Origin of the sequence: Primorskyibacter sp. S87 (assembly GCF_049801055.1) — a bacterium.
In the GTDB taxonomy this organism is placed as follows: domain Bacteria; phylum Pseudomonadota; class Alphaproteobacteria; order Rhodobacterales; family Rhodobacteraceae; genus JBNAGF01.
In genome coordinates, this window is the sequence record NZ_JBNAGF010000001.1 from 1 (window position 1) to 55,184 (window position 55,184).

Below are 55,184 nucleotides of genomic sequence, written 5' to 3' on the forward strand. Positions count from 1 at the left end.
GTGCAGCTCTGTTTATTCTGACACCTGCCTTGTTGTGACGACGCCAGCGAAGTCGCCGAGCCATTGTCTTGACTGGACGATCTGGCCTGAGGTGTTGCTGATCCAGTAGACATTGACGAAGTTCTGATCGGTGCTGTTGCAGGTCTCGCGCATCATCCGGGTGGAGGTTGGGGTTCCCCGGATCGTCACGATCTTGTCGCCGCGGTTTTCCACCACGCATTTGTAGCTGCGCATTTCGGTCCGGTCGTTGCCGGTCAGGAAGGAGTGGAAGCGCACGGTTTCGGCTCTGTACCCGCCCAGCACCGCATCCATCGACTGCGCGATGTCCGAGGCCATCAGCCCCGCGCCAAAGCCGCGCTCGCCCACGATCATGCCCTGCCGGGTCAAAAGCGTGGCGCCATCCACCGACAGCCAGGTCCGCACCCCGTCGCGGCTGTTCTCCAACAGCATCACGCCTGCCAGCCCGCTGTCCAGAAAGCCCACCTGCAGCCGCGGCGCATCCGCATCCAGCAGCGGCTGGATGCGCGGGTCGGGCTGGGCCTTGCCGGGCTGCAGCAATGCCTGAAGCTCGACGAAATCGTTGCTGTCATTGGCGCAGCCACTGGTCATCGCCAGCAGCGGCATCAGCAAGGCAAGGGCCAGCGTTCGTCTCATCTGTAGAACCGCCCCCATTGTCCAACCAGCCGCCCGGCGCGCTCGTCTCTGGTGTATTCATGCAGCCGGTTGTCGACGATCAGCCGCGCCCCGCCATCGCGCAGAACCGGCCGGATTGTCTGCTTGACCGTCGACCGCGTCGGCTTGCCGGTCAGCCACGACACCGGAACCTCGAACCGGATCCCCTTGTCGAACGATCCCTCACCGAACTCTTCGGCACTGACATTGGTGAAGGTGGCAAAGGCGCCGACCTTGAAGCCGTTGTTGAACTCCTTGTCGAGCGTGAAGGTCGCGCCCCAATCCCCGGCAAGGTAGCGGCCCGCATCGATCTGCAGGTTATACTCGTTGCCCAGATCGTAGTACATCGAGCCGTGACCGGTCACGACGTCATAGCTCTGGAAGCCGAACAGCATGTCATAGTCACGCTTTTTGGCATAGTTGATCTCGGCCCCCAGCGCGAGGCGGCTGTCATTGGGATACCACAGCATCTCGGCCGAAACCCCGCCGAACATCTCTTCGAGATACCCGCCCGAGACCCGCGCAAACAGATCCTCACCCGGACGCCAGAGATAGGCCGCGGTCAGGCGCTGGACATACACGCTGGACTGGTTGCGCGCGTATTCCGCCCAGTCTGATCGCACATGGGGCAGGACCGAGTCCGAGACCCGGGTGGTCTCGTCGAGATTACCGATGATCGGCACCCGCAGGGCACCGGTCAGGAACAGGCCCGGCTGCACGACATAGTCGCCCTTGAACTCGGCCCCCAACTCATAGCGCAGCGGGTTGTCCGGATCGAAGAACGACAGACGCAGGTAAGGGCCGAAGCGATACCCGGTATGTGGAAAGGCACCCGGCACCGTGCCCGGCGGCAACCCGTAAGGCTCATCCCGGATCACCGAGCGCGCCAGCGTGCGCCATGCGCCATCCACATCGTTTTCCAGCTCGTAGAGATCGCTGCGCTGGGTCTCGATGGTGTTGATCGGCACGCCGTTCTTCAGAAGCGTGATATCAAACACCTCGATCGACGGGTCCAGCGTGTTTGCCATCGTGCGCGCGGTGCGGCCCGCCGCCTGCGCCGAGGCGGAAAAGCGGTTGTTCTCGATCTCGACAATGGCGCGGTTGCCCTCGACCCCATAGCCGGTCATCCGCAGGCCCTGCTTGTCGAGCCGCGCCCGCAGCACATCGCGGGCCGTCATGTCGCTGTCCTGGTCGGGCAGGTTCCAGCTCTCGGCGGCGACCTGGTTCTGCGGCTTCAGCGCCGGGGCCGCGCGGTCCAGCCCGCCCGGCGCCAGCGGGTTGCGCGGATCGAAGGCATAGGAGAGCTGCAGGCCCAGCGTGTTGCCGTACATGTAAGAGGCGTTCATGTTGACGCCGTTGCGAAACTTGTAGTTGACCCCGAAGTTCAGGGGGAAATCGGCATCAAACCCGATCTTCTGCTTCTCTTCCTGATATTCGTCCGAAGAGTATTCGGCCAAAAGGGAAAGCCGGTCGTTCAGGCGATACTCCAATCCGCCAAACAAGGCGGCCGGACCGCGGAACCACTGATCATAGGCCAGTTTACCGCCTGTAGAGCCTGTTCCACGCGGCGGCCGCGTTTCGAACTTGTCATCAAACACCGCCAGCGGGTTCTTGAAACTGTTGCGTTGGCCTAGCCGGCCCCAACCCATGCCGCCGGTCACTTTCCAGCGCTCGGCAAAGGTCTTGGTCAGAACGACATATTCACTGCCATAGATCCCGGTGCCGCCGAAATCGCGAAAGCCAACGCCGATTGCCGGACCCCGGGCGGTTTCCTCGCGCAGGCGAAAGTGGATGTCGAAGCTCCGGTCATACCGGCTTTCGGCACCGCCTCGGTTGAAATCCTTGATGTAGGAATACCGAAACGAGCCATAGACCCAGGGCAGCATCTGGAACGTAATTGTCCCGCGCGCAGTGTCCTTGAAGGCGGCGCCCGTAAACGCAAGATTGGCCGTTGGCAGCACTTCTGCCGACGGCATGTCGATCAGGCCCGGCGTCCCATAGGTCGACAAATTCTGCGCGCGCACGGAATCCTCGGCCAGCAATACACAGCCGAATCCCAGTATCGCGCATGCGGCAATACGCATCTAAACCTGCTCACTCAACATTATCATTTTGTTTTTTAAGAGCTTTACCAAATTGGCCGGAAAGCTTCACAAATTGGCGCGGTGCGCGTATCACTTCCGGCGCAACTGCGCTAGATTTACCACAACCAGCCGTTGCCAAAACGGAGCTCGAGCATGCTGAAATCATGGATTGCCAAGGGAACCGGCAATTCTCCGATCTACCCGTCCATCGCACCTGACGTGCCGTTCTACCTGATCGGTGACGTGCATGGCCGATCCGACCTGCTTGGTCGGCTGCTCAGCAAGCTTGTGCCACAGCATCCGGTGGTGCTGGTGGGGGACTACGTGGACCGGGGCGAGGAAAGTGCCGGGGTGCTGCGCCAGCTCTTTGGACGCCCAAACACCTATTGCATCAAGGGCAACCACGAAGACATGCTGCTGTCCTTCCTCGAAAACCCGATCGAGCACGGCCCGCGCTGGCTGCGCTATGGTGGCCTACAGACGCTGGCCAGCTTTGGCATCGCCGGGCTGACCGAGACCAGCCGCGGCCCGGATCTCGAAGCGGCCCGGGACGCCCTGCGCGACGCCATGGGATCCGAGATGATCTTCTGGCTGCGCACCCTGCCGCTCACTTACGTGAACGGCAATGTCGGCGTTGTTCACGCTGCCGCAGATCCCAGGTTCGGTCTCGAAGACCAAAAACCCAAACACCTGCTCTGGGGACATCCCGAGTTCGGCAGAACCCCACGCCGCGACGGCATGTGGATCGCCCACGGCCACACCATCATCGATGAACCACAAGCCACACAAGGCATCATCGCCGTCGATACCGGCGCATACGCAACAGGCAAACTCACCGTCGCAGGTATCGGCAACGGAGCCGCAGAATTCCTGACGATGAAGTGAACAAGTCACAGGGGCCGCGGTTCGCTCTGATCTTGTAAACGGAAGTTGGGCAATCGAGGGGCCATTACGCCCAGACATTGTGCTCGGCCTTTTCAAGGTAGCGCGTGAGCACGTTGAGAGATTTCCAACCGCCTGCGCGCATGATGGCTGCAGTGTCGTAGCCTCTGACCAGGAGATCCTGGGCGGCCCCCACGCGCAGTGAATGGCCGCTGAACGCGTTCACGCCCGACGCATCTAGGCCCGAGCGTCTTGCGGCTGCCTTTATGATTTGCTTCACCGTTGTCGTGCTGAGGTCGCGGTCAATGGGCTTGCCTTGGTAAATTGGGCAGAACAGCCACTTGATGTTGTCTCCTCGCCAGTCAAGCCACTCCTCTACAAGAGCTGACGTGCGTTGAGAGGTGAAAGCGGTGCGACCGGCACCGAAGAGACCCCATTTGCCGCGACGGATCAACACGCGTAGAGTGCCCTCCTTCCGCGCGTCGATGTCCTCGGTTTGGAGTGCAACAAGCTCAGAGCGTCGGGTCAACAACTCGTATCCCAAAGACAGCATGGCGCGATTGCGCAGGCCCCATGGCGCCTCGGGTTCACTTTCAAGGAACTGGATCAAGCAGTCCCTGGTCAACCCCTTGGCCTGTTTGGGGCGGATCGGCTTGCTGCGCTTGAACCGTCTGAAGGCCAAGTTGATGTCTTCATCACAAGTAGGATCCGGTAGGTGCAAAAGCCGATGAACCTTGCGAATGGCGTGGAGCCGACGCCTGACCGTCGAGGGCGCCAAGTACGTACCTTGGTTTTCCAAAAACCGGCAGACGGTTTCTACACTGGCCGGGAAGGGCTCTGGTATTGATTTCTCAAGACACCAAAACACAAACGCCTCGACATCGGCGAAGTAAGCACGCATGGTCGATGGTGCGTAGGCACCTTCGAGACGACCGATTTCAGAGCGCCAGTCAAGAATTAGGTATGGCCCATTATGTATCACAAAAGGCACCGCTGGCACCATAAATGTTAACGTCAATATTAACGCCGCAACAAATCAGAATGACGCGTGCTGGGCTAAGGTGGACGATTGAGACACCGAGTAAGCCCAGTGGTGTGGGGTGGCGAACTATAAAACATATCGAAAAGAGCGACGAACACATGACTACGAATTTCAGCACTCTTTCCAAGCTGAAGGAGAGTTTGGAAAGCGCAGGTATTGATTTCATTGGAACTCCAGATGACGCTCCTGGAATACGCATCCACAACCCCAAACAAACCAAGTGACACAGAGCGGTTGGTGCAAGAGCCTGTATGTTTGTCCATATGAAAGTCCTAGCTGTCCCCGCTACGGCTATAGTCGCGATTGTCATAGGCGTGCTGGCTCTATCACAAATTTCCGCACCAGCGCCCATTCCGGGCTCCGACAAGACGCATCACGTAATCGCCTTTGCGACGCTGGTCTTTCCCATCGCTCTTCTGCGCCCGAAAAAGCTGCTTTGGGTTGTTTTGTTCGCTACCGTCTATGGTGGAGTAATCGAATTGATCCAGCCTCATGTTGGGCGGTTTAAGTCCTTTGGAGATTTTCAGGCTGACCTCGTTGGCATTGCCTTCGGTACGATCCTTGGCCTGAGTGCCAATTTTGCCCAAGCTGCGTTTTCGAGAAGAAGGTCGCCTCGCATATAGTGTTACAGGCAAGCAGTCATACCCTTGTCATTTTTTGCATGCCAATACTGGTCGGCGGAGTGGTCAAACAAAAACGCCTTTTTTTTGGTCCAATTTTGCCTTGTTCACGATCCAGACTGCTGGACATGCAACGAAGAAACCTCGCAGCTGATCCATCGCTCAGTGAGCGCTCCGTGGGCACAACGCTACCTGTTCTGCACAGGGCCGAGCAGTTTCAGGTTTCTTTGGAGGTCCCCAAGCGAAATCCACGCACCAAGAAGTTGACTGTTGGCTTGTTGCTTTCTGGCGTCGCAGCATTTGCGACCTACCTTGCGCTCTGAGAAGCGTTGGAAACTCCAGTGTTGATTTCATCAAAACTCAAATGGCATTCTTTCCCTAAATTGGGAGTGCACGTTCGTGTGGAGATTGCTTTCCGTCGTACATTTGGCCGTGCCTTTGCTGGCCACTTCAGCCATGTCGCACGAGACAACGGACCCATCGGCTTTTGAAAAACCTGAGATCCGCAATTTGAAGTCAACTGCGCTGGAAAGCGCAGAAGGCCTTGAGGTGATCGTAAGCCAAGTCGTCCTGCCGCCGAATGTGACCCTACCCTTGCACTGGCACCCCGGAGAAGAAATCGCATACATCCTGCAAGGGAGTGTAACACTGATCCTCCAGGGCGAGCCAGAGCAGGAGTACTCGGTGGGAGAAGTCGGAATCGTCCCATTGAAAAAGGAACACACGGCACGCTCGGGCAAGGACGGGGCAACGATATTGGTGTTTCGGGTCCATGAAGAGGGCGAACCGGGCCGCACTCTGGTCGATTAGTGATGCCAGGCCAAACTCCGCTTACAATATGATTGGTGAAGGCCTTTCGGCACGGCACGGAGATTGACCCTGCCGCACGCTCAAGTCAGCAGCCCGGCCTTAATCCAGCCTTGTCGCCAACGAGCTGCGCAAGACGGGAAAGAGAAAATTGGTAACCGACTGGTCTCGGCAATGGCCGCCTCTCCAGAAACATACTGCTTCAGGTTATCGACCGCCGCCTTAACTGCTTTGTCATCGCCAAGATGGGCAAGGGACGCAATTAATATCATATGGCTAATCAAGAAAACCGGCCGGACTGACAGGGCCTCACGGCAGGCTTCTACGGCTTCCTGATACTGCTGCATATGGAAGTACGCCATGCCCTGAGCCACGAAAGAAGCATGCCGTAGTGGATCCCGGGGGCTCAAGTCTACAGAGTGCGTTGCATGGCGGAGCGCCTCCTCTGGGCGATCCAAGAGGAACAGATTGATGGACGCCAGCATATGCACAGACGCGGCGTTTGGATTTTCCGACAAGGCCTCCTTGAATGCCGTGCGTGCCCGAGGCAAGTCCTTTGCCAGCATTGAGATGGAATGCGCCGCGTAGGCCTTCGCAATGCCGTCCGCGCGATCACTCATCAAAACCCGCTGTGCAGCGGCAACCGCCGATTTTGGTCCTTCGTCGACGGGTTCCAAGCTTTGCACCAGGCGCTGGATATGCAGCCAGGCCAGCAGCCCTGCAGCCGCCGCGTATTCCGGGTCCCGGTCCAGAGCCAGTTTCGCTAGTTTTATCGCTTCCTTGTTGTCTTCATCAGTCAGCAAATGAAAGTGCGACACTGCCCTGAGATAAAGCTCATATGCCTGTAAATCTTCGGTGGGCTTGGCGCGCGCACGTTTCGTTTCAGCATAACGCAATGAGGGCTCAATCGCGGTGACAACATCCTGTGTGACCCTGTCCTGAAGATCGAAAATGTCATCCAGGACACCGTCAATGCGGTCCGCCCAAAGATGGCTACCACTTTCGGCGTCAATTAGCTGACCAGTAATCCGGACGCGCTGCCCGGCGCGCCTGACAGAGCCCTCGAGGACGTAACGGACACCAAGGACCTTCCCCACCTCACGGATGTCCGTGGCTTGCCCCTTAAACGTGAAGGACGAATTTCGCGCGACAACCATGAGCCAGCGAAATCGTGAAAGTTCGGTAATAATGTCTTCCGTAATGCCGTCAGCAAAGAACTCCTGCTCTGGATCACCGGACATGTTGTCAAACGGCAGCACGGCAATACCTGGCTTGGTACTTGAATTGACTGCCAGATTGACCTTGATCCCCTTGGGCCAAGACCACACGGCTATGTGGCGTGAAATGTTCTTCAGTTCGGCTTGCTCGCCTCCGTCAAACACGGCTGCGTTACTGCGGTCCAGACTATTGTGGGACGTGTCTGAAATGAGAATTTGGTCTGGCTGAGCGAGAGCTTCAAGGCGGGCCGCAACGTTGATCGCATCGCCGAATATGTCATCGCCGTCTGTGACCACTTCGCCCGTGTGAATTCCGATGCGTAACTTGATACCTTTAGGTTTGTGAGATGATTGCAGCGCAATTGCGCAATCAGACGCCTCGGATGCCGACCGAAACTCGACAATCCAACCATCGCCCATGCTCTTGACCAAGTCTCCGTTGTGAGAAGAAATCAACGGTAGAAACACGTCCTCGCGGAAAGTTTGTAGTGCGGAAATCGTGCCCACTCTATCTTGGTCCATCAGGGCAGAGTAACCGACGATATCCGCCGCCAGTACGGTCGTGATCCGCCGCTCCATTCGCTTCTCCCTTGTTTGGCTAAAGTTAGCTTACAGCCGGAATGTTGTCAGCCCGCGCCGCTTCAGTATCCGAAACTGGAACCCACAGTCTAAATCTCAAGCACGCAATGAAAGGCAGGCACACAATCCGCGGCAGCGGCAAGCCGTACTGCCAAGGAAACAGTGGTTTTGCTGTATGGACGCAAACGCGGTAGACAGGCATTCAAGAGCGGAGAACGACCGGAAGAAGGGTCCCGCAACTCGAACCGTCTTCGCCCAAATCATGGCTGATCTGGCTGCCGAACATGGCGAATAGAAGACGGTCATGATCGACGCGACCCATCTCAAGACCCAGCGGACAGCGACCAGTTTGGGCGTGAAAACCCAGTCGGTGATGTCGCCGGCGTCGAGGTTAATGAGCAGCAAGCCGGGTATCAGATACGGCGTTTTTGGGATTTGTAGTGGCTTAGGTTTTTTTGGTGGTCTTGCGGAAGGGTCTGGCCTCTCCGCCCTTGCCGTGCACGCGTCGTGAAGGCTGCCCAACTTTGGATTTACTCTTTGACGAATGCCGGGCTTTCCCTGTGCGCAATGATTTAGACGTGTCCAGCACGTTTTTGTCTCGGTTTTGTTGCTTGCCCGGTTTTGCGCTCGATTTTGCTTTTGGCTCTATGCCGTCGGTCTGGCCTTTCGGCTTTGCGTCCAGTGGCCTTTTGTCTTTGCTCTTGAGTTTACGAGCGGTCTTTTCAGGCTGCTGGACCTTGGGCTTCGCCTGTTTGGGTGCGGGTTTGGCGATGTAATCAGCCTGATCTCGTTTGTGTGCAGGTTTTGATTGCTTGTCAGAGCGGCTTTTGCGCTGGTCCGCAGGCGCCTGGGCTGGCCGCGGTTCCGCGGGTGGCCCTTTGGGCGACGCGTCGAAGTCTGGAACGCCTTCCAATTCCGTAAGGGCCGCCCCTTGTTCGAGTGCCAGGCCTTTGCCCAACTCTTGTTTCATCGTCGGCACGGCCTCATCGGCGATCTCAACGAATGTTTCTTGATACTGGACGCGAATGGCGCCGATCGCGCTTTTGCTCAGGCCTGCGTTACGGCAGAGCATGGGCAGCAGCCAACGTGGCTCTGCGCGATGTTTGCGCCCAAGAGAAAGCGAAAACCACGTGCTCGGACCAAAGGCGGCATGATCTGTTTTTGGGCGCTTTCCGGGCTCGGGCACTGCGCCCAGTATCTCGGGGGCTGAGTTCTGCTCCCGGTAAAGGCGCAAATACGCAGCGACCACTTGTTCGGGCTTTCTTCCGGAGAGCAGTCGTTCAGCGAATGCGGCCTCCTCGGCGCTGAGCGGCTCATTCAGAGCGGGATCGGCGATGATGCGTTCCTCCTCCCGTTCAAGCACCTCTTCCGCAGATGGAGGCGACCCCCACGTTGCAGTTAGCTTTGCCGTCTTGAGCAACCTTTGCGCCTTCGAGCGATGGCGCCCAGGTACGATCAAGATCGACTGACCCTTGCGGCCCGCGCGGCCCGTCCGGCCAGATCGGTGAAGTAACGTTTCGGCATTTGACGGCAGATCCGCATGGATCACCAATTCCAGGCCCGGAAGATCAATCCCGCGCGCCGCAACATCTGTGGCTACACAGACATGGGCGCGGCCATCCCGCAATGCCTGCATGGCATTGCTGCGCTCGGCCTGACTGAGCTCCCCGGAGAGAGAGACAACCTTGAACCCCCGGTTAGAGAACTTCGCCGTCAATCGAGCCACCATAGCGCGGGTATTTGCAAAGACGATCGCAGTTTGGGCAGCATGAAAACACAGCAAATTGATGATCGCCTTTTCGATATCCGACGGCGCGACGTTCAACGCACTATAGGCAATGTCGGCGTGCTGTGCCTCTGTGCTGCCGATCTTGAGGCGGTGCGCGTCTTCTTTCTGGTAGGTTTGGGCGAGTTTGGCGATACCACGGGGGACAGTGGCCGAGAACATCAAAGTTCGCCGGGTCTGAGGGGTTTGATCGAGGATGTATTCAAGATCCTCGGCAAAGCCCATATCCAGCATCTCATCGGCTTCATCAAGGACGACGGCCCGTATGTCACTGAGGTCAATGGCGCCACGCGTGGCATGATCGCGCAATCGGCCGGGAGTTGCGACGACGACATGCGCGCCGCGCTCCAACGCGCGACGTTCCGTGCGGGTGTCCATACCGCCTACCGCTGACGCCGTCACAATCCCCGCTTGTTCAAAAAGCCAGTCAAACTCACGGCGCACTTGCAGCGCCAATTCCCGCGTTGGCGTGATAATGACAGCAAGTGGTGCCGCCGGTCGCCCAAATCTGCCATCCTCATCCAGCAGCTCATGGGCGATGGTCAGGCCGAAGCCGACGGTTTTCCCCGATCCGGTCTGCGCAGAGACAAGCAGGTCTTTGCCGCGCAGACCCTCGTCCATTACCGCTATCTGCACCGGAGTAAGCTCGCTATAGCCCTTTCCCTGAAGCGCTGCCGACAGCGATTGCGGGAGGTTTTGAAAGTCTTGCATGAGTCACCACCGGTCAGGAAAGGCCTCGGCGATAGCGACATTTTCAGCTGATGTATAGCCACCAAATTGTTTCGGAAAACGCGGGCAAGGGGTCGTCACAGGCAAAAAAACGCTATCCACAGCGAAGAAAAACAAAAAAGGGCAACTCTGCCGGCTGCAAACGCAGCATTTGACGACAGCGCCCAAGGTCCGCTGTTGGGCGGATGCAAATTTCTTTAGGCTTGTTTGACTGTCCGCTTCGTGCCGCTATGCGGTCGTCGGGCCAGTTTTGTAGACAGTCCGTTGCCGTTAAGCTTGAATACAGCTATCGGTCCTGACCCTAAGAGCTTTTGTCCGCTCCGTCGAAAACTGATAGTCGACGAACTCTTGGGCGCCTGAATTAGGGTCCGGTGGTGGCTAGATGCAAACCGGCGATGACCGAGAATGGATCTCGGCCATAAACGTGAACTAAAGATTTTGTTTAGTTCAAGACAGTGGCGACCCCGGAAGGACTCGAACCCTCAACCTGCTGATTAGAAGTCAGCTGCTCTATCCAGTTGAGCTACGGGGCCGCGCTGTAGTGGATCGGAAGATCCAACCAGATCTCTCATAGTGGTGAATTCAGCGAGACGCAAAACGAAATTCGGGTTGAGCCCTGCGATCAGGTGACAGCGGGTTGTTGGGCTCGGTTTTCCTTCATACTCGTTTCATTTCCAACCGCATAAATGCGCTGTTGGGGTCGGGTTCATAGCCGAAAATGGGGCCGCAATAGGCATAGCCCAGCGACTCGTACAATGCACGGGCCGCTGTGTATTCCGGCAGATGGTTCGCACCGGTTTCCAGAACCAGGGCATCTGCTCCGGCCATCTCCGCGACACCGTGCAAATGCTCCATCAATTGCCGGGCAAGGCCGCGGCCTCGGGCGGCCTTGGCGACGTGAACGGATTTGACTTCAAGCGTATTGTCCGGCAGCGTTTTTAACGCACCGCACGCGACCGGCGAACCTGCCTCATATGCAACCCAAAGCCGGATCTTCGGTTGGCACAAGTCCGCGATGTCCAGTGTGTGATTGCTTTCCTGTGGCCCGGCATCCTGCGAATGGCTCAGATGCGCTGCCAGCAAAGGGCGCAAATCTTCTGATCTCGGATCGGCAACCCGGATCTCGATCATGTTCAGTGGGTCCAGGGGGCGCGGCGGTCGGTTGCAAAATTCTCGCCATAGCCACGCGGACGAATGTTGGCTTTGCGGGTTTTGGGTTCGAAAACCTCAGCCTCGATGTCGTTTGCCTCGGCATATTCGAGCGCGGCTTCCTTGCTTTCAAAACGCATCCGAACCTGACTTTGGGTATCGGTGCTAGACGTCCAGCCCATCAGGGGGTCGACTTCGCGCGAAGAGGCCGGGGCATATTCCAGCACCCATTTCCGGGTTTTGGCCATGCCAGAAGTCATGGCATTCCGGGCCGGTTTATAGATCCGTGCGCGCATTTCGGTCTCCTTCAAGTTCGGGCCTGCCGGGCAGGCACAGGACTCGCGTCCTGATCTATATGCGTGACCGGCGCAAAGACGGCAAGGCGCCTTTTGCCTCAGTTTTCCCGCCGCTCAAATCGCAGCCAGCCCGCGCCCTTTGAGCAACGCGTCCACACCGGGCAGGCGGCCACGGAATGCGGTGTAAAGGTCTTCGGCCTCTCGTGATCCACCGGTCGACAGAATATGCGTCTCCAGCGCATTTGCACGTTCCGGATCGAACGGACCTTCGGCTTCTTCAAAGGCTGAAAAGGCGTCGGCATCCATCACCTCGGACCACATATAGCTGTAGTAGCCCGAGCTGTAGCCGTCCCCAGCAAACACATGCGCGAAATGCGGGGTCGCATGGCGCATTCCAATGGCACGGGGCATGCCGAGCTCGTTCAGAACTTCGGTTTGTTTTTTGATGGGATCGGACGGGGCAGGGCCGTCGTGAAAGGCCAGATCCACAAGAGCCGAGGCCACATATTCCACCGTCTGGAAGCCCATGTCGAAATTGGCCGCGCCCAGAACCTTGTTCAGCATCTCTTGCGGCATCGTCTCGCCGGTTTCGGCATGCGTGGCAAATTCTGCCAGGACCTCCGGAACCTCGAGCCAGTGCTCATATAGCTGGCTCGGCAGCTCAACGAAATCACGGGCCACGGATGTGCCCGAAATGCTTTCATAGGTCACGTTGGAGAGCATCTGGTGCAGAGCGTGGCCGAATTCGTGAAACAACGTGCGGGCATCATCGTATGACAAAAGCGCCGGATCGCCCTTTGCGAAGTTGCATACGTTGATCACTACGGGTGTCTGCACCTTCGGAAACCGGGCCTGCGAACGCATTGCCGAACACCACGCACCTGACCGCTTTGAGCCACGGGCAAAGTAGTCTCCTATGAAAACAGCAAGATGACGGCCGTCGCGCGTTACCTCCCAGGCTTTGCAATCAGGATGGTAGAGGGGGACATCCAGCGGATTGAAATTCAGCCCGAATAGCCGCGTCGCACAGGAAAAGCACGCGTCGATCATGCGGTCCAATTGCAGGTAAGGCTTCAGAGCGGCCTCATCGAGGTCGTGCTCGGCTTTGCGGCGCTTTTCGGCGTAGTAGCGCCAGTCCCAAGGTTCCAGATCGCCGTTGATCCCGTCGGCATGCATCATCCCTGACAGAACTCCGGCATCGCGTTCCGCCATTGCTCTGGCCGGGCCCCAGACGTCCATCAATAGCTTTCTTACTGCGTCGGGTGTTTTGGCCATCTCGGTTTCAAGCTTGTATTCCGCGAAGTTGTCGTATCCCAACAGGCGGGCCCGTTCCTCGCGCAGCTCAAGGATTTCCTTGGCAATGGCGCGGTTGTCGGTTTCCCCACCATTTGCACCGCGCGCCGCCCAGGCCTTGTATGCGGTTTCCCGCAAGTCCCGCCGCGACGAAAACTGCAAAAACGGGACGATCAGCGATCGCGACAGCGTCACAACCGGACCACCGACGGCCTTTTCCTCTCCGGCGGCGCGGGCGGTGTCGATAACGAAATCGGGCAACCCCTCCAGATCCTCTTCTGCAAGAGGCATGAACCAGTCACGTTCGTCGGCCAGCAGGTTCTGGGTAAAGGCGGTGCCCAGCGTCGCGAGCCTGCCCTTGATTTCCGACATACGCGCATCGTCATCGCCTTCCAGCGCGGAACCGGATCGGACAAAACCGCGGTGCGTCAGCAGTAACACCCGCGCTTGCTCTTCCGTCAGGGCAAGAGCATCACGGCTATTCCAAAGAGCCGCAACGCGCGCATACAACGCATTGTTCGATGATATCGCGGCAAAATGCGCAGCGAGCTTTGGGGAAAATTCGCGCTGCAGTTCTTCGCGTTTGGGATTGCTGTCGGCGCCCGCGACAGTGAAGAACGTGCCCAGAACGCGGTTCAATGCTTCGTCCGAGGCTTCCAGTGCTTCGATGACATTTTCAAATGTTGGCGCATCCGGGTTTGCGGCGATGGCATCGGTGTTGGCCTTGTGTTCAGCCAGTGCCTGTTCGAGCGCCGGCGCGAAATCTTCATCACTGATGCGGTCGAACGGGGCGATCTCGAAGGGGGTGGTCCACGGGGCAAGGATCGGGTTGGTCACAGGCAGGCTCCTGGGGAATGAGTGTTGCGCGATAAGCTAGGAGCGCAGGAAGGGTTGGTCCAGAGCAGAAAGTGGCCGCGCTTGTCGCCAACGGTCTTGTTTTGGTGTTCTCGCACAGTCACGGTTGCGGCAAACCGAAGGAGAAGCGCATGACCCGCCTCAATCGCCCCGTCGGGCCGATGACAACCGCGATTCATTCCGGGGAGGCGCCCGACCCGGCTACCAATGCCTCGGCTCCCCCAATTCACATGTCGTCAACATATGTATCCGAGGACGTGTCCGGTTTCTCGGCCCATGACCTGACACCAGACAGCCCATACGCCTATTCGCGCTGGGCCAATCCGACGGTCGCGGGGTTGGAGGCAAAGATTGCGGCGATGCAGGGAACGGAGGCTTGTTTGTGCCTTGCATCTGGTATGGCTGCTGCAACGGCGATCTTCTTCACGTTCCTGTCGGCCGGTGATCATGTCGTTGTCTCGGATGTTTCCTATGCCGGAGTGGCAGAACTGGCGCGCGATACGCTACCGCGCATGGGGATCGAGGTTTCAACGGTCGACATGTCCGATCTCGAAGCAGTTACGGGGGCGATCCGGCCAAACACCCGCCTCATTCATACCGAAACGCCGGTGAACCCAATCGGCCGCCTGACTGACCTTGCGGCGGTGTCCCGGCTGGCTCGGCAGGCGGGGGCGCTGTTGAGTTGTGACGCGACCTTTGCCTCGCCACTTGGGATGGATGCGGTTGCGCTTGGTGTAGATCTGGTGATGCATTCCATCACGAAATACATAGGTGGCCACGGTGACGCCGTAGGCGGTTCGGTTGCCGGGCCGGCTGATCTGATCACTCAAATGCGAACCGAGGCCGCGATTCATCATGGCGGTGTGCTGTCGCCGTTCAATGCCTGGCTGATCTCTCGCGGAGCAGCCACGCTGCCTCTGCGGATGAAGGCCCACGAAGCCGGTGCGCAATCTGTCGCGGAGTGGCTGGAGGCTCATTCCAGAGTGTCCAAGGTGATCTATCCGGGCCTTGCCTCACACCCACAGGCCGATCTGGCTGCCCGGCAGATGACGAACATGTCGGGCATGGTATCCTTTCAGGTGGGTGATGCCGCCGCCGGGCGGTCAATTGCCCAGAACATGATCGACCGGCTTGAGGTGATTCATTACGCGGTTTCGCTGGGACATCATCGCAGTCTTGTCTTCTGGATGGAAACCGAAGGGCTGATTGAAAGCTCGTTCCGGTTAGGCGGAAGCCAACTGGAAAGCTACCGGGCATATGCTGGTGACGGCATCATGCGCTTGTCAGTGGGATTGGAAGATGCCGAAGATCTGATCGCGGATCTCGACAGGGCGCTGTCCTGAGCCTGAATTGACATCGGGATGGAAAGGCGCGTGAAAAGCGCGATTTATGCCTTTTTCTTCGTGCGGCCACAAACCGGGCAATCTGGTCGGGGTGACAGGCTCACTTTTCGGCTTTCTCCATAGAGTCCGTCATAGATCAGCATTTCGCCACGTAGGGGCTGCCCGGCCCCTGCGATCACTTTTATTGCCTCAAGCGCCATCATCGAGCCCACCACGCCCGGCAACGGTCCGATCACTCCGGCTTCGGCGCAGGAAGGCGCAAGCCCCAGTGCGGGGGCTTCGGGAAAGATGCACTGATAGCACGGTGCGCCGCCGGCAGGGTCGAAGACGCTCAGCTGCCCTTCCCATTGTGACAACGCGCCTGAAATCAACGGAATGCCAGCCTGCACCGCGGCTTCGTTGGCAAGGTAGCGGGTGGCGAAATTGTCGGTCCCGTCCAGCACCAGATCATATTCCGAAAAAAGTTCAGCGGCGATGTTTGCCTCGAGACGGCGATGATAAGGGCGCACCACGACATTCGGGTTCTGTGCTTTCATCGCTTTTTGCGCGGAAAACACCTTGGGCAGGCTGATATCGGCGTGCCTGTGGATGACCTGCCTTTGCAGGTTTGCGTTCTCGACCACGTCGTCATCGATCACTCCGATAGTACCGACCCCTGCCGCAGCAAGATACTGCAGGGCAGGGGCCCCCAAACCCCCTGCGCCGATCACAAGGGTACGGGCTTCTTTCAGGCGTTTTTGGCCGGGTCCACCGATTTCTCGCAGCACGATGTGGCGGGCATAGCGCTCCAGTTCATCCTCTGCAAAAAGCCCGCCCGATTGCGGTCTTGGCTCTGGTGCTCGGGCCTGATGCTGTGCCGCAGCACGAGCTTTCAGAATAGAAACCCCTTTTGCATACAGGGCCGCCAACCCGGCAAACCCACCCAGGATCAGCCACAATGCGGGGGATTGGCCTGTTGCTTCGCGCATGGGGTGGCCATCTGGCAGGGCAAATTGGATCGTCAGAACGAGCAGAAATAGCCCTGCAAGGCACAACATGCGGGCCTGTCTTCCGACACCAAGCGCCCAGCCAATGCCCCACAGTGCAGCGGCGAAAACAAGCACAAGCAGCATCAGCCTCTCCCGGTCGACCCAAATCCATCTGAGCCGCGATCGGTTTCGCTCAACGCCTCTCCGATTTCGAACGTGGCCTGAACCACAGGAGCGACGATCAGTTGCGCAATGCGGTCACCATGGGAAATCTCGAACACGTCCTGACCGGCATTCATCACGATGATACCCAGCGGCCCGCGATAATCGCTGTCTATTGTGCCCGGAGTGTTGGGCAGCGTGACTCCGTGTTTCAGCGCCAAACCCGAGCGCGGCCGGACCTGAATCTCGTAGCCGGCCGGAATTTCGACCCGCAGCCCGGTCGGGATCAGGGCACGGGCACCCGGCGACAGAACAACCGAGCCGCGATCGGGCAAGTTTGCCCGCACGTCCGCCCCGGCCGAACCTGCCGTTTCGTAAGACGGCAGCGGCACTGCCGGGTCTGCCCCTTTTTCCCGGATCATCCGGATGGAGATCATGTGACTCTCCCGATTAGTGTTGCTCAAGTTTTGCGACTACACAGACAGCGCCTGCGCAATCCGGTCGGCCAGACGACGCGCGACCTCATCTTTGCTCATGCGCGGCCATTCTTCGGCGCCATTATCAGAGATCAGGGTAACCGCGTTTTCGCTTCCACCCATTATGCCGGTTGCCGGGCTTACATCATTGGCGACGATCCAATCGCACCCTTTGCGCAAACGCTTGGCGGCAGCGTGTTCCACGACATCATCGGTCTCGGCGGCAAAGCCAACGACCAGCCGGGGTCGCCCATCTGCCATTTGCGCCACAGATTTTAGAATGTCCGGGTTCTCGGCAAATTCCAGCACCGGAAGTCCGTCCCGGCTCTTTTTCAGCTTCTTGTCAGATGCCGCAGCCATTCGCCAATCCGCTACGGCCGCAGCAAAGACACCCGCGTCGACCGGCAGCGCAGCCTGAACCGCGTCGGCCATCTGTTGCGCGCTCTGCACAGCCACAACCTTGACCCCTTGAGGTGGTGGCACCTCGGCAGGGCCGGTAATGAAAACCACCTCGGCCCCGAGTGCTGCCAAGGCTTGCGCCACGGCTGTCCCTTGTGCGCCCGACGAACGGTTGGCGATGTAGCGGACCGGATCAATCGGTTCATGGGTCGGACCGGAGGTCACCAGAACACGCTTGCCAGACAACGGCCCGCCACCTAGGGCGGCTTCTATGGCCGTGACGATCTCCAGCGGTTCCGACATTCGCCCGGGGCCATATTCGCCGCAAGCCATGTCACCTTCGTTGGGGCCGACGAATCTCACACCGTCCGCTGCCAGTTGTGCGCGATTGCGTTGCGTCGCCGGATGTTGCCACATGCGTACATTCATTGCCGGAGCCAGCAAAACCGGTGTGTCGGTTGCCATCAGCAGGGTAGAGGCGAGGTCATTGGCCAACCCACCGGCCATCTTGCCCATCAGATCTGCAGTTGCCGGTGCGACCACGATCAGATCTGCGGACCGGGACAACTGAATATGCCCCATTTCCGCTTCGTCGGTCAGATCGAACAAATCCCGATAGACCTTTTCACCGGCCAGCGCCGAGACTGAAAGTGGAGTCACGAATTCTTCCGCAGCCTTTGTCAGCACCGGTGTAACTGATGCGCCGCGTTCGCGCAGCCGCCGGATCAGATCCAGCGATTTGTAAGCAGCGATGCCGCCACCTATGATCAGCAGAATGCGCCTGGATGCGAGCATTTACGGCCTTTCCCAGCTTTGGATCGCCCCGAGTTCAGGCCCGACATTAGGCAAGCGCGGCGACAAGTGCCAGCGGACAATATGTCAGGACTTTTTCTCAAAGGCGAGGCAGGGATCGGGACGCTCGGCAGCCGGGCTGTCGATCACCGCGTCAAAATCTCCATGAATCGAACCGTCCTCGGACTGACCGAGCGAAAATACACGAACGCCGGGGGTCATTCGGCTGAGAAAGCTGGGGACACCCCAATCCTTGCGGGCATGACCGTTTCCGGTGATGACGACAACCGGGCCGCCCGTGTCTTCAAGTGCGGTCAGAATGGCGCGGGTCAACACCGCGTCTCGAAGCCTTTGGATCGCAACCAACTTATGCGGCAGTTCTTCGGGCAGGGCATTGCAGTGCGCTTCTTGCTGGTTGCGTTCCCGAGCCGCCTGTTCTTCTGCTGGCAGCGGGATGGTCAGGCCGAACCGCGCGGCGTCGGCTCCGAAGGCAACGGCCGACCCAGTTTCCATAGCCGCTCTGGCAGCGGCTCGAGGCACCAGGGCCCCGAACACGGGTGCATCAGGGGCTGCACGAAAGACCGGCAGGTACATCGAAAGCGGTGGCCAGCCGAGTTCAGCCCATTTCAGGGCAATCGCAAGTTTTTCCGGTTCCGACAGCGCCTGACGGCCAATTCGCTTTGCGCCTTCCTCGGTCAGCATCTCCCAGACCATCGCGCTGGGTTGCAACATGGCGGTCAGTTCGCTCTGATTGCGATGGTGATCTGGGTTGTCGTGCACCTCACCGAGGAGCACGACGTCAGCGGATTGCATCAGCGCGAGCTGAGACGGGGTCAGTTCCTCGGCTGCAGAGGCCGACTGGGCAAAGATTGCCGACAACGCAAAGGTCGCGGCCAGAATCGCAATATGTTTCATGCGAGGAAGTGTTGCACCTCGCGTGATTGACCTTCAAGGTTCTTGCGCATCTTCTGGAACGCAGACGCTTCCAGCTGCCGGACCCGCTCCTTGGAAAGACCGAGTTCACGTCCCAGACTCTCAAGTGTGCGGGGATCTTCCCGCAGTTTGCGTTCGCGTACGATGAACCTCTCACGCTCGTTGAGCGCCTGAAGCGCAATAATCAGCCATTCACGCAGTTGCGCGGTGTCGAGGCTATGCTCGACCTCTTCTGCTGCCTGTTGGCTATCGTCTTCCAATGCATCGATCCACTCGCGGCCATCCTCATCCGAAGACTGGACTGCATTGAGGGAGAAGTCTGAGCCGGCCAACCTGCCTTCCATCATCTCGACGTCGCGCAGAGGCACGCCAACTTCGGTTGCGATCATCTGGTGCAACTGGTGACGGTCGAGCTTTTGACCATCTGCGGCTGCCTCTCGCTCCAACCGGGCCTGCACGCGGCGCATGTTGAAGAAAAGGGATTTTTGGGACGACGTAGAACCGGTGCGGACCATCGACCAGTTCCGCATGACATAGTCCTGTATTGACGCCTTGATCCACCAGACTGCATAAGTCGAGAAGCGGACACCGCGATCAGGATCGAACTTGTCCGCCGCTTTCATCAGCCCAAGCCCGGCCTCCTGAATGAGATCATTCATTGGGGCGCCGTATCGCCTAAACTTTGCTGCCATTGAAATTGCTAGCCGCATGTAGGCAGTAATCAATCGGTGCAGCGCAGCCTCGTCGCGGTGATCGCGCCATGCATAGGCAAGTTGGCGTTCGGTTTCAGCATCTAGCAGTTCGGCCTTCATGGCCTTGCGAGACATCGTTCTATCTTGTGCGGTATCCAGTGGCATTTGTTTCCCCCCGCATTCACTGGCGCGCTAGACGTGCTTGTCTTGCGCACATGTCACAGTTACGCAGTAAAGCGGCCAATGGATCACTTCCGAGGTAATAACTTGTTTCCAAAATTCACCTTTGTGCTTGGCGGGGCAGCCTCTGGGAAATCGGCATTTGCGGAGCAATTGTCTGTAAAGTCGAAGAAAAATCTTGTTTATCTGGCAACTTCACAAGTTCTTGATGCAGAGATGCAGACAAGGATAGATCGCCATCTTATCCAGCGTGGCGACGGGTGGCGCACCGTGGAATCGCCGCTGGACTCCGCATCTGAACTCGGCAAGCTGTCTGCGGGTGAAACTTGTCTTCTGGATTGTGCCACCATGTGGCTCAGCAATCAGATGATGGCTGAACGGGATGTCTTGGCCAGCCAGGCACTGCTGATTAGCGCAATCCGGGAATGTCCTGCTAATCTGGTCGTGGTGTCGAACGAAGTCGGGCAGGGGATCGTACCGGACAATGCTCTGGCCCGGCAATTCCGCGAAGCCCAGGGCCGGCTCAACATCGCGTTGGCGGCCGAGGCGGATCTGGCGGTGCTGGTGGTTGCTGGCCTGCCCCAGGTGCTAAAGGGAGAGTTGCCGTGACCCGTTTGTTTCTGGTCCGGCATGGGCCGACCCACGCCAAGTCGATGGTTGGCTGGTCCGATCTTCCGGCAGATCTGAGCGATACCGCGGCTTTGTTTCGCCTGTCGGCCCATCTGCCGGAAGAGGCGGTCGTGGTGTCGTCGGATTTGTCGCGCGCAGCCGATACGGCCTCAGCCATTCAGGGTGACCGGCTCCGCCTGCCACATATCGAGGACTTGCGAGAGATCCATTTCGGAGACTGGGAACTGCGCCGGCACTCCGAGATCGAAGCGGAAGACCCCGACCGCATTCGCGCTTATTGGGAGTACCCGGGCGATGTGCGTCCGCCCGGAGGAGAAAGCTGGAACGAGGTATGCGCTCGCGTCGATGCAGCAATTGACGCGCTTGTGGCGGAATATCTTGGACGCGATCTGGTTGTCGTTGGTCATTTCGGCATGATCCTGACCCAGATCCAGCGGGCATTGCGATTGGAAGCGGATCAGGCATTTGCGCACAGGATTGACAATTTGTCGGTTACCGAAATCTCGCGCCTCGCAGACGGTTGGCAGGTCGGGCGGATCAATCACCACCCGTGATGATGGTTACAACGATAAGTCGTTTTACCGGCTCGTCCGGGGGCGATTAATCTCGAGGCCATGACCTATGATCTCTATATCGGCGACCGCCTGTTCTCCAGCTGGTCGCTTCGCGGGTGGTTGATGCTGGAGAAGTTCGGCATTCCCCATCGAACCCACATGATCGGCCTCTACTCCGGAACGATGGCGTCAGATATGGCTCCGCTTGCCCCGGCGCGTCTGGTTCCGACACTCAAAACCCCCGAAGGCATCGTTGTGGGGGAAAGCCTTGCCATGGCAGAAACGATTGCCGAACGTCACCCCGGGGCCGGCTTCTGGCCCTCGGGTCCAGCCGAACGCGCAACGGCGCGCTGGATCTGTGCCGAGATGGTTGCAGGGTTTGGCGCTCTTCGTTCCCAATGTCCGATGCAATTGGCGCATTGCTACGAGGGGTTCCGGCCATCCGATGAAACAAAGGCTGATCTGGCCCGGATCGAAGAGCTTTGGACCCATGCCCGAAAAGTCGCTGGCGCTGGCAAGACCGGGCCGTTGTTCGGACAGTATTCGCTCGCAGACGTATTCTATACCCCGGTGGCTGCCCGAATTGTGGGATATGGTTTGCCGGTTTCCGATCAATCTCGCGGTTATTGTGAGGCCCTGCTGGCTGATCCCGCTGTGCTCAGTTGGCGCGAGCAAGCATTGCGGGTCTCCTACGATCCGTTCCCATACCCCGTTGATCTGCCGACGAAGCCCTGGCCTGTCTGATCTACCATGCCGGTGCCGGTCACAGATTGGCCGCGCTGGCCTGCGCTATGCGGCCCTGTCGCTTTCCAGCGCTTTGAGACCGGGGAACGGCAACGTATCGAGAAGTTTGAAGACGGCAGACCGGCAGGCAGGGCCAGTCCAGCCGACCGGAGAAAACTCTTCGGGAAGGTCAGGGTGGCGCAGCACAACACGGCGCCACCGGTGCACCACCAGTGTTCGCAGAGTGGCCACCTGAAGCGGTGTCAGAGCTTTTCCGGCCCGGCTTTTGGACACATTCTCCGCCGCCTGGCGCAGGCTGTCGCATGCCTCTCTCAGATCGGTAGGAAACAGCCGGTCCTGCACCCATGATGGCACTGCCCGCGCGGTCACTTCGAACACAAGCAGATCTTCGCACTCCGCCGGCGGATCGTCTGCCCCTAGCGCAACATTGCGCCCAAGCGACAGGTACGGGCGGGTCAGCAGGAGTTCGTTCAGGCTTTGTACGGCCTGTCCGTCTTCGGCCACCAGCAGATGCCAATGATCCGCAACTGCGGGGTCGCGATCATAGATCCTCGGAGTAACCTCGGCGCTTCGCGCACGCCCGAACTCGGTCAGGTAATGAACACTTTCCCGACCGATGCGATCACTGTCGATCCAGCCATCCTTTCGCAAGCGATGAAGCGCAACCCTGATCGCTTCGGGTTTCAGGCCCAAAGGGTGCAGAATGCGTGTCAGGGCACCACCGCTGATACGGTCACCGGGCCGCTGCGCCAAGTCACCGAACAACGAAACGATCAGGGACCAGACCCGCTGATTTTGCGGGTCGATCAATTGCGAAACCGAGGCGTCGAACCATGAAAGATCGTTTTGGGCCATGCGGATATGATACGTTGTCCCAGCATCAGGTGCCAGCGGGCAATGCATCTGGCTCCTGCCATTGCCGGGAACGTGATCGCGCTAATAGGCGTTCATCGTCAGGAGCTCATACTCCGCCACTTTTTCATCGTCCTGATTGGTCAGCGTGACGTGCCAGCGAACCTCACCATAGGCGTCTGTGCGCCGGGTTTTCTTCTTCACTGTCAGCCGAACCTTTATGGAATCGCCGGCTGAAACGGGCTTCATGAACCGCAATTCATCGAGGCCGGTATTGGCCAGAACCGGCCCCTCGTTTGGGTCGACGAACAGGCCGGCGGCAAAACTCAACAGCAAGTAGCCATGGGCGACGCGGCCGGGGAAGAACGGGTTCCGCTCCGCGGCCTCGTCATCCATGTGGGCATAGAAGGTGTCGCCGGTGAAATTTGCAAAGTGCTCGATATCGTCAAGAGTGATTTCGCGTGAGGCACTGTGCAGGGTCTCTCCGATCGACAGCTCTCCAAACCTGCGGGTGAAGGGATGTGCGGGTGCTTTGGTCTCGGGCGCGCCCGGTACCCATTTCTCACCGATGGCCGAGAGGATTTCCGGCGACCCCTGTATAGCGGTCCGTTGCATGTAGTGTTTCACACCCCGAACGCCGCCCAGCTCTTCGCCGCCGCCCGCACGGCCCGGGCCGCCATGAACCATATGGGGAAGGGGAGATCCGTGTCCGGTGGACTCCTTCATCGAGTCGCGGTTGTTAATGTAAATTCGCCCGTGATAGGCGCCTGCGCCAAGAACAACGTCCCTCGCGACAGCCGGGTCGTGGGTAATGACAGACGTGACGAGTGAGCCCTGTCCGCGATTGGCAATGTCTATGGCATGGCCCAGATCACGGTATCCCATAACCGTGGAGACCGGACCGAACGCTTCGGTATCGTGAACGCGTTCAGCCGTATCCGGGTTGGCGCAGTGGAACAGCATCGGTGGCATAAAGGCGCCCTTTTCCCTGTCCGCACCATCGACTTGAAAGTTCAGAGGATCGCCGAACACGCGCTCGGCTTCTTTGCCAAGAATTGCGACTTTTTCCAGTACATCCGCCTTTTGCCCGTTCGATACCAAAGCGCCCATCCGCGTGGTCTCCAGCCGGGGATTGCCGATAACGACTTGGGACAGCCGGGTCGAAAGAGCTTCGATAACGGAATCCACCTGATCCTGCGGGGCAAGTACCCGGCGGATTGCAGTGCACTTCTGACCCGCCTTGGCCGTCATTTCGCGGCTGACCTCCTTAACGAAGAGATCGAATTCAGGGCTGCCGGGAACAGCATCCGGTCCGAGGATCGACGAATTCAGGCTGTCCTGTTCAGATACGAACCGGACGCCTTCTCGCATAAGGACCGGGTTGGAACGCAGTTTCAGTGCGGTGTCTGCAGATCCGGTAAAACTTACGACATCCTGGCAGGTCAACCGGTCCAGCATGTCTCCGATGCCGCCTGAGACCAGTTGCAGCGCGCCAGTGGGGAGAATTCCGCTGTCGATCATCAGCCGGACCGCCAGTTCGGTGACGTAGCAGGAGTTCGTGGCAGGTTTCACGATGGCCGGAACCCCGGCCAACAGGGTTGGGGCCAGTTTTTCCAGCATTCCCCAGACCGGGAAGTTGAAGGCATTGATATGGATCGCGACGCCATGCAGCGGAGTGCAGACATGTTGACCGAGAAAGGTGCCGTTGCGGCTCAGCTGTTCAATGTCTCCGTCGAGATAGATGTTTCCGTCCGGCATCTCGCGCCGCCCTTTGGAGGCAAAGACGAACATGGTCCCAATGCCGCCGTCAATATCGATCATGTGGTCGGATTGGGTGGCGCCGGTCTCAAATGAAATGTCATAGAGCTCCTGCTTGTGTTGACCAAGATGCTGGGCGAGCGCCTTGATCATCTTGGCTCGCTCGTGGAAGGTCAGCTTGCGCAGGGCAGGGCCGCCCACAGTGCGGGCGTGATCCAGCATGGCCTGAACGTCCAGCGCCGAATTGCCCGCTGTGGCCATCACTTCTCCGGTGATCGCACTGGCAATGTTGCGTGCGCCTGCGCCGGGTTCAATCCACTGTCCTGCAGCAAAACTGGATACCTCGATTACGCTCATGGCCAATGCTCCTTTTTGGGGCGGGGATTTTGGGTTGGATATTTATTGACCAACCGTTCGGTTTATGCAAGAAATTTGTCAGGCAAGGGGAGGAGACGACCGCAATGACGGATTCTATTCTGGTTCAGGATCACGGAAACTGGGTCGAGTTAACGCTAAACCGCCCAGACCGGCTGAACAGCTTCAATGACGAAATGCATCATGCCCTGCGTGCCGCAATCGAAGCCGCGCGGGATGATGGCAAGCGGGCGATCCTGCTGACCGGTGCCGGCCGAGGGTTCTGCGCGGGGCAGGACCTTGGTGATCGCGATCCTCGTAAGATGGATGGCCCGCCAGATCTTGGGAAAACTGTGCGCACATTCTATGCCCCCTTGGTTCGGTTGATCCGATCTTTGGACTTGCCTGTTGTTTGCGCGGTCAACGGTGTGGCAGCGGGGGCCGGAGCCAATCTGTCGCTTGCCTGCGACGTTGTATACGCTGCGGAAAGTGCTCGGTTTATCCAATCTTTCTCAAAAGTTGGCCTGATTCCAGATACTGGCGGCTCATGGCATCTGCCGCGTCTTCTGGGGGAAGCGCGGGCAAAGGGCCTCGCCTTCACCGCTGAGCCGCTGTCTGCCCAAAAGGCGGAAGACTGGGGGCTTATCTGGAAGGCCGTTCCCGATGACATTCTGATGCGCGAAGCCCGCGCCTTGACGGAACAGCTTGCGAACGGACCAACTCTGGGTCTCGGGCTGACCAAACAGACCATTCAGGCGGCGGCTGTGAATACACTGAGCGATCACCTCGAAGTTGAGGCGGATGCGATGAAAAAGTGTGGCGAAAGCGCCGACTACTCCGAAGGTGTGGTCAGCTTTCTTGAAAAGCGCAGCCCCGAGTTCAGGGGCGAATGAACATGACGCCAAAGGAACGGGCCGAGAAATCCGCGGCGGCCATGTGGGCGGAGGACAATGCGTCGAAATGGGCGGGGATGGAGATCACCTTCATGGATGAAGGCGTGGCCACTCTGGAACTGACTGTGGAGCCGCACCATTGCAACGGGCACGGAATTTGTCATGGCGGTGTTACCTTTCTGTTGGCCGACAGTGCATTTGCCTTTGCCTGCAACAGTCGAAACCAATCCACCGTAGCGCAGCACAACACGATCAGCTTCATCGCGCCGGGTCGAGTCGGAGACAGGCTTACGGCAACCGCCCGAGAGGTTTCTCTGACGGGACGCAGCGGTATCTATGACGTGACCGTCATCAATCAGGATGGCGAACAAATCGCCGAGTTTCGCGGGTTTTCCCGCGCCATCAAAGGCCAGCTGTTCGACGAAACAGGCTGATCGATGCCAAGAAAAAGGAGGACGCCATGAAGGACCTGAGCCCAAGAAAGGAAGATCTCGATCCGATCGAGATTGCATCCATCGACGAGATACGCGCCCTCCAGCTGGAGCGTCTGAAATGGTCGGTGCGGCATGCCTATGACAACGTTCCAATGTACCGTCAGCGGTTCGACGACGCCGGTGTGCATCCAGACGACCTGCAAGAGCTGTCGGATCTGGCGAAATTCCCATTCACCTACAAAAACGATCTGCGCGACAACTATCCTTTCGGGCTCTTTGCTGTTCCTCGTGAAAAGATCGCCCGCCTGCACGCGTCTTCGGGAACCACGGGCAAGCCCACGGTTGTCGGCTACACCGCCAACGACATCTCAAACTGGGCCGATCTGGGCGCCCGTTCGTTGCGCGCCTCGGGGTTGCGCAAGGGCGACATGGTTCATAACGCATACGGTTACGGGCTGTTTACCGGTGGTCTCGGTGCGCATTACGGGATCGAACGTCTCGGGGCGACCGTCGTTCCCATGGGTGGGGGGCAGACGGAAAAGCAGGTCGGTCTGATCAATGACTTCAAACCGGACGGGATCATGGTGACCCCATCCTACATGCTCAATATCCTTGAGCAGTTTCACAAAGTGGGCCTCGACCCGCGCGAAAGTTCGCTTCAGGTGGGAGTGTTCGGGGCCGAACCATGGACTGACGCCATGCGCCGAGAGGTCGAGCAGGCTTTCGACATGCATGCCGTCGACATTTACGGCTTGTCCGAAGTCATGGGACCGGGCGTCGCCAACGAGTGCGTGGAAACCAAGGATGGTCCGGTGATCTGGGAAGACCACTTCCTGCCGGAAATCATCGACCCGGAAACCGGTGAGGTTCTGCCGGACGGTGAAATGGGTGAACTGGTCTTTACCACATTGACCAAAGAAGGCCTGCCGATGATCCGATACCGGACGCGCGACCTGACCCGACTGTTGCCCGGCACCGCCCGGTCCATGCGGAGAATGGAAAAGATCACAGGCCGCTCGGACGATATGATCATCCTCAGAGGTGTGAACGTATTCCCCACCCAAATTGAGGAACAGTTGATGGCCACCGGCGGCCTCGCACCGCATTTCCAGATCGAGCTCTACAAATCCGGGCGAATGGACGCGATGCGGGTTTTCGTCGAAGCCAACCCTGACGCCACCGACGAGTTGAGCAAAACCGCAGCCGCGCGCATGCTGACGAAACGGATCAAGGATATCGTCGGTATTTCGACGGAGATCATCGTCGGAGAACCCGGCGAAGTCGAGCGCAGCCAGGGCAAGGCCAAGCGCGTTGTCGACAATCGCGACAAGGAGTGAGTTGTGGCCCGGACAATTGCAAAGGACCATGATCAGAAACGGTCGCAGATTCTGAAATCTGCGGCCAAGGTGTTCGCGGAACAGGGTTTTGACCGCGCATCGATGACGCAGCTTGCCCGCGAATGCGGGATCTCGAAGGCGAACATTTACCACTACTACGATGGCAAGGATGCCATCCTGTTAGATATTCTGGACACGTATTTGCGCGACCTTCGCGACAGGATTTGCGGGATTGAGCTGGATGGGGCGGTTCCCGAAGATCGGTTGCGCCGGGTGATCGCCGAGGTGCTGCTGGCCTACCAGGGCGCCGATCACGAGCACCAGGTTCAAATCAACGCGATGTCGGCCCTGCCGGCTGATCAGCAAAAGCAGATGCGTTTGTATCAAAGAGACATGGTGCGCTTCGTAAGCGACACGATTCAGGTAACCGCGCCAGAGGTTTTCGATGGAAACGCGGACAAATTGAGATCGGCGACTATGTCGGTCTTCGGCATGCTGAACTGGTATTACATGTGGAATACCGGCGCCGGTTCAAAGGCGCGGGAAGACTACGCCAATCTTGTTGCCGACCTGACCCTGAAAGGTGTCAAAGGACTCTAAGTAGCAGTTCGAACCGTTCGGCCCGGTAGGCCGAGGCATGCCCCGGGATCTTCTCCGGGGCATATTCGTTCTGGCGGCATCGGCTATCCGCCTCGCCGGGTCAGTCCTGCGGTGTTTTCAGTCCCAGACGCTGTAGGATTGCGCCGGTTTCTGCTTCCCAGCGGGTGCGCAGCTCGGCGTTCGATGATTTCCGCAAGCCCATGGTCTTGAGGTTCTCGGTTCTGCCCGATCCCGCGGCGCCAAAGGACGCAGACACACGCGGCCACCAGTAATCGACAGATTTTTGAATCTCGGGCGGGTCGCTACCTTCAAGCAGTTTGGCCAGCCCTTCCTCGGCCAGTTCGGCGTGGCGGGCCTCGACAGGTGCAATCGACCGAAAGGCGTCGGCCAGCGGCTGATAGGAGACAAGCGAAAACTCGGCCATCTGAACGGCAACCGCGCGGCCCATAAGCAGGTTCATTGCAACGGCATCGCTCCATCCCTGAAGCGGGTAATTGAATACGGCCAGACGCATATCATGTTCCGATCTGTTCTGACCGATATCCGCCGCGCGGTCCAGCCGGGCCGTCCAGGGGTGATGATTGGCATAGCGATCGGCATCAACGCCAAATTCGCCCATGACCTTCAACACTTTGTCCGCATTGTCGGTCTTTTCCAGAACGATCTTGGCAGCAGCGATACGCTCCTTGATACCCGGTCCTTCGTTGATGATATCGGCGAACCCCGCCGCTCCGGCCAGCTCGCTGTCCACGAAAGTGGTCATCAGCTTCATCAGTTCGGCCCGGTAGCGAGGCGGCACGTTGGTCGGGTTGGTCAGAACGCCGCCTGCGGCCAGATAGCCTTCGATGGTCATGTCTTCAGCCATGGTCCCTCTCCCTTACTGGTCGTAGTCGACGGTGACATTGTCGGTCAGCGGATACGCCTGACAGCTCAGCACATAGCCCTTTTCAACCTCGTAATCCTCGAGCGCATGGTTTGCGACCATCTCTACCTCGCCCTCGAGCACCTTACAGCGGCAGGTTGAGCAGACACCGGCCTTGCAGGCATACGGTGCGTCCATCGCGTTCCCCAGCGCCGCGTCGAGGATGGTCGTGTCTTTCGGCATGGCGATGGTCTGTGTTGCCCCATCAAGGGTGATCGCTGCCTTGGTCTGGTTGGCGCTGGTCGCAGCATCTGTCGAAACCGCCTTGCGCTTTGCGCGACCCGGCTGGGCGCTGGCGAAGAGTTCGAACTTGATCTGCGGGTCGGACATCCCATGTGCCCGCAGTGCGGCGGCGATGCCCAGCATCATCGGTTCGGGGCCGCAGATAAAGGCAGTGTCGACGTTTTTGATATCGACCCAGTGCTGGAACAGTTCGGCGCATTTCTCTTCGGTCACAAGCCCGGTGAAAAGGTCGATCTCCTGCGCATCGGATTCCAGAATGTGGATCACGTTGAACCGGCCCATGAAGCTGTTCTTCAGGTCTTCCAGCTCCTCGCGGAACATGATCGAGTTCACACCCTTGTTGGCGTAGATCAGTGTGAAGCGCGATTGCGGCTCACGAGACAGGGTGGTTTTCAGGATCGAAAGAACCGGCGTAATCCCGGACCCGCCGGCAAAACCCAGATACTGACGGGCCGAAGACGGATCGAGTTCGGTATGAAACCCGCCCATTGGTGGCATCGCTTGAATAGTGTCGCCGGGCTGGAGTTCTTCGTTGGCCCAGCTCGAAAACGCACCACCATCGACGCGCTTGATTCCCACTTGCAGGATCCCGTCATCCTTGCCGGCGCAGATTGAGTACGACCGACGAAGCTCTTCTCCGTCAAAGTCCCGGCGGAAGGTCAGATACTGTCCCTGAATGAAATCGAAAGCTTCCGCCTCGCCATTTTCGGGTTTCAGGGTCACCACGACGGCGTCGCGGATGGTCTTGTGAACGTCAGTGACGGTCAGGTCGTGAAAGCGCGCCATTGGCGGTCTCCTCCTATCCGGGCTCAGATGCACTTGAAATAGTCAAAAGGTTCGAGGCAGTCGGTGCAGCGCCAATGGGCTTTGCACGGTGTCGAGCCAAACTGGCTGATCTTTTCGACTGCCTTGCTGCCGCAGTGTGGGCAGCGGTCAGGCCCGCCCGCGGGCTGCGGAGGGGCGATGCCGTATTCTTCGAGCCGTGCGCGGCCTTTTTCGGTCAGCCAATCCGTCGTCCATGCCGGAGAGAGCTGGCGCTTGAGTTCGATCCTGTCGATCCCATGACCGCGCAGGGCGGTTTCGATGTCGAGATTGATGATCGAAGTAGCCGGGCAGCCGGAATAGGTCGGTGTCACGGTGACCACAAGAGTGTCCTCTGCCCAGGCGACGTCGCGGATAATGCCCAGATCCACCAGCGAGATTACCGGGATCTCCGGGTCGGGTACGGCATCAAGCCAGTCCCAGATCTGATCCACGCTGGCCGGTACTGTTTCAGTCTTTGCCTCGGGACGTGCCATCTCGATTACTCTCCTGTTCGGACAGAGGCCACCAACACCCCGGATGCGATCCGGAGCCTGATATGACGCGTCGGCCCCGGATCAGGTCCGGGGCGGTCCGCCCGTTACCACTCGCAGCCCGGATAGGCCCGTTGCAGCCACTGCATCTGCGCCAGCAGGTGGCCAAGATGTTCGGTATGCATACGTCCGCTGCGCCCGCCCTTGTGAGCGAACCTGCCCTCCGGGACAGTCAAGGTTGCCTCGGCCAGCACCCGGCCCACCAGCGCATCATATTCTTCGCGCAAGCTGGCTGGGTCCGGAGCGATACCAGCGGCAACCATTTCGGCATCCACTTCATCGCTGGCGAACATTTCGCCCACATAGGGCCAGAGATAGTCCAGCGCCTCCTGCATCCGGGCATGGCTTTCTTCGGTGCCGTCGCCCAGTCCGACCACCGTGTCGCCGGAGCGTTCAAGGTGATAGGCCGCTTCCTTCGAAGCCTTCTCGGCGATTTCGGCCACGCGCTTGTCCGAGGACTTGATCAGCCGTCCCAGCATGATCGTGTGCCACGCGTCGAACAGGAACTGGCGCATCAGAGTGCGGCCAAAATCGCCATTCGGCACCTCGACGAGCAGCACGTTGCGGAAATCCCAAGCATCGCGCAGGAAGGCCAGGTCGTCTGCCGATTTGCCTGTGCCCTGAACTTCGCCGGCCAGGCCAAGCCACAGTTGGGTCTGACCGATCATGTCCAGCGCGGTGTTTGCCAGTGCGATGTCCTCTTCGAGGATAGGTGAGTGTCCACACCATTCGCTGACACGATGGCCGAGGATCAGGGTGTTGTCCCCCATCCGCAGCAGAAACTGGAGAAATGCGTCTTCCCGCGTCATCACATGTGCCCCACTTCTTCAGGAATGTCGAAGAAAGTCGGGTGGCGATACACCTTTGACTCGGATGGTTCAAAGAGCGGGCCCTTGTCGCCGGGCGCCGTCGCCGCGATGTGTCGCGCCTCGACCACCCAGATCGACACGCCTTCATTGCGGCGGGTGTAAACGTCGCGTGCATTCTTGATCGCCATCTCAGCGTCGGGCGCATGCAGCGAGCCGACGTGACGGTGGCTCATACCATGCTGACCGCGGATGAAGATTTCCCACAGGGGCCATTCGTTATTCATAGCTCAATTCTCCTCCTGGCTCGCAGTCCTACTCGGCGGCTACTTTAGTGGCGGCTTTCTTGCGTGCATGGGCCATCAGGCCGTCTCGCACCCATTGCCCGTCTTCCCAGGCTTTCACTCGATCGTTCAGACGGTCCACGTTGCAAGGGCCATTGCCTTTGATCACGTCAAAGAATTCCGACCAGTCGGGATCGCTAAAATCGTAGTGTCCGCGCTCTTCGTTCCATTTGATCCCCGGGTCCGGCAATTCGAGGCCGAGATATTCGATCTGGGGCACGGTCTGGTCCACAAATTGCTGCCGAAGTTCGTCATTCGACTTCACCTTGATCTTCCAGGCCATAGACTGTTCGGAATGTGTGCTCTCGCTGTCGTTCGGCCCAAACATCATGATCGCGGGGAACCACAGGCGGTTGACGGCATCCTGCGCCATCTTTTTCTGTGCCGGCGTTCCGAATGCCATTTTCATGATCGCGGCATATCCCTGGCGGGCGTGGAAGCTTTCTTCCTTGCAGATGCGGATCATCGCCCGCGAATAAGGGCCATACGATGTCCGCTGCAATGCAACCTGATTGACGATGGCAGCCCCGTCGACCAGCCAACCAACGGCACCGATATCGGCCCAGTTCAGTGTCGGGTAGTTAAAGATCGAGGAGTATTTCATGCGGCCTTCGTGGAGCAGCCGCACCAGTTCGTCACGGCTCTCTCCCAGCGTTTCCGCGGCAGAGTAGAGATAAAGCCCGTGCCCGGCCTCATCCTGCACCTTGGCCAGCAGGATCGCTTTGCGCTCCAGCGTGGGAGCGCGGGTAATCCAATTGCCCTCAGGCAGCTGGCCAACCACCTCGGAATGTGCGTGCTGACCGATCTGGCGGATCAGCGTGGCCCGGTAGTCGTCGGGCATCCAGTCTCGCGGTTCGATCTTGATGTCATTGTCGATCTTGTCCTGAAACTCACGTTCCTGGTCATTCATATCGTCGCGGGATTTCACCCCCAAAGATGCGGTCTTGATCATCTGTGCATACATTTCCGGTCTCCTCTCCCGGGGTTACACGCGTTCAAGGATCAGGGCTGCACCCTGACCAACTCCGACGCACATGGTGCAAAGCGCATAGCGCCCGCCGGTGCGTTTCAACTGATAGGCGGCGGTCATGACCAGACGGGCTCCGGACATTCCCAGCGGATGCCCGATGGCGATTGCACCGCCATTGGGGTTAACATGGGGTGCATCGTCCGCAACGCCAAGGTCGCGCAGCGTCGCCAGCCCCTGCGAGGCAAAGGCTTCGTTCAACTCTATCACATCCATCTGTTCAATGCTGAGCTCGGCGCGGGCCAGAACCTTGCGGGATGCAGGAACCGGGCCGATACCCATGATCCGGGGCTGCACACCGGCCACAGACATGCCGACCACGCGGGCGATCGGGGTCAGCCCGTTGCTGGCGGCAGAAGCTTCGTTGGCAATCAGGATTGCGGCGGCACCGTCATTGACACCCGAGGCATTGCCCGCTGTGACGGTCTTGTCGGGCCCATTCACCCCATGCAGGCTTGCCAGCTTCTCGGCGTTTGTGCCAGGGCGGGGATGCTCATCCGTGTCGAAGGTGATGGGATCCCCCTTGCGCTGGGGGATGGTGACGGGAACGATCTCGTCGGCAAACACGCCAGCCTCATGTGCGGCGGCCCAGCGGGCCTGGCTGCGCGCGGCAAAGGCATCCTGATCGGCGCGGGAGATGTTATAGTCTTCGGCCACATTGTCAGCGGTCTGCGGCATCGAATCGGTGCCGTGCAATTCATGCATTTTCTTGTTCACAAAGCGCCACCCGATGGTGGTGTCATAAACGGCGTTGGAACGGGTGAAGGCACTGGTTGCTTTCGGCATCACGAAAGGTGCGCGCGACATGCTTTCGACACCGCCGGCGATGGCCATGTCATAGTCGCCCGCCTTGATAGCCCGGGCAGCCATGCCGACGGCATCCATCCCCGAAGCACATAGCCGGTTTACTGTCGTTCCCGGAACATCAACGGGAAGTCCAGCCAACAGAGCCGCCATCCTCGCGACATTTCGATTGCTTTCGCCAGCTTGATTGGCGTCGCCATAGATGACGTCATCAAGGCTCGCCCAATCCACGTCCGGGTTGCGCTTCATCAGCGCGGCAATTGGGATGGCGGCCAGATCGTCGGTTCGAACCTGCGACAAGGCACCGCCATAGCGCCCGATTGGCGTGCGCTGGGCGTCACAGATGTATGCCTCCATGGCCTGAAATCTCCCGTTTAGAATGGTCGTGGCAGCCTGTCAGGTCGCCAATGCCATAAAGTGACCGCTTGGTCGGGTAATAGGCCGGGAATCGATTCGCGGCAAGAGAAATGTAACACAACAAGGAAACTTCGAAAATTTTTGTAACGTGTTGTCATGTGATAATTGTAGGAATTTGAAAGGTAGAACAAAAAAGGGTTTTAATCCCAGCGGCCTAAGCGCGGGCCCGCCAGATGAAACTATCCGGAAATGCGCAGTGCCTAGGCCCGAGGTCGAGAAGTTGCCAGGCTTCACCATCGTTCAATTTGGCTATCTGGCTGTCGGTTCCGCAGCACGCATCACGGGTTTTCTTCCAGAATTTTCCGAGCCGACCGGAAGCATTCCAAAGCCTGCGGCACACCGCAATAGATCCCGATGACGTGAATGATCGCCCGGATTTCTTCCTTGCTGACCCCATTGTTGATTGCGCCCCGGCAGTGAATTTCCCATTCATTCATTTTCCCAAGGGCCCCGATCATCGAAAGGTTCATCATGGACCGTGTCTTGGCGTCGATCACGTCATCGCCCCATCCAAAGCCCCAGCACCATGCGGTCATGGCTTCCTGAAACGGCCGGGTGAAATCATCGGCGGCCGCGAGGTTTTTCTCTACGTACTGCGCGCCGAGCGTGGCCTTGCGCTGCTCAAGCCCTTTCAGAAACAGATCTTCGTCGAATGTGCTCATGCTGTGTCCCTCTCAGAAACGGGCCAGTTTCAACCTGGTAAAGCCCAAAGTTCTCCAAATCCCGGCCTTCTGGTTCAATCCGCAACCGCCACTGTATGGATTGAATCTGCCAGGGTCCGGTTGAGACTAGGCGACGCAGATCTGATTCCGCCAACGATATCGCAGTGGGTTACCGATTTTCAGAAACTGAATTGGTGGTTTGCCCTTGTAAGGGGGAATAGGATCTGTCGCAGAAGCTGAATGGCCGATCTGAACACAGCCTCTGACCCGACATCGCGCGCGGCAAGGAGTGGCTCTGACGGCTTAGTCCGGATCAAAATGTTCGAGAAGATTTGGTGGAGCCTAGGGGAGTCGAACCCCTGACCTCTTGCATGCCATGCAAGCGCTCTCCCAACTGAGCTAAGGCCCCAAAGTCCGCATCGCTGCGGTGGACGGACGTTTATGAGAGGTCGGGCAGGAGTGCAAGTGAAAAAATGCACGCTTGACGCAAATCTCTGTGGCCTTTCCGGGTCCGCCGGAACGTGGCGGAAAGGTTGAAACAGGGCGTGATCGGCGCCCCATTCCGTCAGCTGTCGTCGTCTTCCGAAGACACGTCGGCGATCTCTTCCAGGGATACGTTTTCCGTATCGTCGTCATCGTCCAGAACGTCATCGCCCAGATCAACATCGACTGCGTCATCATCAAGAACGTCGTCGGTGCTGTCCGCGGCTTCCTTGGCTTTCAGCGTGGCGGCATCTTCCGAATCCGCGGCGATCATCCGGCTTTTGCCAGTGTCCAGTTCCACGACATCGCCCGTGTAAGGGCTGACGATCGGGTTCTTGTTAAGGTCATAAAACCGTTTGCCTGTGGTCGGGCAGACGCGCTTTACACCCCATTCTTCCTTGGGCATGAGAATCCCCTTGATTTCAGGTGAGTCGTATCGACGATTCCGGTCACCTGCCATATGAGGTGGGGACTGTCAAAGCCTTTGAGGGCAGTTGGGACAAACATGGCGGAACATAACCTGCCCGGTCGGCCTCCGGTGCCACTGACTCTGCGCCGGTCCCCGCGTGCGCGGCGGATCAGCCTGCGTGTATCGCGGCTGGACGGTCGGGTAACGCTGACCTTGCCCAGAGGTGTGCCAGAAGGAGAGGCGCTGGCCTTTGCTCGGGACAAGGAAGCGTGGATTCGCGACAATCTGGCGGCTGCACCTGAGCGCCTGCAGGTGGATATCGGCGGCTTGTTACCCATCGGGGGGGAATTGCGGCGCATTGAGCCGGGTGCAGGACGGCGGGTCGTGCTGCACCCGGACCGGATAGAGGTTCCCAAAGAGGCCGCGCCGCGACGTCTGCAAAGTTTTCTGCGGGTGTTGGCGCGCGACCGGCTTGCAGCGGCCTCGGATCATTACGCGGCGGCTTTGGGGGTGAACTATTCGCGCCTCACTCTACGCGATACCCGTTCGCGGTGGGGGTCGTGCTCGTCGCAAGGAGCCTTGATGTATTCATGGCGGCTCATCCTCGCGCCGCCGGATGTCTTGCGTTACGTGGCTGCTCATGAAGTCGCGCATCTGCGCGAGATGAATCATTCGCCGGCTTTCTGGAACCTGGTCGAGCAGCTTTATGGGGATTACGGACCGCCGCGAAAGTGGCTGCGGGTCGAGGGCAGCTCTCTCCACCAGTTCCGCTTCGGGGACTGAGCCTCGGGGGCCGCATGGCAGCCGGGCGGCCAATGATCATCCGGCGTTCCGTGGCGGCATTCCTTGCCAGTATCTTGACCTGTTCCGGATTTGTGATCACAAAGAAGTATGATGTTGAGTTCTCGTTCTTCAGAGGCGGCACCGGCGGCACCGGTCGCGCATGACCATGTATACCGGACGTTGCGCACACGAATTTTGCATGGCGAGATTGCGCCGGGGCATGCGCTCACCTTGCGAGGGATCGGGAGGGAATTCGACGTGTCCATGACCCCTGCGCGCGAGGCCGTGCGGCGACTGGTGGCCGAGGGGGCATTGCTGTTGTCCAGTTCAGGCAGGGTTTCTACACCGGAACTCACCAATGACCGGATCGAGGAACTTGCCGCCCTGCGAGCCTTGCTGGAAGTTGAACTCGCCAGCCGCGCCTTGCCGCGCGCCCACATGGCCCTGATCGACCGGCTGCACAGCATCAACATGACCGTCGCTGAAATGGTTTCGAAACGGGATGCAGTGGGTTACATCCGGTCAAACCTTGAGTTTCACCGCACACTATATTTGCGGGCGCAGGCGCCGGCAATGCTGGCTATGGCAGAGACCGTCTGGCTGCAGCTCGGGCCGACCATGCGGGCGCTCTATGGTCGGCTGCGTCGAACCGACCCACCCAGAAATCACAAGCTGATCATCGCGGCCTTGAAAGCGGGCGATGAGCCCGGTCTGAGGCTGGCAGTCCGGTCAGACGTCACACAGGGGCTGCGGCTGCTGGCCGGCTAGCCCGAGCTTTGACCTTTTATCTGGCCTCACAATGCTGGTCGGAAATGGCTGCAATCTCACGGTTGGCGGCCAGCCCCTGACAAGTGATTGCATCGGGCCAGATTTGCCGTCACTCTTCGGCGCACAAGCCCGAAACAGGGCGTCAGAACGGGGAGTTTCAAAATGACAGATCTTACACGCCGCTCGGCATTGGGTTTGATGGGCGCAGCCGCAACTTTGCCCATTCTCGGTTCACCAGCGTTTGCCAGCACGAAGCTAACGGTGGGTGCACTTCGGTTTACCAGCCATGCGGCGTCGTTCGTGGCCTTCGAACGTGGCTATTTCACTGACGAAGGGCTTGATGTGGAGTTCAAGTTCTTTCAGGCAGCACAGCCGATGGCGGTGGCAATTGCCTCGGGCGATGCAGACTATGCCGTTACGGCGATATCCGGTGGATTAGTGAACCTCGCCGAAAAGGGCGCGGCCAAGGTGATCGGCGGCGCTCTGAGCGAAGAAAAGGGCATCGACGGGCAGGTGATCCTCGCCTCGAATGCGGCGTACGAGGCGGGCCTGACGAGCCCGGCCGAACTGGGCGGGAAAACGTTCGCGGTGACGCAGGCCGGCTCTTCCTTCCACTACATGGGATCGAAAATTGCGGCAGCCGAAGGTGTGTCGGTCAGTTTCAAACCGCTGCAAAAGGTCGGGGCAATCATTGGTGCAATGAAGTCCGGGCAGGTCGATGCTTGGTCGATCGTGCCGCATATCGCCAAGGCGCTTGCAGGTGGCGGGGCGGTCAAGGTGATCGGAAACGTTGCGGACTACATCCCGAATTATCAGGTTACCACCGTCTTTACCTCGGCGAACAATGCCGCGAACGAGCGCGCCAAGACCGAAGCCTTCCTGCGCGCCTTTTCGCGCGGAGCCGACGATTTCAACGCGGCACTGGTAGACAAGACAGCCGGTGAGGACGCCGCCACGGACATGGTTAAACTGATCCACAAATATGTCTACACGGATCGCCCATTCGAAAAGGCCGAAGGTTCGATCAGAAACGGGGCCATGCGCATTAACAAGGATGCCTCGCTCAATATGGCATCCGTTAAGGACCAGCTTGGCTGGTTCAAATCGGAGGGTCTGATCAAAGATGGTATCACCACAGATACGCTGGTCGATTCCTCCTATGCTCCAATGATCTGACCGGCGCAGACACGGTATGGATCTGACGCTGCAAGATATCTCGCACCGGTATGGCGACATGCCGGTGCTCAAAGAGATCTCGCTTCATATACCGGATGGCGAGATCCTTTGCGTTATCGGTCCTTCGGGGTGTGGCAAGTCCACCCTTCTGAGGATGATTGGCGGGTTGGAGCGACCCGATCTGGGTCGTATCCTGCAACATGGTGATGCGCCTGCGGGGTGTCTGAATCCACTGACCTTCGTTTTTCAGGACTTCGCTCTTCTGCCGTGGCGCAGCGTTGCGGGGAATATTTCATTGGTTCTGGAAGATCACGGTCTGCCCCGCGCCGAGATAGACCGGATCGTGTCGGATGTTCTGGCGCGTACCAAGCTGAGCGATTTTAAAGATGCCTTTCCCCGGCAATTGTCTGGGGGAATGAAGCAGAGGGTCGCGATCGCCCGTGCTTTGGCGGTAAACCCGGCCGTCCTGCTGCTGGATGAACCTCTGTCTGCATTGGATGCCCAGACACGTGAACTTCTGATGGAGGATCTTGTCGGGCTCTGGGTCCGCCAGCCGTTCACGGCGGTCTACGTCACGCACAATCTCGCTGAGGCCGTTCGGCTGGGCCACAGGGTCGCGGTGCTTTCCCGGCGGCCGGGCCAGCTGCGCGAAGTCATCGAGATTGATACCCCACTGACCGACAGGCAAGCGGGTGATCGGGAGCTGGAGGCACTTCAGTCCCGGCTGTGGAACCTGATGCGCGAGGAAGCACTGGCTGCGGATCAGGAGTTGCTGAATGTCTGACCGCCAGGTTCCGTTCCGAGGCGGTGGTTTCAGCCCGGTTTCGAAACGCGGTGCCGGTGTTCTGGTGTTCGTGATTCTGCTTGCGCTGATCGAGTGGGGCACGCGGGCAGGCTGGATTTCGAATCTGACCCTGCCGCGGCCAAGCGACGTTTTCTTAACCCTTCGGAACCTGGCGGAATCTGGTCTGCTGTTGTCCCATTTGCTGCCCTCCTTGAGTCGACTGATTGTAGGGTCGTCAATGGGCGTGACAGCGGGCATTGGCATCGGCGTGATGATTGGCCTGTTCTCGTATGTCCGGGCCGGGCTGGTTCCGCTGGTTGCCGCGATCTTCCCGATTCCGAAAATCGCGCTGCTGCCGCTGTTCGTAATCTGGTTCGGGATAGACGAGGGATCAAAATACGCCCTGATTGCGCTCGGGACCTTCACGCCCACCGTTGTCGCCACATACGGTGCGGTGGATAACGTGGATCGAGGGTTGATCCGAATGGGTCAGAGCTTTGGTCTGCGATGGTTCAGCATCGTGCGCAAAATCGTGTTGCCGGGTGCGTTGCCCGGTATCTTGTCAGGAATGCGTGTATCTCTGGCCATCGGCATCATCCTGCTGGTCGCCGCCGAAATGCTGGGGGCTGAATATGGCATCGGCGCATACATCCTCGAAGCGGGTTCACTATATGATCTTGAACGACTTTTTGCGGGTGTCGTGATCCTTTCGGCGCTGGGTGTTCTGACAAGCTGGGCAATTGGCCAGATGGAGAAACGGCTGCTGGCATGGCGGGGTTGATCAGGCTATTCTCCGATCAAAACAAACGAGCAGGTGTTTCCCGTTATGATTGATCGACGTCTCTTTTCTCTCGGCCTTGGCGCAACTGTATTGTCAGCCTGTACGAACGCGGCCTCTACGAGCGCCCCGAAGACCCGCATGCAATCGGTTCCGAACGCCGGTTGGGATGCCTGGGTGTCGGGCTTCCAAGGACGCGCTGAGCGGCAAGGGATATCGGCGCAGACCATCGACCGGGCTTTTCGCGGCGCTGGCTATCTACCCGGAGTGATTGAGCGGGACCGCAACCAGACGGAATTCACCCGGTCGCTTGAGGATTATCTTGCGATCGCCGCCTCGGACGAGCGGATTTCCATGGGTCGGCAGATGCTGCAAAAACATGGCCAGCTGCTCAGCCGAATCGAGTCGGCCTATGGTGTCGAAAAAGAGGTTGTGACAGCCGTGTGGGGGCTGGAAAGCCGATACGGCCAGCGCCGGGGCGACGTGCCGGTCATCTCGGCCTTGTCGACACTGGCGTATGACGGGCGTCGCGGAGCCTTTTTCGAAAGCCAGTTGGTCGCCGCCCTGAAGATCCTGCAAAATGGCGATACCACGCCGGACAACATGACCGGAAGCTGGGCGGGGGCCATGGGGCACACCCAATTCATTCCGACGTCTTACCTGGCCTATGCAGTAGATTTTACGGGGGATGGACGCCGCGACATCTGGTCTGACAACCCTGCGGACGCACTGGCATCTGCAGCGGCCTATCTCAAGCGATCCGGCTGGGTGTTCGGGCAGCCTTGGGGCGGAGAGGTCGGTTCGGCCGCTGCCAATTCAAGAACGCCGTCGGCCATTATCCAGCCGCAATCGCCAGGCCCAAAATTCGCGGTCTTCCGCAATTTCAGCGTGATCAAGCGATACAACAACTCGGACAAGTATGCGATCGGAGTTGGGCATCTGTCCGACCGTATTGCGGGTGCTGGACCGCTCAAGACACCCTTTGGACCCGATGCCAACGGGTTGACGCTGAATGATCGCAAAGAGCTTCAGCAGCGCCTGATAAAGGCCGGGTATGACACCAAGGGTGCGGACGGGGTTATCGGCTCCAATAGCACCGCGGCCATCAGCGCTTATCAGAGGGACAATGGATTGCCAGTGACGGGCACCCCTTCGATGGAGTTGCTGCAGCGGCTAAGGTGACATCTCTGTCATTGGGTCGGATACTCTGACCCGCAAACACGTTTTTCACGATCGGAGCGGCTTTGCTTCAATCACGCGCGGTCAGGCAGCCAGACCTTTTGAGCCCATTTCGAGGAACTTCTTGCGCCGGTCGCGGATCAAGTCTTCGCGGCTTCCATTTTCCAGTTCGCTCAGCATCGCTTCGATCGCGTGACCGACCGACTCGATGGTCGCGGCGCGGTCTCGATGGGCGCCGCCCTTGGGTTCGCTGATGATGCGGTCAACTACGCCCAGTTTATGCAGATCCTGAGCCGTCAGGCGCAGGGCCTCGGCGGCTTCGCGCATCTTTTCGGAGTCCTTCCACAGAATAGAGGCGCAGCCTTCCGGCGAAATGACCGAATAAACCGAATGCTCCAACATCGCCACGCGGTTGGCAGTGGCAAACGCCACCGCGCCGCCGGAGCCGCCTTCACCGATGATGACCGAGACCAAGGGAACTCCGATCTTCAGGCACATCTCGGTTGACCGGGCGATTGCTTCTGACTGACCGCGCTCTTCGGCGCCTTTGCCGGGATAGGCACCGGGTGTGTCGACCAGAGTCACCACGGGCAGGCCGAAACGGCCGGCCATTTCCATCAGGCGAATTGCCTTCCTGTAGCCCTCGGGCCGGGCCATGCCAAAGTTCCGTTCGATCCGGGACTTGGTATCCGACCCCTTTTCGTGACCGATGACCATGACCGGTCTATCGTTGAACCGGGCCAGCCCGCCCATGACCGAATGATCGTCGGCAAAGTTCCGGTCTCCGGCCAGCGGCGTGTACTCGTCAAACAGGGCCTGAACGTAGTCCTGGCAATGCGGACGGCCGGGATGCCGGGCAACCTGACATTTCCGCCACGGCGTAAGATCCTTGTACAGATCCTCGAGGAGAGCTGCCGCCTTGGCGTCGAGCGCCGCGGCTTCGTCGGAAATGTCCATTTCCTCATTGGCCCGGGCAAGGGCCCGCAACTCTTCCGCCTTGCCTTCGATCTCGGCCAGCGGTTTTTCGAAATCCAGATACTGGGTCATGTCGCCTCTTCACGCGGGTAGTGGAGGCTATATGACCGCAAGGGCTCTCGGATGCAACTCGGCAGGAGACTTGATTTCCGGACAGAGTGCTGTAGGCCGCTAAGCCCGGGCATTCAACGCGGCAATGTCAGATCGACAAAAGCAGCGGATAGAGAGACGCCACCAAAAGCAGCGCCATCGTGCGATTGAACAGGGTCAGGCGATGTGGATCGGTCAAAAACCGTGCCATCTGCTGCCCGAGAACTGTCCAAGTTCCGACCGAGGGCAGATTCACTGCGCCAAAAACCAAGGCAACAAGAAGCACAGCCGACATCGACCTGTCGGGGGAATAGGCGCTGATCGCCGTCAGGGCCATTGCCCATGCTTTCGGGTTGACCCACTGGAAGGTGGCTGCCTCTAGAAATGTCATCGGACGGGCTTCGGCTCCTTGAGCGCGGACCGGCCCTGCCTGCGAGATCTTCCATGCCAGATACAGCAGGTAAACCGCAGACAGACATTTAAGCACGGCATAGCTGTAAGGGATCGTGTCGAAAACCTGCATCAACCCAGTGCCAACCAGCACCACCATGAAAGTAAATCCAATGCCGATCCCCAGCATATGCGGAATCGACCGCCGGAATCCGAAATTCGCCCCAGATGTCATCAGCATCAGGTTGTTGGGCCCTGGCGTGATCGAAGAGGCGAAAGCGAAAGCAATCAGAGCGGTGAGGATTTCCAGCGTCATGTGTTGATTTGTTGCGCATTCTAAGCGAAATGAAATTGCAAAATTGCACCATTTCACCCAATCTCTGCAACCAATGGTCACAGTGGATGAGATATCACTGAAAATATTGCGTGAGCTGGCCGGCAACGGTCGGATCAGCAATCTTGAGCTGGCTGAAAGGGTGGGGCTGTCGCCCTCGGCTTGTCTGAGGCGGGTGCAGGATCTGGAACGGCGCGGGGTAATCTCGGGCTATCGGGCAGTGTTGGACCCTCAGGCCATGGGCATCGGTTTCGTCGCTTATATTGGTGTTGGTTTGGGCGAACACTCCAAGGCGGCGCAGGAGGCATTCGAACGGGCCATGTCCCGCGCGCCCGAAGTCACAGAATGCCATAATACAACGGGAACGATCGAGTATTTGCTAAGGGTGGAATGCGCTGACCTTCCGTCATACAAACTGTTCCACACCGAGGTTCTGGGGGCAGCGCCCCATGTGAATTCCATAACGTCCTACGTGGTTCTTGGGTCCCCGAAGGACCAGCGCGCCTGAATGTGAACGGGCGCGAAACCGTTGGGGCTTGCCGTTGTCTCTGGCTGCGCTTAACGTTTTGACAGGGAAACTGGCAAAGCCCGGCACCGCCCGGCGCAGATCGGAAACGGAGATCCCAATGAAATCAATTCTGACCGGAGCTGTTGCTGCCTCCGCGCTGCTTTGTACTTCTGTGGCTTTTGCCGCGCCTTTGAAGCTTACCCCGGCCACAAAGTCGCCCAAGAGTGGGGGCCTGTCGGTGAAATACGCCTGGGCCGGAGATCCACCTGCCAGGATTCAGTCGCTCAACGAGGCCAAGCAAATGCTCGGGGGCGCCAAGGCCGGCCCGCCTTTGCGAGGCCTTGACTACGCGGATACAAACAAGGGCGATCCGGTCATGACGCATGAGCAGCACTACAATGTCGCTGCTGACATCAGGGGATACATTAAGTTCGATGCGCCCGGCATCTACGAGCTTGAAACCTGGTCGAATGACGGTATCGAGGCTCGCATCGGCGGTCAGGTGGTCGGCAAACAGCCCACCCGGTCAGGTGGGTGCGATCCCAACCAGCGGGTCGAGGTCGAGGTGCCCAAGGCCGGGTGGTATCCGCTCCAGATTCAATACTTCCAGAAATACGGCACATCTTGCCTGATGATGAAATGGGGCAAGAAGGGGGAGAAACTGAAGTGGGTTCCTAACAACGCCTTCGGTCGCTGATAGGTTAGGCATTGCTGGGGGCTCGACCCCTATCGCTCTTACGATTCCCCTATTTTTGGCCGGAAGAAAAAAGGGGCGCTCCGATTGGGACGCCCCTTGCTGCTTTTTTGGAATTCGGTCAGCCGTTTGCGGCGATCAGTTCGGCCTGCGCCACGATCACTTCGGCCTGTTTGATCGAGGCGATGTCCACGAGGCGGCCCTTGTAGACGGTGGCGCCTTCGCCGTTCGCCTTGGCCTGTTCCATTGCAGACAGGATCTCGCGGGCTTCGGTCACGGCTTCGTCCGAGGGGGTGAAGACCGTATTGGCCAGCGCGATCTGTTTGGGGTGGATCGCCCATTTGCCGACCATGCCCAGCGTTGCCGAGCGTTTGGCTTGCGCGATATAACCTTCGTCATCCGAGAAATCGCCAAAGGGGCCGTCCACCGGCAACACGCCGTGTGTCCGGCAGGCGGCGACGATGGCGGTCTGCGCCCAGTGCCACGGGTCCGACCAGTGCTTGTCGCCGCCCCGCAGCATGTAATAATCTTCCTGCGTGCCACCGATGCCTGTCGTCTGCATGCCCATCGAGGCGGCAAAGTCCGCCGCGCCGAGGCTCATGGCCTGAAGGCGCGGCGAAGATGCTGCGATCGCCTCGACATGCGCAATGCCGGCGGCCGATTCGATGATGACTTCGAAAGAGACCGGCTTTGTCCGCCCCTTGGCCTGCTCAATGGCTGTGACCAGAGCGTCAACGGCATAGACGTCTTCGGCGCACCCGACCTTGGGGATCATGATCTGATCGAGCCGATCGCTGGCCTGCTCCATAAGGTCGACCACGTCGCGATACCAATAGGGCGTGTCGAGCCCGTTGATCCGCACCGACATGTACTTGTTGCCCCAGTCCACCGTGTTCAGCGCCTCGATGATATTGGCACGCGCCACATCCTTGTCGCTGGGGGCAACCGAGTCTTCGAGATCAAGGTTGATGACATCCGCCGCCGAGGCCGCCATCTTCGGAAACAGTTTGGTGTTGGACCCCGGGCCGAACAATTGGCATCGGTTGGGGCGGGAGGGTGCGGCAGGCTGAATGCGGAAGCTCATGATCGAGACCTTGTTGAGTAAGTAAATTACGTTTTGCTACCCTCAGGCAGTATTAAATTGCGTGAGGATGCGCAAGCGCCTTTGTGCATGCGCAGCAATGCTTGCGCAGCATTTGTCGCCCAGTTGGCTCTTTTGGCTGATGAATTTTTTTGCATCGCGAAAACTTCGAAGAAACGTGCGTGATTTTTGCAATGCAAAGGATAATCTTCGATTTCTCTTATCAGGTCCGCTGGAAAACGCGACAGCCTCGTAGATCCGCCTCTCTAGAATGCGGCGGGCGAAAAGGAGTGAAGCGCGATGATTGAAACCCCTTACCTGTTGTTCCTGGGCGATGCCCCCGATCAGCTGGCGGCCAAGGTCGCCATCGGAATCAAGGACTGGCGGCCCGAAAATGCCGTTGGTCAGTACCGGATGGACGGGTGCAAGGCCGATGTCGGTTTGAAAGACATGGACCTGGCCGAAGCCCGTGCGGCCGGGGCCAAGACTTTGGTGATCGGCGTTGCCAATCGCGGAGGGGTCATCAGTCAGGAGTGGAAAAAGGTTCTGGTGATGGCGCTGGAGGAAGGTTTCGATCTGGCCTCCGGATTGCATAACCTTCTGAGCAACGAACCGGACCTTGTCGCCGTCGCCGAAGCAGTCGGCCGCAAGCTCCACGATGTCCGGGTCCCGGAGCAGGAGTATCCGATTGCGAACGGGGTAAAACGTAAGGGCAAAAGATGCCTGCCAGTCGGCACCGACTGTTCTATCGGCAAGATGTATACCGCACTGGCGATGGATGCCGAGATGCGCAGGCGCGGTATTAAATCGACGTTCCGGGCGACGGGGCAAACCGGGATTCTTGTTACCGGCGACGGAGTGCCACTGGATGCCGTTGTAGCCGACTTCATGGCCGGTGCCGTGGAGTGGCTGACCCCGGACAATGACGAAGATCATTGGGATCTGATCGAGGGGCAGGGGTCCCTGTTTCATGTCTCCTATTCCGGAGTGACGTTGGCGCTTGTTCATGGCGGACAACCTGACGCTTTGATCCTGTGCCATGAACCGGGGCGCGCTCATATGCGCGGTTTGCCGGGTTATCAGCTGCCCTCACTCGAAGCTCTTCGGGATCTGGCAATGGAGACGGCAAAAATCGCGAACCCCGATGTGAAGGTCGCTGGCATTTCAGTGAACACTCAAAAGCTGGAAGAGGCCGAAGCTATAGCGTATCTGACCAAGCTCGAGGCGGAGATGCAGCTGCCGGCGACGGATCCGTTCCGGTTCGGCCCCGGCAAGCTGGTGGACGCCCTGATGGCCCTGTAATCAGGGCATGCGCCAAAGCGGCGGTTCGCCGCCGGCGCGGGGTAATTTCGAAAGAAGAAGGAATGAACGCGTGCGCATAGAAGTTTCTCGCTATGTTTTCCGGCTGGCACAGGTGTTCACTATCTCGCGCGGGTCTCGGACCGAAGCGCAGGTTTTGACGGTTCGGGTGATGGATGGCGATCTGCAAGGGTGGGGGGAATGTGTTCCCTACGCGCGCTATGGCGAAACACTTGGGTCGGTCGAGGCCGAGATTCAGGGCCTGCCAGATGACATCACCCGCGACCGGTTGATGGACCTGCTGCCCGCGGGTGCCGCGCGAAATGCGGTCGACTGTGCGCTTTGGGATCTTGAGGCCAAGCGATCGGGGCTGAGGGCATGGGAGCTGGCCGGGCTACCCGCGCCGGGCCCGGAGATCACGGCCTTTACGTTGTCGCTCGACACGCCCGCGACAATGCAGGCGCAAGCCGCCAAGAATGCCTTCCGACCATTGCTCAAGATCAAACTGGGAACGCCAGATGACATGCCACGATTGGAGGCAGTCAGGGCCGGGGCACCTGCATCGCACATTATCGTCGATGCGAACGAGGGCTGGTCTGCCGAGGTGTATTCCGAATTGGCGCCGCATCTGGTGCGGCTGGGGGTGGCGCTTGTGGAACAACCTTTGCCCGCCGGCGAAGATGAAGCTCTCATTGGGATGCAGCGCCCAGTGCCGGTCTGTGCAGACGAAAGCTGCCACGATCGGGCCAGCCTGCCTGCGCTCAAGGGAAAGTATGATGTTGTCAACATAAAGCTCGACAAGACAGGCGGGCTGACCGAGGCCCTCAAGCTGCGGGCAGCCGCTCTGGAACAGGGTTACGGGATCATGGTGGGCTGCATGGTCGGCAGTTCTTTGGCAATGGCCCCTGCAACACTTGTGGCACAGGGTGCGTCGGTGACGGACCTTGACGGGCCGCTGCTCTTGGCCGAAGACCGCGATACCCCGCTTGTTTTTGACGAGGCCGGTGTGCATCCGCCCGAGGTCGCACTTTGGGGGTAGAGAACGGGCCGAAACCCGGTGAAAGCGAAAGAGGAACACACATGACCCGCACCGTCTACGTGAATGGAGAATACCTGCCCGAAACCGAAGCCAAGGTCTCGATCTTCGATCGTGGGTTCCTGATGGCGGATGCGGTTTACGAGGTGACCAGCGTGTTGGACGGCAAGTTGATAGATTTTCACGGTCACGCAGTTCGGCTTGCGCGTTCGTTGAGCGAACTCGACATGCAGCAACCGTGCAGCGAAACAGAGTTGCTTGAAGTTCACCGTGAACTTGTGCGGCTGAACGAAATCGACGAAGGGCTGGTGTATCTGCAGGTGACACGCGGGTCGGACGGGGACCGGGACTTTGTTTTTCCGTCAGAGGAGGTCAAGCCGACGCTGGTATTGTTTACCCAGAACAAGCCCGGTCTGGCAGATAACCCGGCAGCCCGGAAAGGTGCCCGCATCATATCGATCGAGGATGTGCGCTGGGGACGCCGCGATATCAAGACGACGCAGCTTCTCTATCCTTCGATGGGCAAGATGATGGCCAAGGCAGCGGGTTGCGATGACGCTTGGTTGGTCGAAGACGGTCATGTCACCGAAGGCACATCGAACAACGCCTATTTTGTAAAGGGCGGCAAGATCGTAACCCGGCCGCTGTCAAAGGATATTCTGCACGGCATTACCCGCAAAGCAGTTCTCCGGCTGGCGCAAGAAGCGCAGATGGAGGTCGAAGAGCGTCTTTTCACCGTCGATGAAGCGAAATCAGCCGATGAGGCATTCACCACCTCCGCCAGTGCCTTTGTGATGCCGGTGGTTGAAATCGATGGCGTGCAACTGGGGGACGGAACGCCGGGCCCGATCGCGCGGCGTCTGCGCGAGATCTATCTGGACGAGAGCCGCAAGTCAGCGATCTGACGGCAGGAAGCCACTCTGTTTCAGATTTGTACCCCGCCTGCGCCACCCATCGGCCACAAAGGTCGGCGGGTGGCAGGCAGGTCAACCTTCTTTGCCGACATTCTCTTCGAAGGCGACCTTGAATGCTGCCTGCTTTTCCAGGCTGGCTTCGGTCTGGTATTTGTCCTTCCATTCGGAATAAGGCATTCCGTAATAGGCTTCGCGACCGGCTTCCTTGTCCATCTCGATGCCCTTGTCGTTGGCGGCTTCCTGATACCAGCGTGCCAGGCAGTTCCGGCAGAACCCGGCAAGGTTCATCATATCGATGTTTTGTACATCCTTACGGTCTTCCATCAGGTGTTTCTGAAGCCGGCGGAAGGCTGCGGCCTGAATCTCGATCTCAGTTTGCTGGTCCATGTCAGAGCTCCGGGGTGGTCTGGTTTCTATTCTTGAAACTGGCGTATCAACCAGTGGGCAGGGATACAATATTGGCGAGGTCTCGATCGCCGCTGACGTCCCACGCATTGGAGGCCAGGTAAGGCAGTTCGTGCTGCCGCAACTGTCAGACGAGCTTTAGCGCCAGCCACGGAACGAGGCAAAAGAAGAGCCAGAGCGTCTTGAAATTGGCCAGATACCGAAAGTATGCAGCACGCACATCCGCCGGTTCCATGTCAAACATGCGAGCGTGCACCCCGGTCACCCAGTCGCGCAATGCAAGCAGACCTATCGATGTGAGCAGAAGGAACCCAAAGTTAAGAACGGTCATCCAACCAAAGAGGGTTGTGAGTGTTTCCTGGGTCATGCGGATCTCCGATACTGGAATGTTCCCTTGCCTCCAATCTGGGGTAGAGACCCCAAGCGTGCAAGAATACCAGCCGGGATAACCGGCGCGCTGACGCCGCGTTATAAGCCGCTGTTTTCCAACGCGTCTTGAAACAGAGGCGCCAGACGTTCAGCCCAGTGCCTTTGGCCATCATGGTCGGCGATCAAGTCATTGCGAAGCTCAATCAGAGCATTCGGGCGTCCATGGGTCGTGCAATGCCTGTCGATCGCATCTCCCGGTAGAAACCCGGTGTAAGGTTCGTTGACGCCTACACATAGATCGCTCTCGTCCCGAAGCCGGTCAATGAGTGGCCGGGAGAACCGCTCGTCTTTGGTGTGCAGAACGCCGATATGCCAGGGGCGGGGATCGCGTCCCCGCAGTTGGCGGGTGAACGAATGCATGGATATGACAACCGCATGGGGCAGGGCGGCCAACCGGCCCAATGCCTCGTGATAAGGCCGATAGCACATGTCCAGCCTGCGTTCCCGCTCGACGCTGTCGGCGTGCCGATTGCCCGGGATGATCGAGCCGTCATACAGTTTCATCAGCAGGGTCGGGTCGTCTTCGCCGCGGTTCGGATCAATGACAAGCCGCGAAAAGTTGGCCGCGATGACGGGCGCATTCAGGATCTCTCCGAGGTGTTTTGCCACCTCGTAGGCGCCTACGTCATAAGCGATATGCCGCTCCATATCCTCGCGCGAGAGCCCCAGATCGCCGTCGTTGACCGCCGGTGGCACAATGTTGGTAGCGTGGTCGCAAGTGATCAGCCAACGGGCGGGGCGATCTTCGCCATGAACAAAAAACGGGGTGTATGTCATCAGCCTGTCATCTCTTTTGCCGCAGGTGTAGGCCAGTTGCCCCCAAAAGGGAATTGGGTCATAAGCGATCCGGAATTGTTTGCGGTAACATCGCAAGCGGCAATCAGACTAAGGAGAACAATCGCGTGCGACGTCAACGTAACGTAAAGATCGTAGCCACACTGGGACCGGCTTCGGATAGTTACGACATGATCCGGGCCTTGCATGAAGCCGGAGCTGATGTGTTCCGTCTGAATATGAGCCACGGAACCCAGGATGAAATCCGAGAAAAGCACCGGATCATCCGGCAGGTGGAGCGCGATCTCGACAGCCCGATTGCAATTCTCGCTGATCTACAAGGCCCAAAGCTGCGGGTCGGTGATTTTGCCAACTCGGCCGAGGAACTCGAAGACGGAGCGCCGTTCCGCTTTGATCTCGATAAAACACTAGGTGATGCTTCGCGGGTTTGTCTGCCGCATCCCGAGATTTTCGAAGCTCTCAATCCCGGAGCCACGCTGTTGGTCAATGACGGCAAGATCCGTCTAAAGGTTGAGAAATGCGGTCCGGATTTTGCCGATTGCTCGGTGATCGCAGGTGGAACGATTTCAAACCACAAAGGGGTGAACGTTCCCGACGTTGTCCTGCCCTTGGCAGCTTTGTCGGAGAAGGACCGATCCGATCTCGAGTTCGCCTGCCAACTCGGCGTCGATTGGCTTGCGTTGAGCTTTGTGCAACGGGCCAAGGACGTGCACGAGGGGCGGGCGCTGGCGGATGGTCGCGCAGCGATCCTTTCGAAGATCGAAAAGCCTGCGGCGGTGGAGGCGTTCAACGAAATCCTCGATGCGTCGGATGGCATCATGGTGGCGCGTGGCGATTTGGGTGTTGAACTGCCGGTTTCGGCGGTGCCGCCGATCCAGAAACGAATGGTGCGCAAGTGTCGGGCAGCGGCCAAGCCGGTGATCGTGGCAACCCAGATGTTGGAAAGCATGATTGAAAGTCCAATGCCTACGCGCGCCGAGGTCTCGGATGTTGCCACGGCAATCTATGAGGGCACGGACGCGATCATGCTCAGCGCTGAATCAGCGGCGGGTCAGTATCCGGTCGAAGCCATCCAGACAATGGACAAGGTGGCGATCGAAGTGGAGGCCGATCCGACCTATACCCAGATCATCTCTTCTTCGCGATCGGCCAAGGGAAACAGCGTCGCCGATGCGATCGTGGCCGCCGCGCGCGAAATTGCGGAAAAAACCGAAATCAAGGCGATCTGCTGCTTTACCCAATCCGGCACCACCGCATTGCTGACAGCGCGGGAACGGCCCGGCGTTCCGATCATTGCAATGACATCACTCAAGGGTACGGCACGGCGCCTGTGCCTCAGCTGGGGTTGCAACTGCGTGATGACTGCCGAACTGGAACGCTTCAAGGGGGCCGTCGTGAATGCGGCGCGGGCTGCGAGATCCAGAGGGTTTGCAGATGAATCGGATCAAATCGTGGTCACCGCCGGGGTTCCGTTCAATGTGCCGGGAACGACCAATATTCTGCGCGTTGCGCCTTGCGATGAGCGTTTGATTAACAATACCGATCCGGAGTAGCGTTTCCCATGAGGAGGGCGCAGCGTGGATACGGATCTGTTGCTTATCATTGGTTTGGTGCTTCTCGCCTTTGCGGTTCCGGCCGTGATGCGCGCTTACAGTAACGGTCAACCCCCGAGGGCTGCGGGGTTGTCTGTCCTTTTGGCGGGCGGGTTGATTCTTTATGCCGTTACCGCCAATCCCGGCGGATACAGGGTGGCCGAGATCCCCGACGTCTTTTTTGGTGTTATCGGTCGATATCTGAACTGATTTTTTCTCTGACCCTCTTGCCAGCGGTCCTGTTTCTGCGTAAACGGCCGCTCTGACCGCGCGACCGGCTCATGTGGCATGCCGAGTCGCGTTTCGAACCGAACCCGAGAACAGGAGACGGAAATGCCCAAGATGAAGACCAAATCGAGCGCCAAGAAGCGCTTCAAGGTGACAGCCACCGGCAAGGTAATGGCTGGCCAGGCTGGCAAGCGCCACGGCATGATCAAGCGTACCCGCAAGTTCATCCGTGATGCCCGCGGCACCACCACCCTTTCTGCCCCCGACGCTAAGATCGTCAAGGGCTTCATGCCCTACGACCGCTAAGAGGAGATTGAGATATGTCCCGCGTTAAAGGTGGAACCACGACTCACGCCCGTCACAAGAAGGTAGTAAAGGCCGCCAAAGGTTACTATGGCCGCCGCAAGAACACCTTCAAGGTTGCCCGTCAGGCCGTCGACAAGGCCAACCAGTATGCAACCCGCGACCGCAAGAACCGCAAGCGCAACTTCCGCGCCCTGTGGATCCAGCGTATCAACGCTGCGGTTCGTTCGCATGACGAGGCACTGACCTATTCCCGCTTCATCAACGGCCTGACCCTGGCCGGCATCGAAGTGGACCGCAAGGTTCTGGCTGATCTGGCCGTGCATGAACCCGAAGCATTCGGCGCCATCGTTGCCAAAGCACAGGCTGCTCTGACCGCCTAAACGGTCTTGCAGATTAATCCTCAAGAGCTGCTTCTACCGGGGCAGCTCTTTTTCGTTTCCGGGCTCTGGGAGTTTCAGCTTTCGGGAATGCCCAACTCGGACAGCTTGGCATGCAGATATCGCGCGATCTGGCGAGAGCCAGCGGGTGTGGTGTGGATTGCGTCGTAGAAATCGGCCGCATTGTCGAAATCGAGTTCGGCTACCAAATCAAGGCAGATGGCTTGCTTGTTTTGACAGGTAGCCATGATTGTGTCGGCAGTCGCGCGTTCGAAATTGTAGAAATCCACGCCGTTGAGTTCCTGTAACTGGGGCGGCAGGGTTTTTCGGACAAGTTCGAAGAAATCCGGCTCGTATTTTGCGATCCCAAGCACTTTGCCATCACGCCGCAGCCAGCGCGCACTGCGTTGGGTGACAAAAATCGGAATGGCGCCAAACTCTCGTGTCAGGCGATCAAGCTCGGCAACCCGGCTGGCCAGCCCATCCAGTGAGGCTTGCAAGTGGGGTGCCATTTCCCCTGAGATCAGTGGTTTATCCGTCAGTTCCTGCTGATCCGCGATGTTGCTGCGGTTCAATTCGTGGCGAATGGGTTTTTCGGCCATCAGCCCCTGCGCCACTCGGTAGAGCTGGAAGACGGCAGAGTGCTCCTTGATGAACCCTTTTACCTGCGTGGCCATCCCCGCAGTCTGCATGTCGTCGAAAAGGGTTTCGCCTTTCAGAATGAGTGCATCGTTGATCCCAATGTAAAACAGAATGTACCCGGCTTTCATTTGCGGAATTTTGGCAAACCAGGAGTCAAAGTTCTGGATGTGGCCGAATGTTGATTGTCCATCGATCCCGGCGTTCACGATTTCGACGTCGTTGCCGTCGGCGGAATAGATGCCTTCCAGTTCCGCCTGATATGTCTGGCTGTCGTCGATCCAGCGCTGGTCGGTGGTGCTCCCGCCCACCGTCAGAATATCAATCTCGGAAACCGGGCTGGAGAGACCGCGAAAACCATAGGCATCCCGTGTGTAAGTGATGGTTTCGATCCCGCCCGAGATCTGCTCGGGAAGCGGGTTTTCGCGGATAATCACCTGATCGCGGACCTGCGTGAACTGATAGAGCGCATGCTCACGCGAAAACCAAGTTCCGAAAATCAATTCAAGGATCACGAGAAGGCCCAGAAGAATGGCCAGATTTACAGCAATTACACGTGCCATTTGGGCGCAAATTTCCGGATTTTGAAAAACACTTGGCCTGTCAGATCGGCGCAACATTCCCACAACGTTGCCTTAAGGGCAAGCATAGCGAAGCACTCAGGTGATTCCGCGCCGCGAAACAGATTCACTACTCAAAAACGTTCTTGAACAAGGCTCGAAAAGAGACCGGCAAGCCGGGCTGTGCGCTCCCACTACGAAGCTCTTTCCCGTCCGGTTGGTTCATGCGATCATTTCAGCAACGGGCAACAGACTGCAAATTGGGAGCGCCACCAGACGGGAGCGATACGTGCTTGGTGTAACATTGACAATTGCGGCGATCGTTCTTGGGGTCATACTTTTTACCTGTCTGAGCTACTATGTCGCCCATGTCGTTGCCGGTCGGGACATTCCCCAGGAAACACGGGAATTGGCAGGTTCGGTCGTTTTTCGGATTTCGGCGTTGCATGGGCTGATCCTGGCCTTGATTTTTGCCCAACAGATTCAAAGCTTTCAGCAGCTGCAACGGACGACCATCGACGAAGCAACTTCGCTGGTAGACATCTATTTTGATATCGAACACCACGGGAGCGATCAGAAGGACGCGGTTCGTGCCAGCCTGCGGTCGTATTTGGATCGTGTGCTGGAGTTTGAGTGGCAGTCTCTTGCGCTGTCCGGCAGGCTCGACCCCAAGGCATGGCAGCATTGGGAAAACATCTATTTGATTACCTTGGACCTGAGCGCCACAACGCCAAGGCAAGTTTCCTTGCGAAACAGCATGCTGGATGATCTGGCGACAATTGCCGATCTGAGGGACAAGCGCGAAAGCTTCTCATTTGCCACAAACCTGTCGGCTTTCTGGTTTGCCGGGGTCTCGGGCATTGTTCTGGTCGCAATCGCCTATTTCGCCTTCACACCGACCGCCATCAACGTGGCGCTAATCACGATTTTTGGCGGCTACACCGGGATTGTCTTCTTTTTGATCGTTTCGCTGTCGAACCCGTTCGCAGAGCCCGGAGCGCTAGACCCACAGGCGCTCGAAAATCTGGCGGCCAACCAGTTTGCCATGCGGACAAAGGCCACGGATGGTGAGTGACGGGACCTGTTGCCCCGAGGTCAGATGAATTGTCGGATCTCTCCAACCCCTTGCGTTCACACCCTGCTGTGATAGCAGGTTCACGACAAAATTCAGAGGACCGTCATGGACGATCTTAAGGGAAAATACCTCGGCCAGATCGCTGAGGCTGTTGATGAAGCCGCACTGGAAGCGATCCGGGTGGCCGCAGTTGGCAAGAAGGGCGAAATTGCGCTGAAGATGCGCGAACTGGGCAAGATGAATCCGGAAGAGCGGCAGGTGGCTGGCCCGGCACTCAATGCGCTCAAGGATGAGATCAACTCGGCGCTGGCAGCCAAGAAAGCCGCCCTTGCCGATGCGGCGCTGGACGAACGGCTGCGCACCGAATGGCTCGATGTGACGCTGTCCTCACGTCCGCGCCGGCAG

At 58.6% G+C, this 55,184-nt stretch carries 59 protein-coding genes, 2 tRNA genes and 2 pseudogenes (1 of these 63 running past the window's edge); 28 read left to right on the plus strand and 35 right to left on the minus strand.

All coding sequences use genetic code 11. From position 1 onward, the window contains the following. Positions 1-12: 12 nt before the first annotated feature. Positions 13-624, minus strand: coding sequence for a YjbF family lipoprotein (locus ACP15U_RS00005; RefSeq protein WP_425043711.1), 612 nt, complete (start codon positions 622-624; stop codon positions 13-15). Between the two features lie 26 nt (positions 625-650). After that, a complete protein-coding gene (locus ACP15U_RS00010) occupies positions 651-2,756 on the minus strand; it encodes a YjbH domain-containing protein (RefSeq protein WP_425043072.1) in 2,106 nt (701 codons plus the stop codon). A gap of 153 nt (positions 2,757-2,909) precedes the next feature. Here ACP15U_RS00010 and ACP15U_RS00015 point away from each other — a divergent pair, with 153 nt between their 5' ends. Continuing rightward, the gene (locus tag ACP15U_RS00015; RefSeq protein WP_425043073.1) at positions 2,910-3,641 is read left to right on the plus strand and encodes a metallophosphoesterase family protein; all 732 of its coding nucleotides are present in this window, start codon (positions 2,910-2,912) and stop codon (positions 3,639-3,641) included. 64 nt (positions 3,642-3,705) lie between these two features. Here the strand turns inward: ACP15U_RS00015 and ACP15U_RS00020 are convergent, their stop codons facing one another. Both ACP15U_RS00020 and ACP15U_RS00025 read right to left on the minus strand, forming a co-directional pair. After that, entirely contained in the window at positions 3,706-4,641 is a 936-nt protein-coding gene (locus tag ACP15U_RS00020) for a tyrosine-type recombinase/integrase (RefSeq protein ID WP_425043074.1), read from the minus strand. 365 nt (positions 4,642-5,006) lie between these two features. Then, positions 5,007-5,267: a hypothetical protein gene (locus ACP15U_RS00025; protein ID WP_425043075.1), complete on the minus strand. Its 261-nt coding sequence runs from the start codon at positions 5,265-5,267 to the stop codon at positions 5,007-5,009. Positions 5,268-5,756: 489 nt separating this feature from the next. On the opposite strand from ACP15U_RS00025, the gene ACP15U_RS00030 reads away from it, so the two are divergent. Then, a complete protein-coding gene (locus tag ACP15U_RS00030; RefSeq protein WP_425043076.1) occupies positions 5,757-6,110 on the plus strand; it encodes a cupin domain-containing protein in 354 nt (117 codons plus the stop codon). 80 nt (positions 6,111-6,190) lie between these two features. Here the strand turns inward: ACP15U_RS00030 and ACP15U_RS00035 are convergent, their stop codons facing one another. Next, positions 6,191-7,903, minus strand: a complete 1,713-nt coding sequence (locus tag ACP15U_RS00035; protein ID WP_425043077.1) for an adenylate/guanylate cyclase domain-containing protein — start codon at positions 7,901-7,903, stop codon at positions 6,191-6,193. Between the two features lie 247 nt (positions 7,904-8,150). On the opposite strand from ACP15U_RS00035, the pseudogene ACP15U_RS00040 reads away from it, so the two are divergent. Further along, positions 8,151-8,264 (plus strand): annotated as a pseudogene (locus tag ACP15U_RS00040) (IS5/IS1182 family transposase); the annotation flags it as partial. A gap of 84 nt (positions 8,265-8,348) precedes the next feature. On the opposite strand, the gene ACP15U_RS00045 reads toward ACP15U_RS00040, so the two are convergent. The 6 genes and pseudogenes from ACP15U_RS00045 to ACP15U_RS00070 all read right to left on the minus strand — a co-directional run bounded on the left by ACP15U_RS00045 (position 8,349) and on the right by ACP15U_RS00070 (position 13,993). Beyond that, positions 8,349-9,323: a DbpA RNA binding domain-containing protein gene (locus tag ACP15U_RS00045; protein ID WP_425043712.1), complete on the minus strand. Its 975-nt coding sequence runs from the start codon at positions 9,321-9,323 to the stop codon at positions 8,349-8,351. 117 nt (positions 9,324-9,440) lie between these two features. Beyond that, positions 9,441-10,400, minus strand: a pseudogene (locus ACP15U_RS00050) (DEAD/DEAH box helicase); the annotation flags it as partial. A gap of 474 nt (positions 10,401-10,874) precedes the next feature. Beyond that, positions 10,875-10,951: transfer RNA gene (locus ACP15U_RS00055), tRNA-Arg, on the minus strand. A gap of 124 nt (positions 10,952-11,075) precedes the next feature. Next, positions 11,076-11,549 (minus strand): GNAT family N-acetyltransferase, encoded by a 474-nt coding sequence (locus tag ACP15U_RS00060; protein WP_425043078.1) that lies wholly within the window; start codon positions 11,547-11,549, stop codon positions 11,076-11,078. A 2-nt stretch (positions 11,550-11,551) separates the two neighbouring features. Continuing rightward, positions 11,552-11,863 carry an ETC complex I subunit gene (locus ACP15U_RS00065; protein WP_425043079.1) on the minus strand — a complete coding sequence of 104 codons (312 nt, stop codon included), beginning with the start codon at positions 11,861-11,863 and terminating at the stop codon, positions 11,552-11,554. A gap of 114 nt (positions 11,864-11,977) precedes the next feature. After that, on the minus strand, positions 11,978-13,993 hold the full coding sequence (locus ACP15U_RS00070; RefSeq protein ID WP_425043080.1) for a M3 family metallopeptidase: 2,016 nt from the start codon (positions 13,991-13,993) through the stop codon (positions 11,978-11,980). A gap of 149 nt (positions 13,994-14,142) precedes the next feature. On the opposite strand from ACP15U_RS00070, the gene ACP15U_RS00075 reads away from it, so the two are divergent. Continuing rightward, complete coding sequence (locus ACP15U_RS00075; protein WP_425043081.1) at positions 14,143-15,354, plus strand: trans-sulfuration enzyme family protein; 1,212 nt, start codon at positions 14,143-14,145, stop codon at positions 15,352-15,354. A 44-nt stretch (positions 15,355-15,398) separates the two neighbouring features. Here ACP15U_RS00075 and ACP15U_RS00080 read toward each other — a convergent pair whose 3' ends face one another. The 5 genes from ACP15U_RS00080 to ACP15U_RS00100 form a co-directional block, all read right to left on the minus strand. Beyond that, positions 15,399-16,466 carry a HesA/MoeB/ThiF family protein gene (locus ACP15U_RS00080; RefSeq protein WP_425043082.1) on the minus strand — a complete coding sequence of 356 codons (1,068 nt, stop codon included), beginning with the start codon at positions 16,464-16,466 and terminating at the stop codon, positions 15,399-15,401. Then, positions 16,466-16,921: a dUTP diphosphatase gene (gene dut / locus ACP15U_RS00085; protein ID WP_425043083.1), complete on the minus strand. Its 456-nt coding sequence runs from the start codon at positions 16,919-16,921 to the stop codon at positions 16,466-16,468. Before dut ends, ACP15U_RS00080 begins: the two co-directional genes overlap by 1 nt. A gap of 36 nt (positions 16,922-16,957) precedes the next feature. Next, positions 16,958-18,154 (minus strand): bifunctional phosphopantothenoylcysteine decarboxylase/phosphopantothenate--cysteine ligase CoaBC, encoded by a 1,197-nt coding sequence (gene coaBC, locus ACP15U_RS00090; RefSeq protein WP_425043084.1) that lies wholly within the window; start codon positions 18,152-18,154, stop codon positions 16,958-16,960. Positions 18,155-18,238: 84 nt separating this feature from the next. Then, complete coding sequence (locus ACP15U_RS00095) at positions 18,239-19,066, minus strand: ChaN family lipoprotein (protein ID WP_425043085.1); 828 nt, start codon at positions 19,064-19,066, stop codon at positions 18,239-18,241. Next, positions 19,063-19,941, minus strand: coding sequence for an RNA polymerase factor sigma-32 (locus ACP15U_RS00100; RefSeq protein ID WP_425043086.1), 879 nt, complete (start codon positions 19,939-19,941; stop codon positions 19,063-19,065). Before ACP15U_RS00100 ends, ACP15U_RS00095 begins: the two co-directional genes overlap by 4 nt. Before the next feature lie 78 nt (positions 19,942-20,019). Between ACP15U_RS00100 and cobU the strand changes: the two genes are divergently transcribed. From cobU to ACP15U_RS00115, 3 genes are read left to right on the plus strand one after another with little or no spacing between them, the layout of a single operon-like run. Further along, a complete protein-coding gene (gene cobU, locus ACP15U_RS00105) occupies positions 20,020-20,565 on the plus strand; it encodes a bifunctional adenosylcobinamide kinase/adenosylcobinamide-phosphate guanylyltransferase (RefSeq protein ID WP_425043087.1) in 546 nt (181 codons plus the stop codon). Next, complete coding sequence (locus tag ACP15U_RS00110; protein WP_425043088.1) at positions 20,562-21,140, plus strand: histidine phosphatase family protein; 579 nt, start codon at positions 20,562-20,564, stop codon at positions 21,138-21,140. The genes cobU and ACP15U_RS00110 overlap by 4 nt, the downstream gene beginning before the upstream one ends. A gap of 60 nt (positions 21,141-21,200) precedes the next feature. Continuing rightward, a complete protein-coding gene (locus ACP15U_RS00115) occupies positions 21,201-21,884 on the plus strand; it encodes a glutathione S-transferase (protein WP_425043089.1) in 684 nt (227 codons plus the stop codon). 45 nt (positions 21,885-21,929) lie between these two features. Here ACP15U_RS00115 and ACP15U_RS00120 read toward each other — a convergent pair whose 3' ends face one another. Continuing rightward, complete coding sequence (locus tag ACP15U_RS00120) at positions 21,930-22,739, minus strand: PaaX family transcriptional regulator C-terminal domain-containing protein (RefSeq protein WP_425043090.1); 810 nt, start codon at positions 22,737-22,739, stop codon at positions 21,930-21,932. A gap of 81 nt (positions 22,740-22,820) precedes the next feature. Next, positions 22,821-24,851, minus strand: a complete 2,031-nt coding sequence (gene paaZ / locus ACP15U_RS00125; protein WP_425043091.1) for a phenylacetic acid degradation bifunctional protein PaaZ — start codon at positions 24,849-24,851, stop codon at positions 22,821-22,823. Positions 24,852-24,955: 104 nt separating this feature from the next. On the opposite strand from paaZ, the gene paaG reads away from it, so the two are divergent. Genes paaG through ACP15U_RS00145 form a run of 4 tightly spaced genes read left to right on the plus strand, consistent with a single transcriptional unit; the run spans position 24,956 to position 28,112 of the window. Beyond that, complete coding sequence (gene paaG, locus ACP15U_RS00130) at positions 24,956-25,741, plus strand: 2-(1,2-epoxy-1,2-dihydrophenyl)acetyl-CoA isomerase PaaG (RefSeq protein WP_425043092.1); 786 nt, start codon at positions 24,956-24,958, stop codon at positions 25,739-25,741. A 2-nt stretch (positions 25,742-25,743) separates the two neighbouring features. Next, a complete protein-coding gene (gene paaI, locus ACP15U_RS00135; protein WP_425043093.1) occupies positions 25,744-26,175 on the plus strand; it encodes a hydroxyphenylacetyl-CoA thioesterase PaaI in 432 nt (143 codons plus the stop codon). A 26-nt stretch (positions 26,176-26,201) separates the two neighbouring features. Beyond that, on the plus strand, positions 26,202-27,512 hold the full coding sequence (paaK, locus tag ACP15U_RS00140; RefSeq protein ID WP_425043094.1) for a phenylacetate--CoA ligase PaaK: 1,311 nt from the start codon (positions 26,202-26,204) through the stop codon (positions 27,510-27,512). Between the two features lie 3 nt (positions 27,513-27,515). Beyond that, a complete protein-coding gene (locus ACP15U_RS00145; RefSeq protein WP_425043095.1) occupies positions 27,516-28,112 on the plus strand; it encodes a TetR family transcriptional regulator in 597 nt (198 codons plus the stop codon). A 100-nt stretch (positions 28,113-28,212) separates the two neighbouring features. Here the strand turns inward: ACP15U_RS00145 and ACP15U_RS00150 are convergent, their stop codons facing one another. The 10 genes from ACP15U_RS00150 to ACP15U_RS00195 all read right to left on the minus strand — a co-directional run bounded on the left by ACP15U_RS00150 (position 28,213) and on the right by ACP15U_RS00195 (position 35,581). Then, positions 28,213-28,977 carry a Phenylacetic acid catabolic protein gene (locus tag ACP15U_RS00150; protein WP_425043096.1) on the minus strand — a complete coding sequence of 255 codons (765 nt, stop codon included), beginning with the start codon at positions 28,975-28,977 and terminating at the stop codon, positions 28,213-28,215. A gap of 12 nt (positions 28,978-28,989) precedes the next feature. Continuing rightward, entirely contained in the window at positions 28,990-30,063 is a 1,074-nt protein-coding gene (locus tag ACP15U_RS00155; protein WP_425043097.1) for a 2Fe-2S iron-sulfur cluster-binding protein, read from the minus strand. A gap of 23 nt (positions 30,064-30,086) precedes the next feature. Further along, positions 30,087-30,575: a 1,2-phenylacetyl-CoA epoxidase subunit PaaD gene (gene paaD / locus ACP15U_RS00160; RefSeq protein WP_425043098.1), complete on the minus strand. Its 489-nt coding sequence runs from the start codon at positions 30,573-30,575 to the stop codon at positions 30,087-30,089. A gap of 104 nt (positions 30,576-30,679) precedes the next feature. Then, positions 30,680-31,441, minus strand: coding sequence for a 1,2-phenylacetyl-CoA epoxidase subunit PaaC (paaC, locus tag ACP15U_RS00165; RefSeq protein ID WP_425043099.1), 762 nt, complete (start codon positions 31,439-31,441; stop codon positions 30,680-30,682). Then, entirely contained in the window at positions 31,441-31,725 is a 285-nt protein-coding gene (gene paaB / locus ACP15U_RS00170) for a 1,2-phenylacetyl-CoA epoxidase subunit PaaB (protein WP_425043100.1), read from the minus strand. The genes paaC and paaB overlap by 1 nt, the downstream gene beginning before the upstream one ends. A 28-nt stretch (positions 31,726-31,753) precedes the next feature. After that, positions 31,754-32,746, minus strand: a complete 993-nt coding sequence (gene paaA, locus ACP15U_RS00175; RefSeq protein ID WP_425043101.1) for a 1,2-phenylacetyl-CoA epoxidase subunit PaaA — start codon at positions 32,744-32,746, stop codon at positions 31,754-31,756. A 21-nt stretch (positions 32,747-32,767) separates the two neighbouring features. Beyond that, a complete protein-coding gene (gene pcaF / locus ACP15U_RS00180) occupies positions 32,768-33,970 on the minus strand; it encodes a 3-oxoadipyl-CoA thiolase (protein ID WP_425043102.1) in 1,203 nt (400 codons plus the stop codon). 338 nt (positions 33,971-34,308) lie between these two features. Continuing rightward, positions 34,309-34,692 (minus strand): carboxymuconolactone decarboxylase family protein, encoded by a 384-nt coding sequence (locus ACP15U_RS00185; protein WP_425043103.1) that lies wholly within the window; start codon positions 34,690-34,692, stop codon positions 34,309-34,311. Positions 34,693-35,025: 333 nt separating this feature from the next. Then, positions 35,026-35,101, minus strand: a tRNA-Ala gene (locus ACP15U_RS00190). Positions 35,102-35,257: 156 nt separating this feature from the next. Next, positions 35,258-35,581 (minus strand): TIGR02300 family protein, encoded by a 324-nt coding sequence (locus tag ACP15U_RS00195; RefSeq protein ID WP_425043104.1) that lies wholly within the window; start codon positions 35,579-35,581, stop codon positions 35,258-35,260. A gap of 99 nt (positions 35,582-35,680) precedes the next feature. Between ACP15U_RS00195 and ACP15U_RS00200 the strand changes: the two genes are divergently transcribed. From ACP15U_RS00200 to ACP15U_RS00225, 6 genes are all read left to right on the plus strand, one after another. Then, positions 35,681-36,367, plus strand: coding sequence for a M48 family metallopeptidase (locus ACP15U_RS00200; protein ID WP_425043105.1), 687 nt, complete (start codon positions 35,681-35,683; stop codon positions 36,365-36,367). Between the two features lie 108 nt (positions 36,368-36,475). Continuing rightward, on the plus strand, positions 36,476-37,135 hold the full coding sequence (locus ACP15U_RS00205; RefSeq protein ID WP_425043106.1) for a GntR family transcriptional regulator: 660 nt from the start codon (positions 36,476-36,478) through the stop codon (positions 37,133-37,135). Positions 37,136-37,297: 162 nt separating this feature from the next. Beyond that, entirely contained in the window at positions 37,298-38,311 is a 1,014-nt protein-coding gene (locus ACP15U_RS00210) for an ABC transporter substrate-binding protein (RefSeq protein WP_425043107.1), read from the plus strand. 16 nt (positions 38,312-38,327) lie between these two features. Next, complete coding sequence (locus tag ACP15U_RS00215) at positions 38,328-39,095, plus strand: ABC transporter ATP-binding protein (RefSeq protein WP_425043108.1); 768 nt, start codon at positions 38,328-38,330, stop codon at positions 39,093-39,095. After that, positions 39,088-39,876: an ABC transporter permease gene (locus tag ACP15U_RS00220; RefSeq protein ID WP_425043109.1), complete on the plus strand. Its 789-nt coding sequence runs from the start codon at positions 39,088-39,090 to the stop codon at positions 39,874-39,876. Before ACP15U_RS00215 ends, ACP15U_RS00220 begins: the two co-directional genes overlap by 8 nt. Before the next feature lie 45 nt (positions 39,877-39,921). Next, positions 39,922-41,055: a lytic murein transglycosylase gene (locus tag ACP15U_RS00225; RefSeq protein ID WP_425043110.1), complete on the plus strand. Its 1,134-nt coding sequence runs from the start codon at positions 39,922-39,924 to the stop codon at positions 41,053-41,055. 81 nt (positions 41,056-41,136) lie between these two features. Here the strand turns inward: ACP15U_RS00225 and ACP15U_RS00230 are convergent, their stop codons facing one another. Next, positions 41,137-42,099: an acetyl-CoA carboxylase carboxyltransferase subunit alpha gene (locus ACP15U_RS00230; protein WP_425043111.1), complete on the minus strand. Its 963-nt coding sequence runs from the start codon at positions 42,097-42,099 to the stop codon at positions 41,137-41,139. Between the two features lie 127 nt (positions 42,100-42,226). Then, positions 42,227-42,823, minus strand: a complete 597-nt coding sequence (locus ACP15U_RS00235; protein WP_425043112.1) for a LysE family translocator — start codon at positions 42,821-42,823, stop codon at positions 42,227-42,229. A gap of 73 nt (positions 42,824-42,896) precedes the next feature. Here ACP15U_RS00235 and ACP15U_RS00240 point away from each other — a divergent pair, with 73 nt between their 5' ends. Together ACP15U_RS00240 and ACP15U_RS00245 are read left to right on the plus strand one after the other, a co-directional pair. Next, positions 42,897-43,349, plus strand: coding sequence for an Lrp/AsnC family transcriptional regulator (locus ACP15U_RS00240; RefSeq protein WP_425043713.1), 453 nt, complete (start codon positions 42,897-42,899; stop codon positions 43,347-43,349). A 118-nt stretch (positions 43,350-43,467) separates the two neighbouring features. Next, a complete protein-coding gene (locus tag ACP15U_RS00245; RefSeq protein WP_425043113.1) occupies positions 43,468-44,046 on the plus strand; it encodes a PA14 domain-containing protein in 579 nt (192 codons plus the stop codon). Between the two features lie 118 nt (positions 44,047-44,164). Here ACP15U_RS00245 and ACP15U_RS00250 read toward each other — a convergent pair whose 3' ends face one another. Further along, the gene (locus ACP15U_RS00250) at positions 44,165-45,127 is read right to left on the minus strand and encodes an L-malyl-CoA/beta-methylmalyl-CoA lyase (RefSeq protein ID WP_425043114.1); all 963 of its coding nucleotides are present in this window, start codon (positions 45,125-45,127) and stop codon (positions 44,165-44,167) included. A 297-nt stretch (positions 45,128-45,424) separates the two neighbouring features. On the opposite strand from ACP15U_RS00250, the gene dgcN reads away from it, so the two are divergent. From dgcN to ACP15U_RS00265, 3 genes are all read left to right on the plus strand, one after another. Beyond that, complete coding sequence (dgcN, locus tag ACP15U_RS00255) at positions 45,425-46,426, plus strand: N-acetyltransferase DgcN (protein WP_425043115.1); 1,002 nt, start codon at positions 45,425-45,427, stop codon at positions 46,424-46,426. A gap of 70 nt (positions 46,427-46,496) precedes the next feature. Next, on the plus strand, positions 46,497-47,462 hold the full coding sequence (gene dgcA / locus ACP15U_RS00260) for an N-acetyl-D-Glu racemase DgcA (protein ID WP_425043116.1): 966 nt from the start codon (positions 46,497-46,499) through the stop codon (positions 47,460-47,462). Positions 47,463-47,503: 41 nt separating this feature from the next. Then, the gene (locus ACP15U_RS00265) at positions 47,504-48,364 is read left to right on the plus strand and encodes a D-amino-acid transaminase (protein WP_425043117.1); all 861 of its coding nucleotides are present in this window, start codon (positions 47,504-47,506) and stop codon (positions 48,362-48,364) included. Between the two features lie 81 nt (positions 48,365-48,445). Here ACP15U_RS00265 and ACP15U_RS00270 read toward each other — a convergent pair whose 3' ends face one another. The 3 genes from ACP15U_RS00270 to ACP15U_RS00280 form a co-directional block, all read right to left on the minus strand. Next, entirely contained in the window at positions 48,446-48,760 is a 315-nt protein-coding gene (locus ACP15U_RS00270) for a DUF1244 domain-containing protein (RefSeq protein WP_425043118.1), read from the minus strand. Between the two features lie 145 nt (positions 48,761-48,905). After that, positions 48,906-49,145, minus strand: a complete 240-nt coding sequence (locus tag ACP15U_RS00275; protein ID WP_425043119.1) for a DUF6868 family protein — start codon at positions 49,143-49,145, stop codon at positions 48,906-48,908. Positions 49,146-49,246: 101 nt separating this feature from the next. Continuing rightward, positions 49,247-49,984: an N-formylglutamate amidohydrolase gene (locus ACP15U_RS00280; protein ID WP_425043120.1), complete on the minus strand. Its 738-nt coding sequence runs from the start codon at positions 49,982-49,984 to the stop codon at positions 49,247-49,249. 125 nt (positions 49,985-50,109) lie between these two features. Between ACP15U_RS00280 and pyk the strand changes: the two genes are divergently transcribed. The 4 genes from pyk to rplT all read left to right on the plus strand — a co-directional run bounded on the left by pyk (position 50,110) and on the right by rplT (position 52,508). Next, positions 50,110-51,555 carry a pyruvate kinase gene (gene pyk / locus ACP15U_RS00285; RefSeq protein ID WP_425043121.1) on the plus strand — a complete coding sequence of 482 codons (1,446 nt, stop codon included), beginning with the start codon at positions 50,110-50,112 and terminating at the stop codon, positions 51,553-51,555. A 24-nt stretch (positions 51,556-51,579) separates the two neighbouring features. Further along, positions 51,580-51,804, plus strand: a complete 225-nt coding sequence (locus ACP15U_RS00290) for a hypothetical protein (protein WP_425043122.1) — start codon at positions 51,580-51,582, stop codon at positions 51,802-51,804. A 123-nt stretch (positions 51,805-51,927) separates the two neighbouring features. After that, on the plus strand, positions 51,928-52,128 hold the full coding sequence (gene rpmI / locus ACP15U_RS00295; protein WP_027263382.1) for a 50S ribosomal protein L35: 201 nt from the start codon (positions 51,928-51,930) through the stop codon (positions 52,126-52,128). 14 nt (positions 52,129-52,142) lie between these two features. Beyond that, complete coding sequence (gene rplT / locus ACP15U_RS00300; RefSeq protein WP_425043123.1) at positions 52,143-52,508, plus strand: 50S ribosomal protein L20; 366 nt, start codon at positions 52,143-52,145, stop codon at positions 52,506-52,508. A 74-nt stretch (positions 52,509-52,582) separates the two neighbouring features. Here the strand turns inward: rplT and ACP15U_RS00305 are convergent, their stop codons facing one another. Further along, positions 52,583-53,707 (minus strand): hypothetical protein, encoded by a 1,125-nt coding sequence (locus ACP15U_RS00305; RefSeq protein WP_425043124.1) that lies wholly within the window; start codon positions 53,705-53,707, stop codon positions 52,583-52,585. A gap of 286 nt (positions 53,708-53,993) precedes the next feature. Between ACP15U_RS00305 and ACP15U_RS00310 the strand changes: the two genes are divergently transcribed. Both ACP15U_RS00310 and pheS read left to right on the plus strand, forming a co-directional pair. Beyond that, complete coding sequence (locus ACP15U_RS00310; RefSeq protein ID WP_425043125.1) at positions 53,994-54,779, plus strand: hypothetical protein; 786 nt, start codon at positions 53,994-53,996, stop codon at positions 54,777-54,779. Between the two features lie 105 nt (positions 54,780-54,884). Further along, a protein-coding gene (gene pheS, locus ACP15U_RS00315; RefSeq protein WP_425043126.1) for a phenylalanine--tRNA ligase subunit alpha crosses the window boundary here: on the plus strand, positions 54,885-55,184 show its start. 774 nt of this gene lie beyond the right edge of the window; only the first 300 of its 1,074 coding nucleotides appear in the window; the start codon lies at positions 54,885-54,887; its stop codon lies beyond the right edge, outside the window.

Bases quoted from the DNA above. Each gene is read 5' to 3' on its own strand.
- ACP15U_RS00005 (WP_425043711.1), bottom strand. From the start codon at position 624: ATGCCGCTGCTGGCGATGACCAGTGGCTGCGCCAATGACAGCAACGAT.
- ACP15U_RS00010 (WP_425043072.1), bottom strand. From the start codon at position 2,756: ATGCGTATTGCCGCATGCGCGATACTGGGATTCGGCTGTGTATTGCTG.
- ACP15U_RS00015 (WP_425043073.1), top strand. From the start codon at position 2,910: ATGCTGAAATCATGGATTGCCAAGGGAACCGGCAATTCTCCGATCTAC.
- ACP15U_RS00020 (WP_425043074.1), bottom strand. From the start codon at position 4,641: ATGGTGCCAGCGGTGCCTTTTGTGATACATAATGGGCCATACCTAATT.
- ACP15U_RS00030 (WP_425043076.1), top strand. From the start codon at position 5,757: ATGTCGCACGAGACAACGGACCCATCGGCTTTTGAAAAACCTGAGATC.
- ACP15U_RS00035 (WP_425043077.1), bottom strand. From the start codon at position 7,903: ATGGAGCGGCGGATCACGACCGTACTGGCGGCGGATATCGTCGGTTAC.
- ACP15U_RS00060 (WP_425043078.1), bottom strand. From the start codon at position 11,549: ATGATCGAGATCCGGGTTGCCGATCCGAGATCAGAAGATTTGCGCCCT.
- ACP15U_RS00065 (WP_425043079.1), bottom strand. From the start codon at position 11,863: ATGCGCGCACGGATCTATAAACCGGCCCGGAATGCCATGACTTCTGGC.
- ACP15U_RS00075 (WP_425043081.1), top strand. From the start codon at position 14,143: ATGACCCGCCTCAATCGCCCCGTCGGGCCGATGACAACCGCGATTCAT.
- ACP15U_RS00080 (WP_425043082.1), bottom strand. From the start codon at position 16,466: ATGCTGCTTGTGCTTGTTTTCGCCGCTGCACTGTGGGGCATTGGCTGG.
- dut (WP_425043083.1), bottom strand. From the start codon at position 16,921: ATGATCTCCATCCGGATGATCCGGGAAAAAGGGGCAGACCCGGCAGTG.
- coaBC (WP_425043084.1), bottom strand. From the start codon at position 18,154: ATGCTCGCATCCAGGCGCATTCTGCTGATCATAGGTGGCGGCATCGCT.
- ACP15U_RS00095 (WP_425043085.1), bottom strand. From the start codon at position 19,066: ATGAAACATATTGCGATTCTGGCCGCGACCTTTGCGTTGTCGGCAATC.
- ACP15U_RS00100 (WP_425043086.1), bottom strand. From the start codon at position 19,941: ATGCCACTGGATACCGCACAAGATAGAACGATGTCTCGCAAGGCCATG.
- cobU (WP_425043087.1), top strand. From the start codon at position 20,020: ATGGATCACTTCCGAGGTAATAACTTGTTTCCAAAATTCACCTTTGTG.
- ACP15U_RS00115 (WP_425043089.1), top strand. From the start codon at position 21,201: ATGACCTATGATCTCTATATCGGCGACCGCCTGTTCTCCAGCTGGTCG.
- ACP15U_RS00120 (WP_425043090.1), bottom strand. From the start codon at position 22,739: ATGGCCCAAAACGATCTTTCATGGTTCGACGCCTCGGTTTCGCAATTG.
- paaZ (WP_425043091.1), bottom strand. From the start codon at position 24,851: ATGAGCGTAATCGAGGTATCCAGTTTTGCTGCAGGACAGTGGATTGAA.
- paaG (WP_425043092.1), top strand. From the start codon at position 24,956: ATGACGGATTCTATTCTGGTTCAGGATCACGGAAACTGGGTCGAGTTA.
- paaI (WP_425043093.1), top strand. From the start codon at position 25,744: ATGACGCCAAAGGAACGGGCCGAGAAATCCGCGGCGGCCATGTGGGCG.
- paaK (WP_425043094.1), top strand. From the start codon at position 26,202: ATGAAGGACCTGAGCCCAAGAAAGGAAGATCTCGATCCGATCGAGATT.
- ACP15U_RS00150 (WP_425043096.1), bottom strand. From the start codon at position 28,977: ATGGCTGAAGACATGACCATCGAAGGCTATCTGGCCGCAGGCGGCGTT.
- ACP15U_RS00155 (WP_425043097.1), bottom strand. From the start codon at position 30,063: ATGGCGCGCTTTCACGACCTGACCGTCACTGACGTTCACAAGACCATC.
- paaD (WP_425043098.1), bottom strand. From the start codon at position 30,575: ATGGCACGTCCCGAGGCAAAGACTGAAACAGTACCGGCCAGCGTGGAT.
- paaC (WP_425043099.1), bottom strand. From the start codon at position 31,441: ATGACGCGGGAAGACGCATTTCTCCAGTTTCTGCTGCGGATGGGGGAC.
- paaB (WP_425043100.1), bottom strand. From the start codon at position 31,725: ATGAATAACGAATGGCCCCTGTGGGAAATCTTCATCCGCGGTCAGCAT.
- paaA (WP_425043101.1), bottom strand. From the start codon at position 32,746: ATGTATGCACAGATGATCAAGACCGCATCTTTGGGGGTGAAATCCCGC.
- pcaF (WP_425043102.1), bottom strand. From the start codon at position 33,970: ATGGAGGCATACATCTGTGACGCCCAGCGCACGCCAATCGGGCGCTAT.
- ACP15U_RS00185 (WP_425043103.1), bottom strand. From the start codon at position 34,692: ATGAGCACATTCGACGAAGATCTGTTTCTGAAAGGGCTTGAGCAGCGC.
- ACP15U_RS00195 (WP_425043104.1), bottom strand. From the start codon at position 35,581: ATGCCCAAGGAAGAATGGGGTGTAAAGCGCGTCTGCCCGACCACAGGC.
- ACP15U_RS00200 (WP_425043105.1), top strand. From the start codon at position 35,681: ATGGCGGAACATAACCTGCCCGGTCGGCCTCCGGTGCCACTGACTCTG.
- ACP15U_RS00205 (WP_425043106.1), top strand. From the start codon at position 36,476: ATGATGTTGAGTTCTCGTTCTTCAGAGGCGGCACCGGCGGCACCGGTC.
- ACP15U_RS00210 (WP_425043107.1), top strand. From the start codon at position 37,298: ATGACAGATCTTACACGCCGCTCGGCATTGGGTTTGATGGGCGCAGCC.
- ACP15U_RS00215 (WP_425043108.1), top strand. From the start codon at position 38,328: ATGGATCTGACGCTGCAAGATATCTCGCACCGGTATGGCGACATGCCG.
- ACP15U_RS00220 (WP_425043109.1), top strand. From the start codon at position 39,088: ATGTCTGACCGCCAGGTTCCGTTCCGAGGCGGTGGTTTCAGCCCGGTT.
- ACP15U_RS00225 (WP_425043110.1), top strand. From the start codon at position 39,922: ATGATTGATCGACGTCTCTTTTCTCTCGGCCTTGGCGCAACTGTATTG.
- ACP15U_RS00230 (WP_425043111.1), bottom strand. From the start codon at position 42,099: ATGACCCAGTATCTGGATTTCGAAAAACCGCTGGCCGAGATCGAAGGC.
- ACP15U_RS00235 (WP_425043112.1), bottom strand. From the start codon at position 42,823: ATGACGCTGGAAATCCTCACCGCTCTGATTGCTTTCGCTTTCGCCTCT.
- ACP15U_RS00240 (WP_425043713.1), top strand. From the start codon at position 42,897: ATGGTCACAGTGGATGAGATATCACTGAAAATATTGCGTGAGCTGGCC.
- ACP15U_RS00245 (WP_425043113.1), top strand. From the start codon at position 43,468: ATGAAATCAATTCTGACCGGAGCTGTTGCTGCCTCCGCGCTGCTTTGT.
- ACP15U_RS00250 (WP_425043114.1), bottom strand. From the start codon at position 45,127: ATGAGCTTCCGCATTCAGCCTGCCGCACCCTCCCGCCCCAACCGATGC.
- dgcN (WP_425043115.1), top strand. From the start codon at position 45,425: ATGATTGAAACCCCTTACCTGTTGTTCCTGGGCGATGCCCCCGATCAG.
- ACP15U_RS00265 (WP_425043117.1), top strand. From the start codon at position 47,504: ATGACCCGCACCGTCTACGTGAATGGAGAATACCTGCCCGAAACCGAA.
- ACP15U_RS00270 (WP_425043118.1), bottom strand. From the start codon at position 48,760: ATGGACCAGCAAACTGAGATCGAGATTCAGGCCGCAGCCTTCCGCCGG.
- ACP15U_RS00275 (WP_425043119.1), bottom strand. From the start codon at position 49,145: ATGACCCAGGAAACACTCACAACCCTCTTTGGTTGGATGACCGTTCTT.
- ACP15U_RS00280 (WP_425043120.1), bottom strand. From the start codon at position 49,984: ATGACATACACCCCGTTTTTTGTTCATGGCGAAGATCGCCCCGCCCGT.
- rpmI (WP_027263382.1), top strand. From the start codon at position 51,928: ATGCCCAAGATGAAGACCAAATCGAGCGCCAAGAAGCGCTTCAAGGTG.
- rplT (WP_425043123.1), top strand. From the start codon at position 52,143: ATGTCCCGCGTTAAAGGTGGAACCACGACTCACGCCCGTCACAAGAAG.
- ACP15U_RS00305 (WP_425043124.1), bottom strand. From the start codon at position 53,707: ATGGCACGTGTAATTGCTGTAAATCTGGCCATTCTTCTGGGCCTTCTC.